Origin of the sequence: Blattabacterium cuenoti (assembly GCF_014251695.1) — a bacterium.
Lineage (GTDB): Bacteria > Bacteroidota > Bacteroidia > Flavobacteriales > Blattabacteriaceae > Blattabacterium > Blattabacterium cuenoti_T.
Map to the genome: position 1 here is coordinate 356031 of NZ_CP059195.1, position 57671 is coordinate 413701.

Genomic DNA, 57671 nt, shown 5'->3' on the forward strand with positions numbered 1-57671 from the left:
TTAAATATAGAAAAACTTCTAGCCTAATCTTCATTAAAATTTTTTAATAAGAAAAAAACTCTAAAAAAGAGATGTTCCAGCCGCACCTTCCGGTACGGCTACCTTGTTACGACTTAGCCCCAGTTATCGATTTTACCTTAAGCAGCTCCTTTTATGGTCACCGATTTCAGGTCCCCCCGACTTCCATGGCTTGACGGGCGGTGTGTACAAGGCCCGGGAACGTATTCACCGCATCATGGCTGATATGCGATTACTAGCGATTCCAACTTCATAGAGTCGAGTTGCAGACTCCAATCCGAACTGAGATCGGCTTTTAGAGATTAGCTTCTAGTCACCCAGTAGCAACCCTTTGTACCGACCATTGTAGCACGTGTGTAGCCCAAGATATAAGAGCCGTGATGATTTGACGTCATCCCCACCTTCCTCTCGACTTACGTCGGCAGTCTTGTTAGAGTCCCCGACATTATTCGCTGGCAACTAACAATAAGGGTTGCGCTCGTTGAGGGACTTAACCCAACACCTCACGGCACGAGCTGACGACAACCATGCAGCATCTTGTACTCCGTCCGAAGACTAAACTATTTCTAGCTTATTCGTAGTACATTTAAACCTTGGTAAGGTTCCTCGCGTATCATCGAATTAAACCACATGCTCCACCGCTTGTGCGGGCCCCCGTCAATTCCTTTGAGTTTCAGCCTTGCGACCGTACTCCCCAGGTGGATCACTTATCACTTTCGCTTAGTCACTGAAATAAATCCAACAACTAGTGATCATCGTTTACGGCGTGGACTACCAGGGTATCTAATCCTGTTTGCTCCCCACGCTTTCGTGCCTCAGCGTCAGTATAGACTTAGTAACCTGCTTTCGCGATCGGTGTTCTGTGTGATATCTATGCATTTCACCGCTACACCACACATTCCAGCTACTCCAATCTCACTCAAGTCTATCAGTATCAATAGCCATTTTAACAGTTAAGCTGTAATATTTCACTACTGACTTAATAAACCGCCTACGCACCCTTTAAACCCAATAAATCCGGATAACGCTTGTGTCCTCCGTATTACCGCGGCTGCTGGCACGGAGTTTGCCGACACTTATTCGTATAGTACATTCACAATTCCTATCACGTAAGAATCTTTATTCCTAAACAAAAGCAGTTTACAACCCGTAAGGCATTCTTCCTGCACGCGGCGTGGCTGGTTCAGAGTTTCCTCCATTGACCAATATTCCTCACTGCTGCCTCCCGTAGGAGTCTGGTCCGTGTCTCAGTACCAGTGTGGGGGATCACCCTCTCAGGCCCCCTACCGATCATTGTCTTGGTTAGCCATTACCTAACCAACTAACTAATCGGACGCACGCCCATCTTTTGCCGTATTTCTACTTTAATAATAAAATCATGCGATTCCATTATGCTATAGAATATTAATCCAAGTTTCCTCAGGCTATTTTCTAGCAAAAGGTAGATTACGTACGTGTTACGCACCCGTTCGCCGGTCGCCATCAAAATTTATATAAAATATAAATTTCATGTTGCCCCTCGACTTGCATGTGTTAAGCCCGCCGCTAGCGTTCATCCTGAGCCAGGATCAAACTCTCCGTTGTAAAAAAAAATTAATATCAAATACACAAAACCTTATTAAAAAAAATCCTGAAATATCAGGTCTAGAAGCTTTTTTATGCTTTTATGCAAAGAACAATAAATGTTATTATTAAAATAGCAATTATACATTTTTTTTTTCAAAAAAAAAGTTTTCAATAAAAATAAATATATATAATTTTACATCATAACATAATATGATGTATAAATTTACTAATTCATCAATATGAGAACTTCAGATTTTGATTTTATGTCTCCTTTACATCTTCTTGCTAAATTTCCCATACAAGAAAGAGATGAATCTAAATTAATGATTATTCATAGAAAAAATAAAAAAATAGAACATAAATTATTTAAAAATTTACATGAATATTTTGAAGAAGGAGACACCCTTATTCTTAATAATACAAAAGTATTTCCTGCAAGATTATTTGGAAATAAAGAAAAAACAGAAGCTAAAATAGAAGTTTTTTTGCTTAGAGAATTAGATCCAAAAGATAGAACATGGGATGTTTTAGTAGATCCAGCAAGAAAAGTAAGAGTGGGAAATAAATTAAATTTTGGTTTTGGATTAACAGGAGAAGTAATAGATAATACTACTTCCAGAGGAAGAATTTTACAACTTAATTTTAATGGTAATCATGAAGAACTTATTAAAAAAATAAAAGAATTAGGAAAAACACCTTTACCTAAATACATTAATAGACAACCGGAAAAAAACGATGAAAAACGTTATCAAACTATATATGCAAAAAAAGAGGGATCTGTAGCTGCTCCTACAGCAGGATTGCATTTTTCTAAACATTTATTGAAAAAATTAGAAATAAAAGGAATAAATTTAGCAGAAATAACTTTACATTTAGGATTAGGAAGTTTTTTACCTGTAGAAGTAGAAGATATATCAAAACATAAAATGGATTCTGAAAAATGTTCTATCAATGAAAATACATGTAAGATAGTAAATCTTGCTATACAAAAAAAAAAAAGAATTTGTGCAATTGGAACTTCTTCTATGAGAGCTATTGAAAGTTCTGTTTCTTCAAATAAAAATTTGAATCCATTTTCCGGATGGACTAATAAATTTATTTTTCCTCCTTATAATTTTAGTATAGCTAATTCTATGATTACAAATTTTCATATGCCAAAATCTACATTACTCATGATGACGGTTGCTTTTGCAGGTTTTGATCTAATAATGAAAGCATACAAAATAGCAATAGAAAAAAAATACAGATTTTATTCTTATGGAGATACTATGTTAATATTATAAATAAAAATCATAATATATCATCTACGATATTATGAAAATCATTTTAGAAAAAATAAAAATTACTATAAAAGAAGAAATAAAAGAATTTGAAAAACAATTTGAAAATGTAATTAAAAACAGCAATATTCCTCTTATAGATAATATAACAAGTTATATTATTCATAGAAAAGGAAAATTAATTCGTCCTATATTTATTCTTCTAATAGCTAAAATGTTAGGTGCCGACACTTATTCGTATAGTACATTCACAATTCCTATCACGTAAGAATCTTTATTCCTAAACAAAAGCAGTTTACAACCCGTAAGGCATTCTTCCTGCACGCGGCGTGGCTGGTTCAGAGTTTCCTCCATTGACCAATATTCCTCACTGCTGCCTCCCGTAGGAGTCTGGTCCGTGTCTCAGTACCAGTGTGGGGGATCACCCTCTCAGGCCCCCTACCGATCATTGTCTTGGTTAGCCATTACCTAACCAACTAACTAATCGGACGCACGCCCATCTTTTGCCGTATTTCTACTTTAATAATAAAATCATGCGATTCCATTATGCTATAGAATATTAATCCAAGTTTCCTCAGGCTATTTTCTAGCAAAAGGTAGATTACGTACGTGTTACGCACCCGTTCGCCGGTCGCCATCAAAATTTATATAAAATATAAATTTCATGTTGCCCCTCGACTTGCATGTGTTAAGCCCGCCGCTAGCGTTCATCCTGAGCCAGGATCAAACTCTCCGTTGTAAAAAAAAATTAATATCAAATACACAAAACCTTATTAAAAAAAATCCTGAAATATCAGGTCTAGAAGCTTTTTTATGCTTTTATGCAAAGAACAATAAATGTTATTATTAAAATAGCAATTATACATTTTTTTTTTCAAAAAAAAAGTTTTCAATAAAAATAAATATATATAATTTTACATCATAACATAATATGATGTATAAATTTACTAATTCATCAATATGAGAACTTCAGATTTTGATTTTATGTCTCCTTTACATCTTCTTGCTAAATTTCCCATACAAGAAAGAGATGAATCTAAATTAATGATTATTCATAGAAAAAATAAAAAAATAGAACATAAATTATTTAAAAATTTACATGAATATTTTGAAGAAGGAGACACCCTTATTCTTAATAATACAAAAGTATTTCCTGCAAGATTATTTGGAAATAAAGAAAAAACAGAAGCTAAAATAGAAGTTTTTTTGCTTAGAGAATTAGATCCAAAAGATAGAACATGGGATGTTTTAGTAGATCCAGCAAGAAAAGTAAGAGTGGGAAATAAATTAAATTTTGGTTTTGGATTAACAGGAGAAGTAATAGATAATACTACTTCCAGAGGAAGAATTTTACAACTTAATTTTAATGGTAATCATGAAGAACTTATTAAAAAAATAAAAGAATTAGGAAAAACACCTTTACCTAAATACATTAATAGACAACCGGAAAAAAACGATGAAAAACGTTATCAAACTATATATGCAAAAAAAGAGGGATCTGTAGCTGCTCCTACAGCAGGATTGCATTTTTCTAAACATTTATTGAAAAAATTAGAAATAAAAGGAATAAATTTAGCAGAAATAACTTTACATTTAGGATTAGGAAGTTTTTTACCTGTAGAAGTAGAAGATATATCAAAACATAAAATGGATTCTGAAAAATGTTCTATCAATGAAAATACATGTAAGATAGTAAATCTTGCTATACAAAAAAAAAAAAGAATTTGTGCAATTGGAACTTCTTCTATGAGAGCTATTGAAAGTTCTGTTTCTTCAAATAAAAATTTGAATCCATTTTCCGGATGGACTAATAAATTTATTTTTCCTCCTTATAATTTTAGTATAGCTAATTCTATGATTACAAATTTTCATATGCCAAAATCTACATTACTCATGATGACGGTTGCTTTTGCAGGTTTTGATCTAATAATGAAAGCATACAAAATAGCAATAGAAAAAAAATACAGATTTTATTCTTATGGAGATACTATGTTAATATTATAAATAAAAATCATAATATATCATCTACGATATTATGAAAATCATTTTAGAAAAAATAAAAATTACTATAAAAGAAGAAATAAAAGAATTTGAAAAACAATTTGAAAATGTAATTAAAAACAGCAATATTCCTCTTATAGATAATATAACAAGTTATATTATTCATAGAAAAGGAAAATTAATTCGTCCTATATTTATTCTTCTAATAGCTAAAATGTTAGGAGATATACAAAAAAAAACATATCATACTGCTTGTTTAATTGAATTAATACATACAGCAACACTTGTACACGATGATGTAATAGATAATAGTTCTCTTCGTCGTGGTTCTTTTTCTATTAACGCTATATGGAAAAATAAAATAGCTGTTTTAATTGGAGATTATTTATTATCTAAAAGTCTTTTAATTGCTACAAATAATAATTATTATGATTTACTTAAAGTAGTATGTAAAACTATAGAAAACATGAGTTTAGGTGAATTATTACAAATTGAAAAAACTAAAAATTTAAATATTACTGAAAAAATTTACAATCAAATTATTTATCATAAAACAGCAAGTTTAATCGCTGCTTCTTGTGAAGCTGGAGCACGTTCAGTTAATACTGACGAAAAAACTGCCTTAAAAATGAGAAAATTTGGAACTCTTACAGGTATAGCTTTTCAAATTAAAGATGATTTATTTGACTATGAAAATAAAAATGAAAGTAACACTGGGAAACCTGTAGGAATAGATTTAAGAGAAAAAAAAATAACACTTCCACTTATTTATGCTATTCAAAAAGCTTCTAAAAAAGATCAAAAATGTATGTTACATTACATAGAAAATTATGATGAAGAAAAAAGATATAAAATCATTAATTATGTAAAAAAATATGGAGGATTAGAATATGCTACTCAAAAAATGATTAAACTTCGTAATAATGCATTAAAAATTTTAGAATTTTATCCAGAAGGAAAAATAAAAGAGGCATTAAAAATAATGGTAAATTTTGTTGTGGAAAGAAATCAATAAATACAATTTTAAGAATAAAATTTTCATGAAAAAAAATTTAGTAATTGTAGAATCCCCTACTAAAGCTCATACAATACAAACATTTCTTGGAAAAGATTATTATGTAGTATCCAGTTATGGACATATTATAGATTTACCAGAAAAAAAAATAGGAATTGAAATTCAAGATAATTTTAAACCTAATTATGTAATAATATCCAAAAAAAAAAAAATAATTCAAAATCTTAAAACATTAATAAAAAATTACGAAATTATTTGGTTAGCTTCTGATGAAGATCGTGAAGGGGAAGCTATAGCTTATCAAATTTATAAGATATTCAATATTCCTGATAAAAAATATAGAAGAATCGTTTTTCACGAAATTACAAAAAAAGCAATTTTTAAAGCAATAGAGAACCCAAGATTAATCAATTACAATTTAGTTTACGCTCAACAAGCTAGACGAATTATAGATAGATTAGTTGGATTTCAATTGTCTCCTATTTTATGGAAAAAAATTAATACTGGTCTTTCTGCAGGAAGAGTTCAATCTATTACTGTAAAACTTATAGTAGAACAAGAAAAAAAAATTCAAAATTTGATTCCTTCTACAGTTTACCAATTATATGGACTTTTTACTAATTCTGAACTTAAAACAACTATCAATGCTAAATTTGAAAAAAAAATAAAAAATAAAAAAAAAATAAAAAATATTTTAACATCATGTATTAATAGTACTTTTATAATTAATAAAATTATTATAAAACAAGAAAAAAAAAATCCTCCTCCTCCATTTACTACTTCGACTTTACAACAAGAAGCTTGTAATAAATTAAATTTTTCTATATCTAAGACAATGTTTTTAGCTCAAAAACTGTATGAAAAAGGATTTATTACATATATTCGAACAGATAGTACAAATTTATCAAAAACTATACTATTAGATATAAAAAATTTTATACTTTCCTCATATGGAAAAAAATATTTATCTATCAAAAAATTTTCAAAAGAAAAGAATAGCTTATCCCAAGAAGCACATGAAGCAATCCATCCTACTATTATCAATTTTAACGAAGATTATTTAAATTCTTTAGATCTATTTCAAAAACGTCTTTACAAACTTATATGGAAACGAACAATTATAGGACAAATGACAAATGCTATTTTTGAAAAAAAATATATTTATATTAAATCTTCTCATTTAGAAAATCTTTTTATTTGGATAAAAAAAACTGTTTTATTTGATGGATTTACAAAAATATTAAATAAAGAAAAAGAAGAAAAACTTAATATTTTATCAATAAAAAAAGGTCTTTTTTTAAAAAGAAAAGAAATAATAGCAAAACCAATTATTGAAAATCATCTATATAGATACAATGAAGCTGGTTTAGTCAAAAAATTAGAACAATTAGGGATAGGAAGACCTTCTACTTATGTTCCTATAATTTCTACTATTAAAAAAAGAAATTATGTTGGTATACAAAAAATTTCAAAAAAAATAGAAATGCGTGAAATTTTTTTTTTAAAAGGTGATTTCATTACTGAAAAAAATGATGAAATTTTAGAAATAGAAAAAAATAAATTTTTTCCTACAGAAATAGGAATTTTAACTACTGATTTTTTAAAGAAAAATTTTCATGAAATAATGAATTATGATTTCACTGCAAATTTAGAAAAGGACTTTGATAATATAGCTAAGGGAAAACAATCTTGGATCAAAATTCTTGAAAATTTTTATAACAAATTTAACAAAAAAATACAATATGTTAAAAAATATGTCAATAAAATTCATAAAGAATATTTTCTTGGAAAGGATCCAAAATCTAATAAAAAAGTTTTTTCTAAAATAGCTAAATATGGTCCGATTGTTCAGATGGGAGAATTTTATGACAAAGAAAAACCAAAATTCTCACCTTTATTAATAAATAAACAAAAAATAGAAACAATTTCTCTTACAGAAGCTTTAAAACTTCTTGATTTACCCAAATTATTAGGAGTATTTGAAAAAGAAAAAATTTTATTGAAAATAAATAAATATAATATTTACATTAAACATAATAATAAATCAATTCCAATTGATGAAAAATTATTTTTTAATAATTTATTAAATTTAGAACAAGCCATTAACATTATCATTGAAAATAGAAATAAAATAAACTGAATAATTCAATATATTTAGTTTTTTAGCTATCAAAATATCTTTGATTTAAATAAGTAGTAGGATAAGCCTGATCATGTCCTGTACGTCTAATATGATCTAAATATTTTTGAATATAAGATAAAGCTTTAACTCTATCAGATAAAGACATACGATTCCATATATTTTCAGCCATTTTTTTTTTTCCAACTTTATATTTATAATCTGTCCAAAAACGATTAAAGGATAAATCAGTAGGAATTTCTTCTATGGAAAAAGTAGCTTTAGAATTTCTCATTTTATTTATAATAGACTCATTATAAGGTAAAAATTTTCCTATCCATATATAATGAGATAAAGAAAGATTTTCAGGAAAAATAATTTCTCTTAAAAAACCATTCAAATCATATTTAAATATGATATCTCCAGATACTAAACGACTTCTAAATATATATTGTTTACCTTTCATTATTATTGATTTCATCAATATTAACTAACATTTTTAATGCATTAACTCAACTATTATTACGAATAATTGTTTTATTTAATGATGAAATTTTCAATTTTAAAAAAAGTATTTAGATATAGTTTATGTTGTTTAAGATTGAATTATTATAAATTTTAATCAGATTGTACAGGTTATATATAATAATTGTTCCTAACATTTTTCATAAACTCCATAATAGAAGTTATGGATTTTTATTTTTAAAATAATAGATTTATTATATCTTTTTTCATATAATTTTAACATTTTAAATTCTAATATGTTATATATTGTTCCTACTCCTATAGGAAATTTAGAAGATTTTACTTTCAGAAGTTTACGAGTTTTAAAAGAGGTCGATCTTATTTTAGTAGAGAGTTATAAAGTATCTAAAAAATTATTAAATTTTTATCATATTAAAAATCATTTAAATAAATATCATATTTATAATGAACATAAAATTATTCCTTCTCTTATAAAAAAAATTAAAAAAGGAAAAAAATTGGCACTAATATCCAATGCAGGAACTCCAAGCATATCTGATCCAGGTTTTTTACTTATAAGATCTTGTATTCAAGCTTCTATTCCTATAGAATGTTTACCGGGACCTACAGCTTTTATTCCAGCATTAGTTTGTTCGGGGCTTTCTACTAATGAATTTATTTTCATTGGTTTTTTACCTAAAAAAAAAAGAAAAATTAAATTAGAAAATTTATCAAAAGAAAATAGAACTATTATCTTTTATGAATCGCCTCATAGATTATTACAAACATTAAACGATATGAAATATTTTTTTGGATCAAAAAGAAATATAGTTATATGTAAAGAAATATCCAAATATTTTCAAAATATATCAAGAGGAAATATAGAAAAAATGATTTTATATTTTAAAAATGTTAAAAAAATATTAGGAGAATATACTATCATCATCGAAAAAAATTCTAAAAAATAATTAAACATATTTTTTTTTCACTAGAAATTCTGCAATTTGAATAGCATTAGTTGCTGCTCCTTTACGAAGATTATCTGCTACTATCCAAATATTTATAGAATTTTGAAATGAAAAATCTTCTCGTATCCTACCTACAAAAACTTCATCTTTTCCATGAGCATATAATGGCATTGGATAAATATTTTTTTTGGGAGAATCTTTAACTATTATTCCTTTTGTTTTCAATAATATTTCATGTATACGATTTATGCTGGGTTTTTTTTTAAATGTGATGTTTACACTTTCTGAATGTCCTCCTATAACAGGAACACGTACGGAAGTAGCTGTTATTGCTATATTATAATCACCTATTATTTTTTTTGTTTCATTCATTAATTTTATTTCTTCTATTGTATATCCTTTATCTGTAAATTGATCACAATGAGGTAAAACATTTTGATAAATAGGATATGGATATACTTTTAAAGAAAAATTTCCATTTTTTTCTTGATATAATTGATCTAAAGCTTTTTTTCCAGTTCCCGTTACTGATTGATAAGTTGATACAATTACTCTACTGATTTTATACTCTATATGTAACGGAAATAACACCATCACTAATTGTATTGTAGAACAATTCGGGTTAGCTATGATTTTATCTTTTTTAGATAAACAAGAAGCATTAATTTCAGGAATAATTAATTTTTTGCTAGAATCCATTCTCCATGCGGAAGAATTATCAATAACTATAGTCCCTATATCTGAAAATTTTGGAGCCCATTCTTTTGATATATAAGACCCTGCTGAAAATAAAACAATATCAGGCTTTTTTAAAAATAAATCATATATATTAATTACTTTATATACTTTTTTTTTAAAAAAAAATTCCTTACCTACAGATTTTTTAGATGCGGCAAGATATAACATTTTTAATGGAAAATTTCTCTTTTCTAAAAGATTAATCATTACACGACCTACCATACCAGTCACACCAACTATTCCTAATTTCATTTTATACGAATTTTTTTTAAAAACTTAATTTTCCATGATATTAATAGAATAAAGTTAGGTAAAATAATGAAAAAAGGAAAAATGATTATTTTATCAGGTCCTTCTGGATCTGGAAAAACTACTATTTCACATTGTTTACTTTCAAAATTTCCGGAATTAAAATTTTCTGTTTCATGTACTACACGGTCCATTAGAAATCATGAAATACATGGAAAAGATTATTATTTTTTGTCTACAAATTCTTTCATTTCTAAAATAGAAAAATATCAATTTGTAGAATGGGAAGAAGTATATCCTAAATTGTTTTATGGAACTTTAAAAAATGAAATTTCCAAAATTTGGAAATCAAATCAACATATATTATTTGATATAGATGTGAAAGGAGGATTAAATTTAAAAAAAAAATATCCCAATAATTCTTTATCCATATTTATAATGGTAAATTCTATAAAAATTTTAAAAGAAAGATTGATAACAAGATGTCATAAAAATTTAGATAAAAACGATATCAATATTCGTATAAATAAAGCTAAAAAAGAAAATAATTATGCAAAATTATTTGATTTTGTTTTGTCAAATATTGATTTATATAAAACAAAAAAACAAGCCATTCAAATAGTTTCTAATTTTATTAATGAAAAATAATAATCGGGGTGACTGGATTTGAACCAGTGACCACACGCCCCCCAGACGTGGACTCTAACCAATCTGAGCTACACCCCGACTGACTAACTCCTCAGGCTGGATTCGAACCAGCGACTCCCTGATTAACAGTCAGGTGCTCTAACCAACTGAGCTACTGAGGATTTTAGGTATTTTTTCGATTCTTATTTTATGTTTTCCTCCCTCAAAATTTGTTTCCAAAAATGTTCCTACAATTTTTAAAATTTTATTTTTATCTATAAAACGTGCTGGTATACTAATAATATTAGCATTATTATGTTTTCTAGCTAAAATCGCAATTTCTTTTTTCCACACTAAAGCCGCACGGATTTTTTTATATTTATTAGCTATCATAGCAGCTCCATTTCCACTTCCACATATAATAATTCCAAAATTTGCTTTTCCTTGATTTACGAATTCTGCAGTCGGATGAATATAGTCTGGATAATCAACATCTTTTCCATATTCAGAAAATCCAAAATCTTTTATTTGGTATCCTTTTTTAATTAAAAAATTATTTATTGCATATTTATAATGTACTCCTGTGTGATCAGATCCTATTGCTATTAGCATTATATTTTTACAAACAAAGAAACAATAAATATACATTTAAAATTTAATTTTTTTTAAAAATAAAGTACTTTTGTATATGGAATTATATTATCTATAATGAACAAAATCAAAACTATTAACGATTTTGATTTTAAAAATCAAACAGCTCTAATAAGAGTTGATTTTAACGTCCCTATAAATGAATTATCTGAAATTACAGATGATACACGTATTCAATGTACTATTCCTACTATTCAAAAAATTATTTCTGAAAAAGGAAAAATTGTTCTTATCTCTCATTTTGGAAGACCAAAAGGAGTCCCTTCAAAAATTTATTCTTTAAAATTTTTAACTGATTATTTATCTAAAAAATTAAAAATTTCTGTAAATTTTTGTGAAAATTGCATAGGAAAAACAGTAATAAAAAAAGTTAAAAAATTAAAAAATGGTGAAATTTTATTATTGGAAAATTTACGTTTTTACAAAGAAGAAGAAAAAGAGGATGAAAATTTTGCTTATGAACTATCAAAATTAGGAGATATATACATAAATGATGCTTTTGGGGTAGTACATCGTTCCCATGCATCTATTACAATTCTTCCAAAGTTTTTTGGGGAAAAAAAATGTATTGGTCTTCTTATGAAAAAAGAAATTCAATATATAGATCAATTTTTATCTAGAAAAAATGAAAAACCTATTACTGTTATATTAGGGGGAGCAAAAATTTCTTCTAAAATAGAAATTATTGAAACTATTATTAATTTTGCAGATTATATTCTAATAGGAGGAGGAATGTCTTTTTCTTTTATTAAAAAAGAAGGAGGAAAAATAGGAGATTCTATAATTGAAAACAATAAAATTATCGAAAATACATTAAAAACAATTTTTAATAAGTATCAAAATAAAATGAAGATGTTACATCTTCCAAAAGATGTAATAATCGCTGATTCTTTCAATAACAATGCCAATACTAAAATTGTCCCTATTCATTCGATTCCAAACGGATGGATGGGATTAGATATAGGTCCTGTTTCTATTAAAACATTTTGTAAAATTATAGAAAAATCCAAAACCATTTTTTGGAATGGCCCTCTAGGCGTTTTTGAATTTTCCAATTTTTCTTTAGGAACTAGATCCATAGCAAAAGCTATTGCAAATATAACTGGAAAAGGAGCTTTTTCTTTAGTAGGAGGAGGAGATTCAATAGCTTCATTAAAAATGGAAAACTGCGAAAAAAAAATAAGTTATTTATCAACTGGAGGAGGTGCTATGTTAGCTAGTTTGAAAAATGAAATTTTACCCGGAATCAAAGCGATCAAATTGTAATTGTGAAAATCAATTCCAAGGTTTTTAATTATATTTGTTTTATAAATGTAATATTTTTAATTTTTAAAAAAATTGCTATGTCATTTAAACTTCCAAAATTATTTTATTCATATAAAGATTTTGAACCTTATATAGATAGAAAAACCATGAATATTCATTATAATAAACATCATGCTAATTACACTAATAATCTAAATAAGGCTATTTTAAATACAAATATGATAAATTTTTCCATAACAAAAATTTTAAAAATAGCACATGTTGAATCTCCAATAATACGTAATAATAGTGGGGGTTTTTACAATCACAATCTTTTTTGGGAAATATTAATCCCTAATATAAAATATGTTCATCCAAGTTCAGATTTAAATGATATTTTAAATAAAAATTTTAATTCTTTTGATTCTTTTAAAGAAACTTTTTCTAAAGTTGCAGCTAATCATTTTGGTTCTGGATGGGTTTGGTTATGCGTAAAAGAAGAAAAATTAACAATTTGTTCCACAGGGAATCAAGATAACCCTCTTATGTGTGGTATGGGTTGTGAAGGGGTTCCAATACTAGGATTAGATCTTTGGGAACATGCTTATTATCTACAATATCAAAATCGTCGTTTAGATTACATATCTTCTTTTTGGAAGATCGTGAATTGGATTCAGGTAGAAGAAAATTACAAAAAAGCTATGAAAAAATAATATTTTTTTCATGGGAAAAATCGTATTAGAAAATATAAAGTTATTTGGATTTCATGGATGTATGCCTGAAGAAAAATACATAGGATCTCATTATACAATCAATTTAGAAATTGAATTTGATTTTAATCAAGCATCTATTAACGATGATTTATCCAAAACTATTAATTATGTAGATTTATATTACATTGTAAAAGAAGAAATGAACATTAATTCAAAATTAATTGAACATTTAGCAGAAAGAATAATTCAAAGGATTAAAAAATACAAAAAACCTTTAGTAAAATATACAAAAGTTAAAATTTGTAAGGAAAATCCTCCATTACAAGGATATGTAGATAGAGTATGTATAATTTTAGATGATTATTAATGGCACTGTGGCCGAGTGGAAAGGCAGAGGTCTGCAAAACCTTTTATAGCGGTTCGATTCCGCTCGGTGCCTTATATTAATTTTATGTATACACTTACGATTTTAAAATTAAAAAATTAACTCTATTGGATAAAAAAAAAGGATGAAGATAAATAATATTCTGATTTCACAACCTCTTAATAGTGCATCTAATGCCCCATATATAAAACTTAGCATGAATAAAAATGTAAATATCGATTTCCGATCTTTTATAGAAGTAAAAGGGGTATCATCCAGTGATGTAAGAAAACAAAAAATTAATTTTTCTGATTTTACTGTCGTTCTTTTTATCAGTAAAAAATCCGTAGATCATTATTTTAGGTTAGCAGAATTGATGCGTTTCAAAGTTCCTATTTCTATGAAATATATTTGTCAAACAGAAACTGTAGCATATTATTTGCAAAAATATATTGTATTTAGAAAAAGAAAAATTCATATTGGAAATAAATCATTTCAAGATATACTTCCTTATGTTATAAAACATTCCAAAGAAAAATTTCTTTTACCTTCTTCGGATATATTAAAACCAGAAATTCCTGACATATTAAATAAACAAAATATTTTTTGGAAAAGAGTTATTTTATATAAAACTACTTTTAGCGATTTATCCGATTTAAAAAATATATACTATGATATTTTAGTTTTTTTTAGTCCAGTAGAAATAAAATCTTTATTTGATAATTTTCCTAATTTTGATCAAAATAATATTAAAATTGCTACTTTTGGAAAAAATACTTTTAATGCAGCTTATAAAGCTGGATTAAACATTGATATAAAAGTTCCAACACCAGAATTCCCCTCTATGGCTATGGCTTTGGAAAAATATATTAAAAAACTAAATATAATCAGATATTAAAAATTTTTATATAGTATTCATTCCTCCCTCCCTACTTATTTTATCTATTTTAATAATTTTTGATATTTCCAATCAATATAATTATTCTACTGTTACTGATTTTGCTAAATTTCTTGGTTGATCTACGTTTTCTCCACGTATATAAGCAATTTGATAAGCTAATAATTGAAGAGGAATAACAGTTACTAATGGGCTAAGTATTTCAGAAATATTTGGTATTTTTATCACATGATCTGCTAACATACTAACTTGAATATCTCCTTCATTAATTATAGCTATAACTTTTCCTTTTCTCGCTTTAATTTCTTGAATATTTCCAATAATTTTATTATAACATCCTTTTTTTGTAGCAATAATTACCACTGGAAAATTTTCATCAATTAAGGCTATAGGACCATGCTTCATTTCTGCCGCAGGATAACCTTCCGCATGGATATAAGATATTTCTTTTAATTTTAAAGCTCCTTCTAAAGCTACCGGAAAATTAATTCCTCTACCTAAATAAAGAAAATTATTTACATCATGATACATTTTAGATATTCGTTTTATAGTATCATCTATTCTTAAAGTAAAATCAATTTTTTCTGGAATAGATCCAAGTTCTTTACATAATAATTTATAGCGAGAATCATTTATTGTAGATCTATGTTTTCCTATAATCAAAGCTAACAAAATAAGAACTGTAATTTGTGCTGTAAAAGCTTTTGTAGAAGCTACCCCAATTTCAGGGCCTGCATGTGTATAAGCACCTGCATCTACATTTCGTGCAATAGATGAGCCAACAACATTACAAATTCCAAATATAAAAGCTCCTTTTTTTTTTGCTAATTTCAAAGCCGCTAAAGTATCGGCTGTTTCTCCAGATTGGGAAATTACAATAATAACATCTCTTTTTTTTATAATAGGATTCCTATACCGAAATTCAGAAGCGTACTCTACCTCTACTGGAATACGAGCAAGTTCTTCTAATAAATATTCACCGATTAAGCTCGCATGCCATGAGCTTCCACATCCTATTATAGTTATACATTTAGCATTTATAAAAATATCTTTATTAGATTCAATTCCATTAATACAAATAATTTTTTCCGGAATTAATAATCTACCTCGTAGAGTGTCCAAAATTCTTTTAGGTTGTTCATGTATTTCTTTTAACATGAAATATTTATATTCCCCTTTTTCAATTTCTTTTAAATTAATTTTAAGTTTTTTAATAATTGGATTCAATCTATGATTATCTATAATCTTCCTAAGATCTAGCTCTTTTCCTTTTTTAAGAATAGCCATTTCCCCATCTTTTAAATAAAGAACATTTTTGGTATAATCTATAAAAGAAATGGGATCAGATGCAACAAAAAATTCTTTTTCATTAATTCCTAAAGACAAAGGACTTCCTAATTTTGCAATAATAACTGTTTCTGGGTGAGATTTTTCTATTACAGCAATAGAATAGGCCCCTACAATTTCATTTAAAGAAATTCTTACTGCTTCTTCTAAAGATAATTTATTTTCTATTTTAAGATACTCAATCAAATTAACAAGAACCTCTGTATCTGTTTTACTTTTAAAAGTAAAACCATTTTTCAATAAAATAATTTTAATAGCATAGTAATTTTCTATAATTCCATTATGAATCATAACAAGTTCATTGGAATTAGAAACATGAGGATGAGCATTAATATCATCTGGAATTCCATGAGTAGCCCATCTTGTGTGACCTATCCCTGTTGTTCCTTTAATTTGTATTTTACAGGAAAAAATTTTTTTTTCCAATTCATATACTCTTCCTTTGGTCTTACATAAATTATATCCATTCTCATAAAAAACAGCAATACCCGAACTATCATATCCTCTATATTCCAATTTTTTTAATCCACTAATGAGAATAGGGTAAGCGTCTTTATAACCCAAATAACCAATTATACCACACATTACAGATAAAATTATAAGTTTTTATCTATTTAATTTATCTGTTCTAAAACAGTTTTTTTATAAAATTGTTGATAAATGGTTTCTATTTCTTCTACAGGATAATATTTTAATACTAACAATTTGTTAATTTTTATATAATTTTCTATTTTTTCAGGAAAAATCTGATCACCTTTTATAATAGCATCCGAAAAATACATACATAATTTGATTAGATTAAAATAATTTGGATTTTCTAATAATTTTAATTTTATAGATTTTATGCCATCAAATTTTATTTTTTGAAGAATGTCTTTGTTTAAAAATCCTTTAAAAGGTTTATTGTAAATAGATACAACAATTTTTACATTTTGGTACACTGGATCATTTTTGTAAAAATTTTTAATATATAAAGGAATAAAAGAACTTATCCATCCATAAATATGAATAATATCAGGTTTCCAATTTAATTTTTTTACAGTTTCTAAAACACCTTTTGTAAAAAATAAAGCTCTCTCATCATTATCCAGAAAGAAAACTCCATTTTCATCTTCATCTATTGCCTTTCTTTTGAAATATTCTTCATTATCTATAAAATAAACTTGTAATCTAGCATCAGGAATGGATGCTACTTTTAATAATAAAGGTTGATCAATATCATTTATTGTTAAGTTCATGCCTGATAAACGAATCACTTCATGTAGTTGATGTCTTCTTTCATTAATTACTCCAAAACGTGGCATAAATATACGTACATCACTTCCTATTGATTGCATAAATTTAGCAGCTTTCAGTACCGATAAAGATATCGGATTCTCTGAAGAAAAGGGAAATAAATCCGAAGAAACATATAATATACGTTTATCTGTCATCTTAGATTAGAGTTATTTTATTTTTTTATATACAGTAAAAAAACGGATCATTGCAAATATAATAAATAATATCCTAAGTTTAATAACAAAAATATTAAGTAATTTCTTTGATTTAAAATCTTTAGATTGTAAATTTTTTTACTTTTTATAGATAAATATGTTTTTGTTATGAAAAAAGAAAGAAAAATAAGAAAAAAACATTATAATAATTTATCTACAGGATTTATTAAAATTACTAGTCATGGATATGCATTTGTCTATGTGGATGAATTTGAAAAAGATGTTTTTATCCCTAAAAATAAAACAAATAGAGCTTTAAAAGGAGATTTTGTTAAAATTAGATTTTATCATAATCGTAAAGGAATGAAAATGGAAGGAGAGGTATTAAAGGTAATCAAAAGAAAAACTAAACAATTTATCGGAATATTGAAATTGGACGTACAATCTGTCCAATCTAATAAATATGGAATAGTACATAATAATATTATTCATGTAGATATTTTAGTTCCAATCCAAAAATTAGAAAAATGTCATCATAATAATAAAGTATTAGTTCAAATTATATCATGGCCTAAAAAATTTAAAAATCCTTTGGGAAAAATAGTAAAAATATTTGGGCCTTCTGGGGAATATAAAACAGAAATTTTTTCTTTATTAGAAGAATATGGAATATCCTATAAATTTTCTGAAGAAATGGAAAATGAAGCTAAGAAGATTTTTTACAAAGAAATTTTAGATGTTAACTTCAGAAAAGATATGCGAGATGTTAATACTTTTACTATAGATCCTTTAAACGCTCAAGATTTTGATGATGCTCTTTCTATTAGAAAATTAAATTCTGATACTTGGGAAATAGGAGTACATATATCTGATGTATCACATTATATAAAAGAAGGAAGTTTATTAGATCAAGAAGCATATTCACGTGCTACATCTATTTATTTTGTAGGAGAAGTTATTCCAATGCTTCCAAAAATATTGTCTAATGATCTTTGCTCTTTGCAGCCAAAAAAAGATAAATTAAGTTTTTCCTATATTTTTAACATAGATAGTCGAGGAAGAATATTGAAAAATTGGTTTGGAAAAACCATAATACGATCTGATAAAAAATTTTCATATGATGAAGTTCAATGTATTATAGATCAAAAAAAAGGAGATTATTGCGAAGATATTTACAGATTATTTTTATTTTCTAAAATTTTAATTCAAAATAGATTAAAAAATGGAGCACTTTTTTTAGAAAAAGTAGAAATTAAGTTTCGTTTAGATGATAAAAATAATCCAATAGATTTATTATTGGAAAAAAATAATGATGCTCATCGTTTAATTGAAGAATTTATGTTACTAACTAATCGAAAAATATCTGAATTTGTTAGCTTAAATTTTGAGGGAATCCCTTCTAATAAATTTTATATTTACAGAGTCCACGATGTTCCTGATTTTCAGAAAATTTTTTTTCTTAAAAAAATTATAGAACCTTTAGGTTATTTTTTAGATTTAAAGAATTTAAAAAACTCTATTAATTATTTATTAAAACAGATTCGAGGAAAACCAGAACAAAATATGATTGAAAATTTAATTCTTAGAGCTATGAGTAAAGCAAAATATTCTACAAATAATATAGGACATTATGGTTTATCTTTTATTTATTATACTCATTTTACTTCTCCTATAAGAAGATATTCAGACATAATAGCTCATCGTTTATTATACCATTATTTAACAATAAATGATGAAATAAAAAATAAAAATGAAAAAAATAAATTGAATACAATAGAATTTTATGAAAAACAATCTCAATATTGTAGTTATAAAGAACGTTTAGTTATAGATGTAGAAAGAGAATTTTTAAAATATATACAAGTTAAATATATAAAAAAATTTATAGGAAAAGAATTTTATGGTATTATTACGGGATTTACTGATTGGAGTATTTATATTGATTTACTATTATTTCAAACTGAAGGAATGGTAAGATTACGTGATATTAAAGAAGATTCTTATATTTTAAATTCAAATAATTATAGTATAATTGGTAAAAAAAAAAGAAAAATATATCATTTAGGAGATAAAGTAAAAGTAAAACTTTTAGATGTTAATATAGAAAAAAAACAAATTACTCTTGACTGGATCAATGATATATTATAATATCTCATTTACACTCTAACAGCGGAAGGAACAAATATAGTGTAATCACCTCCATTTTTTATAACATCTCTCACTATATGAGAACTAATATGAGATTTTTCATGAGAAGAAAAAAGATAAACTGTTTCAATAATATGTTTTTTGTATAATTCTTTATTAATCAAAAATATATTTTTTTCAAGTTCGAAATCCAACTGATTTCGAATTCCTCTTAATAAAAATCTAGCTTTTTTTTTTATACAAAAAGAAATAGTTAATCCATTGAATGAATCAATTTCTATTTTTTGTGATAAACTTAAAAAAGTTTTTTCTATCCACTGTTTTCTCTTTTTAAGAGAAAACATATTTTTTTTTTTAAAATTTTTTCCAATAGCTATAATAATTTTATCAAATAAATTTAAAGCCCTAATAATAATATCATAATGTCCTAAAGTAATCGGATCAAAAGATCCAGGAAATACTACTATTTTTTTATTCATTTTATAAAATATTAAGAAATATATTTATCTTAAAATAAAAAACAAAATTTATTTTTACTTATAACTTATTCTTATTTATAATAAATAATGAACAAATCGTGCTTTGGGTGTTTCAATAAATGTGAAAAAAAAGAAAATATTTTTCAAAAAAAACAATGTTATAAACATCATGCATTAGATTGGTTATCCAATATTCAATCTCCTTTTGAATATCAAAAATATGATATTGTGGAAGTCCAATTTAAGAATGATAGAAAAGAATTCTTTTTTAATCAAGAAAAAATATTTCTGAATCAAGGGGATATTGTTACTGTAGAGCCTAAATCTGGGATAGGATACGATATAGGAACAGTTCATTTAACTGGAGAATTGGTAAAATTACAAATAAGAAATCAAATAGTTAATTCAAATACTTTTAAAAAAATATATAGAAAATCAACTTATAAAGAAATAGAGATTTGGAAATTTTTTAAAAAAAAAGAATTTTCAACTCTTTTAAAAGCTAAAAAAATTGCAAAAAATTTAAATCTTTCTATGAAAATTTGTGATGTAGAATATCAAGGAAATGGAGAAAAAGCTGTTTTTTATTACACAGCTGAAAATAGAATTGATTTTAGAACATTAATTAAAGAATTTGCTTTGCAATTTCATTTACGTATAGAAATGCGTCAAATAGGATATAGACAAGAAGCTGCAAAAATTGGTGGAATTGGTTCTTGTGGTAGAGAACTTTGTTGTTCCACTTGGTTAAAAAATTTTAAAAGTGTTACAACCAATTCAGCAAGATATCAACAACTATCCATCAATATTCAAAAATTAACCGGACAATGTAGTAAATTAAAATGCTGTCTTAATTATGAACTAGATGCTTATTTAGATGCTATAAAAGATTTTCCGGATTTTAATAAAAAAATTCATACAGAAAAAGGAATTGCTAAATGCATGAAAATTGATGTTTTTAAACAGGAAATGTGGTTTTCTTATGTTAAAAATCCAAATACTTGGTTTAAAATAAAAGCCAAAAAAATTAAAGAAATTTTAGAAAAAAATAAAATATCACCCGCTTTAGAAGAACTATCAACTATCAATGCTATTCAAAAAACAGAATTAATATTTAAAGATTTATCTATATAATAAAAAAAATATTTTCATATTATATGATAATAAAATAATTTTTTTTACGTGTATAAAAAAAGGACAAAAATAAATTCTTATTTTCGAAGACTTATTTTTTATTTTTGGTTTTTATTTATTATAGGAATAAGTAGCATAATTAGTATTTTTTATGCTGCTTCCAAAGGTTATTTAGGGATTTTACCAAGTACTAAGGATATAGAAAATCCTGCGATGAAAGTAGGATCAGAGGTATATGATTCAAATGGAATATTATTAGGTAGATTCTTTTCAGAAAATAGGACTTTAATTAGTTATCAACAACTTCCAAAAGATCTTGTTAATGCACTTATAGCAAAAGAAGATATTCGTTTTAAATATCATTCTGGAATTGATGTTAAATCATTTCTTAGAGCTATCCTTTCTTTAGGAAAAAGAGGAGGAGGAAGTACTATATCACAACAATTAGCAAAACTTCTTTTTACAGGTCCATCTGCAAAAAATAAATTACAAAGAATCCATCAAAAACTTTTAGAATGGGTAATGGCTATTGAATTAGAAAAACGTTATACAAAAGAAGAAATTATTACTATGTATTATAATAAATTTGATTTTTTGTATAATGCAAAAGGAATAGAAACAGCCGCTCATACTTATTTTAATAAAAAGGTTTCTGAACTCAATTTAGGGGAATCTGCGATATTGGTTGGAATGCTAGAAAATCCTTCTTTATACAATCCTAGAAATTATCCTGATAGAGCAAAAAAACAAAGAAATTTAGTTTTATATCAAATGAAAAAATATAATTTTTTAAATATAGATAAATATCAAAAAGAATTGAAAAAACCTGTAAAAATAAATTTTAAAATACAAAAAAAAGATTTTGAATTATTAACTTATTATGGAGAATTTTTAAAAAAAGAAATTCAAGAAGCTTTAGATGAACATGAAGAAAAAACTGGACAAAAATTTGATCTTTATTCTAGTGGATTAAAAATATATACATCTATAGATGCTAAAATGCAAGATTATGCAGAAAAAGCAGTAAAAAAACATCTTAGTCAATTGCAAATTTTATTTAATCGTTTTCAACGGACTAATAAAAATGCTCCATTTTTAAATATTTCTAAAGAAAAAACAAAACGAATTCTTATATCTGCAATGCACAGAACTTCTCTTTATCAAGATTTAAAACAAAGAGGATTAACAGAAAAAAAAATTATAGAAGAATTTCAAAAACCACAATTAATAAAATTATTTACTTGGAACGGAACTAAAGAAGTATTCATGTCTCCATGGAATTTCATTCGTTATCAAAAAAGTATTATTCAAGCAGGAATGGTATCTGTAGAGTCCTCTACTGGATTTATTAAAGCATGGGTAGGAGGAATAGATTTTAATTATTTTCAATATGATCATGTATCACAGACTCAACGTCAAGTTGGTTCTGTTTTTAAACCTATTTTATATGCTGCAGCTATTAATGAATTACATTATAATCCTTGTACAAAAATTTCAAATGAAAAATTTCATTTAGGAAAATGGACTCCTAGAAATTCTAATGGAAAATATGGAGGTTTTATAACTTTAAAAGATGGTTTAGCATTTTCCATTAATACTATTTCAGCTCGTTTAATATCACAAATGACTCCAGGTCCAGTAATTAATTTAGCAAGAAAAATGGGAATTGAGTCTATAATTCCTAAACATCCATCTATTGCACTTGGTTCTGCTGATTTAACTTTATATGAAATGACAGGAGCATTCAATACATTTACTAATTATGGTATTTATGTTAAACCCTCTATTTTAGTAAAAATAGAGGATGAAAATGAAAATTTAATTAAAGAGCATATAGATCTTAGTAGAAGACAAGTTTTTAATGAAGAAGTAGGATATATTATGTTAAAATTAATGCAAGGAGTAGTTAAATATGGAACTGCAAAAAGACTAAAATCATACAATCTTACTGGAGATATAGCGGGAAAAACAGGAACAACTAATGAGAACTCAGATGGATGGTTTATCGGGATGATTCCTAATTTAACTACTGGAGTTTGGGTTGGATGGGAAGATAGATTTTCTCATTTTGATAGCATTAAATTAGGACAAGGAGCAAATATGGCTTTACCTATATGGGCTTATTACATAAAAAGTTTGTATAAAGATATTAATTTAATTTATCATAATAAATTATTATTCCAAAAACCTAAAAATTATCAATCTTATTGGGATTATTGCGACGAGATCCATATTAAAGAAGAAAACGAGATAAACGAAGAAAAAAAAGAAGATAAAATAAATCCTTTAAAAAAAATGATAGATTTTGATAGAAACTTAAACTTTAAAAAAAACAAAGATCATGAGAATGATAAATAATATATGATAAAAAAAATTTTGATTTTGGATCAAAATCATCCTTTTATTATATACAAATTAAAAAAAGAAGGATTTATTTGTGATGAAAATTATAAAGATTCAACAGATATAATTGATATATCATCATATGATGGTGTTATTTTAAGAAGTAGATTAAAAATAGATAAAAAATTTATTAAAAAAGCTACAAATTTAAAATTTATAGCTCGTATCGGATCTGGAACAGAAAATATAGATAAAGATTATGCTGTAAAAAAAGGAATAATTATAATTTCTTCTCCAGAAGGGAATAAAGATGCAGTAGCAGAACACGCTATAGGTATGCTTTTATGTATAATGAATTATATTATTCGTTCACACCAACAAATAATCACAAGAGGAAAATGGAATAGAGAGATTAATAGAGGAATAGAAATTATGGGAAAAACAATAGGAGTCATTGGATATGGTAATACAGGAAAAGCTTTTGCAAAAAAACTATCAGGTTTTGACGCTAAAATATTATGTTATGATATTTTACCTAAAGTAGGAGATGTTTATGCTAAACAGGTAAACATGAATTCTATTTTTACAAAATCAGATATAGTTAGTTTACATGTTCCTTATACTAAGGAAACAAAAGGAATGATAAATTATAATTTTATAAAAAAATTTTGTAAACCTTTCTATTTGATAAATACTTCCCGTGGTGGATGTGTAATTACAAGTCATTTAGCAAAAGCTTTAAAAAATGGAAAAATATATGGAGCATGTTTAGATGTATTAGAATATGAAAATTTCTCCTTTAATAATATTTTTCACTACTATAAACTTCCTAAAAGTTTTCTTTATCTTATCCATTCTAAAAAAGTAATATTTACACCGCATATTGCAGGTTGGACTAAAGAATCAAAATACAAAATGGATCAAAAAATTGTAGAAAAAATTATTTTTTTAAGTCAAAAATTAAATCAAACATAATTTATTAATGTAATATTCAGTTTTTTTTTATAAAAAAATTACATAAAATATTACTCTATTATAATTAGAACATATCATCATTTTCAAAAATAATTATATCATAATTGGGTGGTAAAATAAGTCTATGAATCAAAAATATTTTTATTCCTTCTATATTTAAGATAGTTTATTTTCAATAATCGTTATTTTTTAATAATTCTAGTTTCACTTTTGATATATAATATTGATTATTGTATACTACATCATATCATACATCGGAAACTTCATTTATATTATTCTTTATTTTTAATATTTACTGATTTAATATACATCTTTTAAGTATCTTCCTTCTTTTTTCATTTTTTTTATAAAAAATTCTGAATCACATTTTCCTACTTTTTCTATAACGCGACAGATCATTTTTTCCACATCTATACTCATAGGAATTTTATTTCCACAAATATAAACATAGGCTCCTTTTTTTATCCAAGAAAAAAATTCTATTCTATTTTCCCATATTTTATCTTGTACATAAATTTTTTTTTCCTGATCTCTAGAAAAAGAAAGATTAACACGATGAAGAATCCCATTTATTTCCCAATTTTTAATTTCTGTTTGGTATAAAAAATATGTATCAAAGTATTGATCTCCAAAAAATAACCAATTTTTTCCCGTAGCTTTTGTCGCTTCTCTTTCATATAAAAAAGAACGAAAAGGGGCAATTCCAGTACCGGGTCCAATAAGAATTATATTCTTATCTAAGTTTGGTAATTTAAATATATGATTTTTATAAATAAAAAAAGATAATTCATTTTTTATTTTCAGTTTAGATAAAAAATCAGAACAATGACCATATACAGTCTCTCCATTTAATTGAAAAAGATGACGAGATACAGTTAGATGAATTTCATTATTCCCATGAGCGGAAGGAGACGAAGAAATAGAATATAATCTAGGTTTTATAGGATCCATAATCTTTATTAAATCTTTTAAAGAATATTTATTTTTCATAGGAAATTTTATTAAAAGATCAATAAGCTTCCATTTTTTATTTAAAATAATATTATTTTTTTTTGATAAGGAAAAATATTTTTTAAAAAAATTTTCAGATAAATGAAGAATATTCAAGCTTTTTTTGAAAAGAAAAAATATTTTATTTTTTTCTTCAGACTCATATTTTTCAAATTCTTTTTTTTTATTTTTTTTTATATATTCTATAATATTATTTACTTCTATAGAAGGATTTTCAGGAAAAACACCTATAGAATCTCCAGGAAAATATTGAATTCCGTTTTTAACAAAAATTTCAATATGATGAATCTCTTTATTAGATATTCTTTTTTGATCATTTAAAATTATATTATTTAAAATTTGACCATATATTTTTTTATTTCTATTTTTTTCATTGATTTCATGTTTTTTTTTTTTAAAACAATTCATAATTTTAGAACTCCATTTATATGCCTGACTTTTATAATCAACGTCACATTTATGTAATGGAATAATTCTCATAGCTCCTATATCATATAAACGTTTATCTACATCTTCTCCTGCTTTACAAAAATAAGTATAAGATTTATCTCCCAATGCTAATACACTATATTTCATCTTTTTTAGAAAAAGATTCTTATTATTATGAATAAAATCATAAAAAGATTTAGCAGAAGAAGGAGGATTTCCTTCCCCATGCGTACTCATTATGATGAAAAAATAATCTTCTTTTTCTAAATCGTTTAAACAATATTGATCCAAATTGATTAATTTTATTTGTAATTTTTCTTTTTTTATTTTTTGATGAATATCAAAGGCTAAATTTTTAGCATTACCTGTTTCTGTTCCATAAACTAACGTTATTTTACTTTCTTCTTTTTTTATAAATTCTTTAGAATTTTTTTTAGAAAATAGCAATCCAGACATATATCCACACATCCATATAATTTCCTCTTGAGAGGATTCTTGTATTAATTTAATAAATATTTTATTATTTGATTCAGATAACATTTTGATTTTTTTTTCTTATAAAAAGAATACTAACACCAAGAACTCATTATTTAACATATTAAATAATAATGTAAAATTATAACCACTCTTTTTAATTTGTTCATATTATAAAAACATTGTATTAGTTTATCAACTATTTCATATAATTTTTTGGAGACAAAATAAAAATATTATGAATTTTCATAAAATCAATCTATTTATCATTTTATTCCAAATAAAGTCTTATCATAAAAAAAGATCATCTACTGATAAATATCTTTCTCCAGTATCATAATTTAACGTTAATATTGTAGATTCTTTTGAAAATTTAGATAATTGTTTTTCTATAGCAGATAATGAAGCCCCTGTAGATATTCCAACAAGAATTCCTTCTTTTTTTGCCGTTTTTCTAACATAATAAAAAGCTTCTTCTTTGGATACTAAAAAAGATCCATCTAATATTTTTACATTTAAAATAGATGGAATAAACCCTGCACCTAAACCTTGTAGAGCATGTGGGTTAGGATTTCCTCCAAATATAACTGGAGATTCTAAAGGTTCTACAGAAAAAATTTTTATATTTGGATATTTATTTTTTAATACTTCTCCTATTCCAGTAATATGACCTCCAGTTCCTACTCCTGTAATAAAATAATCTATTCCTTTAGGAAAAGCATTTATTATTTCTTTTGCCGTTGTATTTTTATGTATATTTGGATTTGAAATATTATCAAATTGTTTCGGCATCCAAGAATTTGGAATGGTATTAATTAATTCCTCTGCTTTTTTAATAGCTCCTTTCATCCCATCTTCTTTTGGAGTGAGAATAAATTTGGATCCAAAAATGGAAAATAATTTTCTTCTTTCAATACTCATAGATTCCGGCATTACTAAAATAAGCCGATATTCTTTTACAGAACAAACCATAGCTAATCCTATTCCTGTGTTTCCAGAAGTAGGTTCTATGATAATATCTCCTTTATGAATAATTCCTTTTTTTTCTGCATCCTCTATCATGGATAAAGCTATTCTGTCTTTAATGCTTCCTCCAGGATTATTTTTTTCCAATTTTATCCATACCTGATGATTAGGAAATAATCTTTTTAGACGAACATGAGGCGTATTTCCGATAGTTTTTAAAATGGAATCAACTTTCATTTTTTTTATTTTTTTATATCATAAAATTAATGGGATCAGGAAATGGACTATTATTTCTCATTTTTATTTCGCTTTTTTGATATACTATAGAAAAAGGAGGAATGCTTTTTGTGACCCAAACATTTCCACCAAGTACACTATCATGACCTATTACAGTTTCTCCTCCTAGTACAGTAGCTCCAGCATAAATTGTAACTTGATCTTCTATTGTCGGATGACGTTTAATATTTGCTAAATTTTTATCTACATAAATAGCTCCTAAAGTTACGCCTTGATATATTTTCACTTTATTTCCTATTTTTGTACTGGAACCTATAACGATTCCTGTTCCATGATCAATAGAAAAAGCCTTCCCTATTTTTGCAGAGGCATGAATATCTACTCCTGTTTTACTATGTGCATATTCTGTAATTAATCTTGGAATAATTGGAATTTTTTGAATCCATAACTGATGCGCTATTCTATATAATGCAGTAGCAAAAAAACCAGGATAAGATAGAAAAATTTCTTCTATAACCGTTGCTGCAGGATCCGATTTCAATATTGCATTAGCATCTATTATCAATGTTTGATAAATATTAGGAATTTCTTTAAAAAAAACTTTAGTGAGATTATCAGAATTTTTTTCATTGATATTTAATTCAATAAAAATTTCATATAAAAGTTTTTGTAATTTATTATAATTTTTTTTAAAAACAACTACATTATTCAAAATATAATGATCGGGAGTGAATAAAATATGAAATAATTTTTTCACAAAATTTTCAGATTTTATTTTATCAGGATAAGTGTTTTTATTTTTATTATTTTCAAATATAGTTGTTAAAAAATCTAACATTTATTTTTTTTTGATTTTATTATCTCAATATTATATCCTATTATATAGGATTAAACAAGTTTTATTTTTATTATTTTCAAATATAGTTGTTAAAAAATCTAACATTTATTAAAAAATGGAATTTTTCGTAAGAAAAAATTTTTAATACGATTAAATAAATCAATAAAATCTTTTGATCCTTAAAAAAATAAACATCAAATATCAAATTTTTTCGTTTTTTTATAGAAATTATCTTCTCGATACCTTGCTATAATAATACAAATAAAATCCATTTTCTTTTCTGGACTTATAAAATTTTAATATATTTATAATAAAAAAGATTAGATATACATTTTTATGATTTATGATGGTTTTTTTATTCTATATTTTTTGATCATTATCATAAAAAAAGCCTATAGTTATTCAAAAGATTTGTATATAAATTTTTAAATAAAATCATGAGACAAATATAAGAATTTCTTTTTTTTTAAAACATGTTATATTATTGTATAACTTTAAAAAAATTATGAAAAAAATTAAAGTCAATAATCCTATAGTAGAAATAGATGGAGATGAAATGGCCAAAGTTATATGGAGATATATAAAAAAATATTTTATTATTCCCTATTTAGATGTAAAAATCATTTATTTTGATTTAGGAATAGAAAATAGAGATGCTACAAATGATCAAATTACTATAGATGCTGCTTATGCTATAAAAAAATATAATGTAGGAATTAAATGCGCCACAATTACACCAGATGAAGATAGAATGAAAGAATTTCATTTAAAAAAAATGTGGAGATCACCAAATGGAACTATTAGAAATATTATTAATGGAACGGTTTTTAGAGAACCTATAATAGTAAAAAATATTCCTCGTTTGATTCAAAATTGGATAAATCCTATATGTGTAGCTAGACATGCTTATGCTGATCAATATCAAGCTAAAGATTTTATTATTGAAGGAAAAGGAAAACTATATATTTCTTTTATCCCAGATATCATAAAAAAAAATAAATCAATAACATTTGAAATTCATCATTTTATGGGTCCTGGCATTGCGATGGGAATGTATAATACAGATCAATCCATTTATGGATTTGCACGTTCTTGTTTTAATTATTCTGTATACAAAAAATGGCCTCTTTTTTTATCTACCAAAAATACTATATTGAAGGCATATGATGGAAGATTCAAAAATATATTTCAAGAGATATATAATAATGAATTTAAATCAAAATTTGAAATTTTACAGATAACTTACGAACATCGCTTGATTGATGATATGATTGCAAAAGCAATGAAATCAAATGGAAAATTTATATGGGCCTGTAAAAATTATGATGGAGATGTATTATCTGATTATATAGCTCAAGGATTTGGTTCATTAGGAATGATGACTTCCGTTCTGCTTACTCCAGATGGAAAAACTTTAGAATCTGAAGCAGTTCACGGAACTATTACAAGACATTATAGATTACATCAAAATGGACAAGAAACATCTACCAATCCTATAGCTTCTATTTTTTCTTGGACTCGTGGGCTTAAACATCGTGCTATTTTAGATAAAAATATAGATTTAAAAATTTTTTCAGAAAATATGGAAAAGACATGTATAGATTTTATAGAATCTGGAAAAATGACTAAAGATTTATTTCAATTATCTTACAAAGATCATAAAAAAAATAACTATTTAAATACTAAAAGTTTTATTAAAAAATTAAAAATATTTTTTGATAAAAGAATGAATATCAATACATGAAAGATATTATATTTTTAATATTTTTTTTGTAATTTCTTTTCTTTTGAATTTTTCCAATAAATTAGATGGAAAATAAGATATAAAAAAAATATTTTTTGGTTTATAAAATTTTTTCTTACCATTAAAAATGGTATCTGGTATATGTAATAAAAAAGGATCTCCTTCTATAATTAATATTACTTTTTCTCCTAAAATTTTGTCTGGAATTGAGGATATAAAAAATCGTTTTTCATAAGGAATAAAAGTACTAATTTCTTTTTCTATTAATTCAGGAATAATTTTAATTCCTCCACTGTTAATAACATTATCATATCTCCCTATCCAAGTAAATGTATTTTTAGATATCATATGAACAATATCGTTTGTTTGCACAAATGAATCCATACAAGATGGAGAAAAAATACCTAAACAATTTCTATTATCTATACTCAAAATAACATCTTGAAAAGATTTATAAAAAGGAGATTTATTGGATCCATTAATTTTTTTTATACCTATATGGCCTGAAGTTTCAGTCATTCCATAAGTAGCATAACAAATTGTTGAAATATTTTGCAATTTTTTTTCCAAAAAATTTGAAATAGAATATCCTCCTATTAAAACAATTTTAATATTTTTTAAATATTTTAAACTAAAAAAAACTTGTATAGGAACCATTGATGTAATATCAAAATATTCTTTAATATTTTTTAAAGGGTTAGATGATGGAGGTATACAATATATTTTCCATTGAAAAATGATAGCACGTACTAAAAACATTTTAGCTGCTATAAAATCTGGAGATAAACATAATAATCCTCTAATCCCTTTTTTTTTAAGTTTTAAAAATTCTACTGTTTTCACAGCTCTTTCATACATATGTTTTTTACGTAAAAAAATGATTTTAGGAATACCTGTTGTTCCAGAGGTTAAAGATAATATAGGTTTATTATCATACCAATTTTTTAAAAAAGAGAAAATAGCCTTTTTCCAAAAATATTCTTCTTTATTTTTTTTTGTTAAAAATAAAGAAGAGGGAATTATTTTTTTAGAAGAAAAATCTATCCACATTTTTTTATGTATTTAATAATGTTTTTATTTCCCATTTTATATATGGATTATACCAAATAAAACCCTTTTTAATTTCTAAAGGAGAGATCCAATTATTTACGTACAAAATTCCTGTGTTTAATCCATGCGCATTAAAATTTTGATTATTATATTTTTTTTGCATCATAAAAGTCCATTGAGCAATAGCATTAATTCCAATATTACTTTCCAAAGAAGAACTAACATACCATTTAATTTTTCTTTTACTAGCTTCTAGTACCCACTCTTCAGATCCATTAAACCCCCCATTTATACTAGGTTTTAGTATAATATATTGAGGAGAAATAATATCCAATAACTTTTTTTTTTCTTTCAATACATTCACATTTGCTAATTCTTCGTCTAATGCTATAGGTAATTTTGATTTTTTACATATTTTTGACATATTTTTCCAATTTCCAGATGATATTGGTTGTTCCATAAAATCAACTATATCCAAATCATATAATTTTTTTAAATAATATAAAGCTTTTTTAATATTTTTGAAGCAGCCATTCGCATCTACACGTATTTTTATAAATGGATATTTCCTTTTTATTTCCTTTAAAACAAAAAATTGATTATGAAATAATTCCATATTTATTTTTATTTTTATAAATGAAAAACCTTCAATGATTTGATTTTCTATTTCTTTTATTGCATGTTTTTTATTATTGAAAGAATTTAACCACATTAAACTGTTTATAGGAATTCCTTTTTTTCCATGTATAAATTCAGAATGATATAACATAGGAAATTGACTTTTAAAACTTAAAAAAACTTGTTCTAATCCGAATAAAATAGACGAATATGAAATATATTTGTAGTAACAGCATATTTCCGTTTTTTTTAAAGAAAGAATTTTATTAGAAAGAATTTTTAATTCTATTTCAAATTTTTTTAAGTTATTCAAAGCATATTGATCCAATATTGGATTACATTCACCTATTCCTATTTTATTGTTTTGTATCAAAATAATGAACCATATAATATTTTTTTTAAATATTCTATTAGAATTAAATACTTTTTTTTTAAAAAAAAACGTTTTCTTTTTTAAGAAACAATTCATCTTTCCATTTCTGTTTATTCACTAAACATATATAGTTTTTCCTTTGTCCAATAAAATTAATTCTTTTCCTTTTTCAAAAAATCTTTTTTTAGCTTGTTCTTTATCAATTTGAATATCTTCAAAAGTATTATAATGTACTCCTAATATTTTTTCAGATTTAAGAAAATTTGCCGCAAGAATAGCTTCTTCTACATCCATAGTATATCTACCACCTATCGGTAAAATAGAAAGCTTTAATTTTCCAAAATGAGGAATCAGATTCATTTCATACATTACAGATGTATCTCCGGATATATATAGATTCCCTTCATCTGTATGTAAAAGAAATCCTCCTGGATTTCCTCCATAGGTTCCATCGTTAAAAACACTAGAATGCGCAGCCCAAACATATTTTAATTTTCCAAAAGGAAAAGATATAAAAGAACCATAATTAATTCCATATGTTTTTATTCCTTTTTTATCAAAATAATTAGATATTTCATAATTAGAAATCACTACAGCATTAATAAATTTATGCGTAAAGAATTCTACATCGCATACATGATCATAATGTGCATGAGTCAATAAAATATAATCTATTTTTTGGATTAATTTGACAAAATTCCTATTTTTAAAAATAGGATTTCCAGAAAAAAAAGGATCTATCAACAAACATTTATCATGTATTTCTAACATACATGTACTATGAGAAAAAAAAGTAACTTTCATAAAGTTAATTTATAAAACTAATTCCTATACTAAATCCATATAAAAAAGTAAGTACCGCTAATTTTTTCAATTCTGAATTGAACAATTTTTTGTTTTTCATATAAATTATTCTTTTAATATGCAATATTAAAAGAACCACAATAAAAATAAAAAAAAACCATTGATAAACAGTTTTTTGATTTAAAAATATAAAATATCCGCCAAAAAATATTGAGGTCAATATAATGAATACATGATATAATTTAGCATATTTTATACCTAACCATACGGCTATAGTATGTTTTCCATTTTCATAATCATTATCTAAGTCTCTCATATTATTTACATTTAAAACTCCTACACTTAAAAATCCTATAGAGAAAGAAATAAAAAACATATCCATAGATAAAGTGTGTGTATACAAAAAATAACTTCCTTCTACTGAAAAGATACCAAAAAAAATAAAAACAAATAAATCCCCCATTCCTACTGTATATCCATAAGGATTAGGTCCAATAGAGTATTTTATTGAACTAAATACACACATAGAAATTCCTATAATATATATAAAAAAAATAAAAATATTTTTTATAGTATTATAAAATAATAAAAATGCTGAAAAAAAAGATAATATAGAAAATATATAGATTGCTTTTTTCATTTCTGATAAAGAAATAAAACCACATTGAATTGTTCTTTTGGGACCTACTCGTCTAAAATTATCTACTCCTGTTATACTATCTCCATAATCATTTGAAAAATTAGCTAATATTTGCAATAATAAAGCGGTTACAATACACAGAACATAAACCGTAAAATTAACATTTGTTCTGGATAAAGATATAAGATAACTTAAAGTTATTCCAGAAAAAGATAAAGGTAAAGTATAAACACGAGCTGCATAAATCCAATATTTTAATTTCATAAAAATTTCGGATATTTTTTAAAATTTGGAGATCTTTTTTCTAAAAAAGCATTTTTTCCTTCTTGAGATTCCTCCATTAAATAAAACATTAAAGTAGCATCTCCTGCTAATTGCATTAATCCATGTTGTCCATCCAATTCAGCGTTTAAACTACGTTTAATCATCCTTAAAGCCATAGGACTTCTTTTTTGTATTATCTTACACCATTCTATCGTTTTATTTTCTAACTCTTTTTTTTCTACAACTTTATTAATCAACCCCATTTCTAGGGCTTCTTTAGCTGTATATTCCTTACATAAAAACCACATTTCTCGTGTTTTTTTTTGTCCAATATGACGAGCTAAATATGAACATCCAAATCCTCCATCAAAAGAACCTATTTTTGGTCCTGCTTGACTAAAAATAGCATTATCAGAAGCTATAGTTAAATCACAAACAACATGCAAAACATGCCCCCCTCCAACTGCATAACCATTAACCATAGCTATGACTGGTTTAGGAATTTCTCTTATTTTTTTATAAAATTCTAAAATATTCAATCTTGGGACACCGTCTTTTCCTAAATATCCACCCATACTTCTTGTCTTTTGATCTCCTCCAGAACAAAAAGATTTTTCTCCAGATCCAGTTATAATTAATAAATCTATATCATTTCTATTACTGCATATATTTATAGCATCTATCATTTCATTTACTGTTTCCACACGAAATGCATTATGACACCATGGTCTATTAATCTCTATTTTAGAAATACCTTCTTTAAAAAGAAATAAAATATCTTCATATTTTTTAATTGAAACCCAATCTATAGTAGAACTCATGATAAAAAAATTAAAAATTGATGTTTATTTTTACAAAATAATAAAAAAATAGATTTTATTATGTTATGTACCGTAATATATTATCCATATCAATAGGAGTAATGATAAGTATTGTGGAAATACTTTATGCTATTAAACTTGTGACAAGATATTTTACAAACATACAATTTATACCATTAAAAAAATTCAAATATATTTTAACTGAAGCTCCTACTGAATTTTTTTTCGTGTTAATTTTTTTTTATATTTTTAGTGTATTATTAGGAGGTATGGTAACTGCTTTTTTAGCGAAAAATGCTAAAAAAGCTTATGCTATATTAACAGGTCTCATTTTATTTATCATAGCATTATTTCATATGTTTTTTTATCCATATCCATTATGGTTCAAAATAATAGTCCTTCCACTTTTTTTTCCATTTTCATATGTAGGTGGAAATTTTATAGAATTTTTACAAAAAAAGAAATGGATAAATTAATAAATAAATAAATCCAGATATATATCCTATTAAAGCAATCCAACTAATTTTTTTAAAGTACCAAAAAAAATTTATTTTTTCCATACTCATAGCTGCCACTCCTGCAGCAGATCCTATTAGAAAAATACTTCCTCCTGTTCCAGAAACATAAGCCATAAAATACCATAAGTCATGATTTATAGGATAAGAAAACATAGCTATAGTAGCAGCTACTAAAGGAACATTATCTATAATAGAAGAAATTAATCCAAATAAAAAAGTTGTAATTTTCCACGTATAAACAGTTTCATTTATCCATTGAGATAAACTATATAATTTTCCCATAGATTCTAAAGAAGAAACAGAAAGTAAAATTCCTAAGAAAAATAGAATACTAGATATATCTACATTTTTAAACGTATCATCTAAAATAGATTTAGATTTATATTTTTTGGATGCAATAAAAAGTATAATACCTAAAGAGAACATCATTCCCATGTACGGAGGGATCCCTATTATAGTTTTAAAAATTGGAACAAGTAACATTAGAAATAGACCTGTTTTTAACATAAAAAAACCTCTGTTTATATAATCTCTTGAAAGATTATTTTTTTTTATTTTAATAAATCCATTAAAAATAGGCATATAAGATATTACTAAAGTAGAAATTACCATACACAATACAGATGGGATAAATATTTTTTTTATAAGATGAATTGTGGTTACTTTATTAGAAATCCATAACATAGTTGTAGTAATATCTCCAATAGGGGACCAAACTCCACCTGCATTAGCAGATATAATGACTAAACCTAAATAATATAAACGATCTTTATAATTAGAAATTGTTTTTCTCAAAAGAGAAATTAAAACCATAGTAGCTGTAAGATTATCTATGATAGCAGATAAAAAAAAAGAAGTTATACTAATAATCCATAAAAATTTACGTTTTGTATTTGTACCAAAAAATTCTTTTAAAGCTTCAAATCCATAGTATTTTTCAATGACCGTAATAATAGACATAGCTCCAATAAGAAAAAAAACAATTTCAGATGCTTTTCCTAGATGAAATAATAATAAATATTTAGGATCTTTTTTAAGAATTAAATGTTGATCTAATTCATATTCATAAACTGGAATATTGAAGAATATAATTAAAGACCAACAAATAGCAGCCATCAAAATAGATGGAATAACTTTATTAAGAGAAAAAAAATTCTCAAGAGTAATTAATAAATATCCAAAGATAAAAATTAAAATTACCATTGATTTTTGTATTTCTCTATTCTATTTTTATTACTGGTATTGAATATTTAATTCCATTTTGAATAAAATGAATATTTTCCAAGTGAATTTTCAATACGTAATAATTGATTATATTTTGAAGTTCGTTCCGAACGGCACATAGACCCTATTTTTATTTGTTCTATATTAAACGCAACAGAAAGATCCGATATAAAATAATCTTCAGTATCTCCAGAACGATGGGATATAATATTTTTATACTTGTTTTTTTTAGCTATATGAATTGTTTCAATTGTTTCTGTTAGAGTTCCTACTTGATTTACTTTAATTAAAATAGAATTTGCTACTTTTTTTTCTATTCCTTCAAGTAATTTATTTCGTTGTGTAACGAAAAGATCATCTCCCACTAATTGAATTTTATCTCCTATTTCATGAGTCAATAATTTCCATCCTTTCCAATCATTTTGATCCATTCCATCTTCAATGGATATAATTGGATATTTTTTGATTAAATAAGACAAATAACGAATATGTTCTTCCCTTGATTTTATTAAATCCTTTTTCTTTTTTTCTGATTTTTCAAACTTAGAATAATCATATTGATTATTTTTATAAAATTCAGAGGCTGCGCAATCTATAGCTATTGCTACTTGATCATATGGTTCATAATTTGCTATATATATAGCTTCTAATATATGATCTAAAACATCTTCAATTCCATTAAAATTAGGAGAAAAACCTCCTTCATCGCCTACATTTGTAGAAAAACCTTTTTTATCTAAAAGATATTTTAATTGATAAAATACCTTATGCCCTATATGAAGCGCTTCTGAAAAGGTTTTTGCTTTAACAGGAATTATCATAAATTCTTGAAAAACTATAGAAGAAGTATTTGAGTGTCTTCCTCCATTTACAATATTTATCAAAGGAATCGGTAGTGAACAGGTATAAATTCCACCTATATATTTGTAAAGTGGGATATTCAAATCATTAGCTGCAGCTTTCGCAGTTGCTAAAGATATAGCTAAAATTGCATTAGATCCTAATCTTTTTTTATTGATTGTTCCATCTAATTCTAACATGAGTTGATCAATACAAATTTGATCTAAAACAGATTTTCCAATTAATTCAGGAGCAATAATATCATTCACATTTTGAATTGCTTTTAAAACTCCTTTTCCAAAAAAAATATTTTCTTTATTATCACGTAATTCAAAAGCTTCATTTTCGCCTTTTGATGCTCCAGATGGAACAGAAGCACGTCCCAATATATTATTTTCTGTTATTACATCTACCTCTACAGTGGGGTTCCCTCTAGAATCCAATATTTGTCTGGCTTGAATACTTTTAATTTTACTCATGATTCACTTTTTTTTATTCTTTTCCTGCTACGTCTTACAGATTTTACTGTTTTTTTAGAAATATAAATTTTATTAAAATCTACTAATTCTATGAGAGAAAGAGTAGCTTGATCTCCCAAACGAAATCCCATTCTTATTATTCTAGTATATCCACCAGGACGTTCACGTACTTTTTCAAAAAAATCTTTAAATAATTCTGATACCGCTGTTTTATCCCTTAAATATGAAAAAATATTTCTTTTGGAATGAGTGGTATTAATTTTAGATTTTGTGATAATAGGTTCTACATATTTTCTCAAAACTTTTGCTTTCTCTAAAGTAGTGAAAATTCTTTTCTCTTTTATAAGAGAAGAAGCCATATTGGAAAGAAGTGATTTACGATGTCCGCTTTTTCTTCCTAAATGGTTATTCTTATTATTATGATTCATCAGTAATTTAATCTATGATTCCTTCAATTTTAATTGAAATTTTTCTATATTCATTCCAAAACATAATCCTTTTTCTTTCATTTTACTTTCTAATTCATCTAAAGATTTTTTTCCAAAATTTCTCATTTTTAACATGTTATTTCTTCTACAACTAACTAAATCTGCTATGGTTATTATAGAAGCTAATTTTAAACAATTTTTAGTACGAACAGATAAATCCATATCACTCAATTTAGATTTTAACAAAGTTCGCATTCGAACAAATTCTTCATCATATTTTTTATCCTTGTTAATTTCTTTTTGTTTTTTTTCACCTATTTTATCATAAGATAAAATAGAAAAATATTGAATTAATATTTTTGAAGCTTCCATTAAAGCTATTTTTGGACAAATAGATCCATCCGTTTTAATTTCCAATGAAAGATTTTCAAAATCAGTTTTCTGTCCTACACGACAATTTTCTATTGTATATTTCACATTTTTGATAGGAGTATATATAGAATCTATGGGAATGGTTTCAATTGAAACATCATTATTTTTTTTATTTTCTTCTGCAGGAACATAACCTCTTCCTTCTTCAATAGTAAAACTGATTTCGAAAGGGACTGATTCGTCTTTATTACAAATAATCAAATCATCATTTAAAATTTGAAATCCAGAGATAAACTTATTTAAAGTTTTTCCTGTTACTTTTTTTCCATAATTTATGTAAGCGTTTACCGTCTCTTTATAAGTTTCTGATATTTTTTGTTTAAAACGGATTTTTTTAAAATTTAAAACTATTTCAGTTACATCCTCCACTATTCCTTCTATAGTAGAAAATTCATATTTAACACCTTTAATTCTAATAGAAGTAACAGCAAAACCTTTTAAAGAACTTAATAAAACTCTTCTTAATGCATTTCCTAAAGTAATTCCGTATCCAGGTTCTAAAGGTTTTAAATGAAAAATCCCTTTATTATCTGAAATATCAGATATTGCAATTCTATCAGGTTTTACAAAATCTAGAATAGCCATATAATTGATTTACTTTTATTTTGAATATAATTCAACAATTAATTGTTCTTTAATATTTTCAGGAATTTGTATTCTTTTTGGCATCATTCTAAATATACCAAACATATTGTTTTCATCCAAAATCAACCATTCTACCAATGGCCCAATTTTTTTATTTATAGAATTTAATATTACAGGATGTTTTTTAGATTTTTCTTTTATTTCTATTTTATCTCCTGGTTTTAATCTAAAAGATGGAATATTAACCACTTTATTATTAACAATGATATGTCTATGAGAAACAATTTGACGTGCAGAAGATCGAGATGGTGCAAACTTTAATCTAAAAACTATATTATCTAAACGACTTTCACATGCTTGTAATAATAATTCTCCGGTTATCCCTTTTTTTCTTGCAGCCTCAAAAAATAAACTTTCAAATTGTCGTTCCAATATACCATAAGTATATCTTGCTTTTTGTTTTTCGATTAATTGAATAAAATATTCTGAACGTTTTCCTCTACGACGACTACTCCCATGTTGACCAGACGGATATTTTCTTCTTTCAAAATACTTATCTTCCCCATAAATGCATTCTCCAAATCTTCTAGAAATTTTAGTTTTAGGTCCTATATATTTTGCCATAATTTTTTGATCTTGAAAAGAAACATTAAACTCTCCTCCTTTTAGGAGGACGACAACCATTATGCGGTAATGGGGTTATATCTTTAATTATTGTTACTACAATACCAGAATTACTCAATGCTCGTATAGCTGCATCTCTTCCAGCTCCAGGGCCTTTAACTTTGACTTCCACTTTTTTTATTCCAGCAGTTAATCCTTGTTTGGCAACATTTTCCGCTACCATTTGAGCAGCATATGGAGTATTTTTTTTAGATCCTTTAAAATTCATCTTTCCAGCAGAAGACCATGCAATAACATCACCTTTTTTATTTGTTAAGGTTATAATAATATTATTAAAAGTAGCTTGAATATGAGCTTTTCCTACAGAATCTACTACTACTAATTTTTTTTTAACCGATGATGATTTTACCATATTTATTTTGTTACTTTCTTCTTATTCGCTACAGTTTTTTTTCTTCCTTTTCTAGTTCTGCAATTGTTCTTCGTTTTTTGCCCTCTCAATGGTAACCCTTTTCTATGTCTAGTTCCTACATAACAACCTATATCCATCAATCGTTTTATATTAAATTGAATTTCAGATCTTAATTCCCCTTCAATTTTTATATAATCAGATATATACTTTCTAATTTTACTAATATCATCATCAGACCAATCCCCAACCTTTTTATTTTCATCTATTCTAATAATATGGAGTATTTTTTTAGATAAATTTTTACCTATTCCATACAAATAAGTTAGACCTACAATACCTCTCTTAGATCTTGGAAGATCTACTCCTGAAATTCTTACAGACATAAAGTCTAACCTTGTTTTTGTTTAAATCTAGGATTTTTTTTATTAATAATACGTAGACGTCTTTTTCTAATAACAATTTTACAATTATCAGTTCTTTTTTTTAAAGATGCTCTTATTTTCATAATATTTTATATTATTTTATTCTAATATCTATAAGTTATTCTCCCTCTTTCTAAATCATAAGAAGACATTTCTAATCTCACTTTATCTCCTGGTAATATTTTTATATAATGCATTCTCATTTTACCTGATATATGAGCTTTGACAATACATCCATTTTCTAATTCTACACGAAACATTGCATTTGGAGATGAATCAATAATAGTTCCATCAACTTCAATATGCTTTTGTTTAGCCATATAAATGATATAATTTATTCATAATAATATACACAAAAAATTATTATTATCTAGTATATCTACTACTACGATATTTCATCATCATTAATCCATCATAATGATAGTTTAATAAATATATATTCACTTGTTGTGAAATATCTAAAATTACTCCTACTACAATTAATAATGAAGTTCCTCCATAAAATAACGCAAAATTTTGAGTAAGGCCTATGCGAAAAACTATAGATGGGAGTATTGCTATTATTGCTAATAAAATAGCTCCAGGTAATGTTATTATTGATAAAATATGATCTATATATTCAGCAGTTTCTTTTCCAGGTTTAATTCTAGGGATATGTCCCCCATTTCTTTTTAAATCATCAGCCATTTGATTTACTGGGATAGCAATAGCTGTATAAAAAAAAGTAAAAACTATAACTAATATAGAAATAGTTAAATTATACCACAATCCATAAATATCTTGAAATAGATAAAAAAAATTTTTAATTTTTATGTTTTTGACATAATCAGAAAAAGTTAATGGAAATAACATAATAGCTTGAGAAAATATAATAGGCATAACACCAGCTGCTGTCATTTTTAATGGAATATATTGATGTTTTTTATGAGTTAACTGAGAATCTATACCTAAAGATTTATAATGAGAAACGTATTGTACTGGAATTTTTCTAATAGCTTGAATAATTACAATAGAAAACAAAATAACTAATAACCATAATAAAAATTCAAGAAATAAAACGATTAATCCTCCATTTCCGATTTCTAGTTTACTAAATATTTCTTTGCTTATGGCATCAGGAAAACGTGCTATGATTCCAGACATAATAATCAAAGAAATTCCATTTCCTATTCCTTTATCTGTTATTTTATCTCCTAACCACATGGTAAATAAAGTTCCTGAAGTTAAAATTGTTATTCCTATAATCCAAAACATACTTTTTCCATAAAAAGTATGTAAATCAATTAAATAAGTGGTTTTAGAAGTATCAAAAGGAATAAATTTTTGAGTTAAAGAAATGAGATATACAGGAGCTTGAATTAAACATATTCCTACAGTCAACCATCTGGTTATAGAACTAATTCGCTTTCTCCCACTTTCTCCATCCCTTTGTAATCTTTGTAAGTTAGGAATAATTATACACATCAATTGTATTATAATAGATGCGGATATATATGGCATAATACCTAAAGCTAAGACAGATGCACGGTTAAAAGCCCCTCCTGTAAAAGAGGATAAAATTTGCATTAATCCTTTAGAACCTGAATTAAATTTTTCTATAAAATCACTAATTCCTAAAGGATTAATACCTGGAATAGGAATATAAGCGCCAAAACGATATACTAATAATAAAGCTAAAGTTATTATTATTTTTTTTCGTAATTCTTTTACATTCCAAATCTTATAAAAAGATATAATAAAATTATTCATAATAATTTTTTCATATTAATTTAATACAGCTTCTCCTCCTATTTTTTTTATAGAAAATAAAGCTTTTTTACTAAATTGATATGCATATATCTTTAATGAAAGATGAAGCTCCCCCCTTCCTAAAATTTTTATAAAATCATTTTTTTTAGCCAAATTATTTTTTAAAAAAAATTCTTTATTAACAATTTTTTTTTCTTTTTCTTCTTTATTATTGTTAATACAATTTTGAATGGTATCTAAATTGATACCAACGATTTTTTTACCTTTAATTTTTCCCCTAAACCCAAATTTAGGAACTCTTCTTTGAAGTGGCATTTGTCCTCCTTCAAATCCTTTTTTTTTAGAAAAACCAGATCTAGATTTTGCTCCTTTATGTCCTCTTCCACAAGTACCTCCCTTTCCAGAACCTTGTCCTCTTCCCAATCTTAATTTTTCTTTTTTAGATCCATTATTTGGATACAAACAATTAATTTTTAAATAATTATCATCCATCGTATACTTCTTTTCTAGTTATTCCTCTTTGTTTAGATATAATATGAACATCTCTCATTTTACTTAATGCTTTTATGGTTGCTTTTATAACATTATGATGATTGGATGATCCTTTAGATTTGGATAAAACATTTCTTAATCCTGCTGCTTCAAGAACAGCCCTTAAAGGGCCCCCAGCAATTATTCCTGTTCCGTCAGAAGCTGGTTTAATAAGAATATGTGCTCCTCCATATTTAGCCTCTTGTTCATGAGGTATAGTTCCATTGAAAACACACACTTGACAAAGATTTCTTTTGGCTTGTTCTCCAGCTTTGTGAATAGCATCGGGTGCTTCTTTCGATTTTCCAAAACCATAACCGACTATTCCATTTTCATTTCCTTTAATAACAATTGCGCTAAAACTAAAATATCTTCTACCTTTAGTTACTTTACATACTCTTGTAACTCCAACTAATTTTTCTTTTAACTCTAATCCTGTATATTTTATTTTTTTTTCAGACATATTTTGTTTTAAAATTCTAATCCAATTTTTCGGATTCCTTCAGCTAAAGATCTAATTCTACCATGGTATAAATATCTTCCTTTATCAAAAACTAATTTTTTTATTTTCAATTTTTGTGCTCTATTTCCTAATAATTTACCAACTTCATAAGCTAATTCCGTTTTATTTTTTTTATATTTGTGAAATTCTTTTTCTTTTGAAGAAGAAGAAACTAAAGTTTTTCCAGATAAATCATCTATTATTTGTACATATATTTCTTTATTACTTCTGAAAACGGAAATTCTAGGTCTATTCGGATCCCCCATAATTTTTTTAAATTTTTTATTTTTCATTTTTTATTATTTAAGCGGATTTTCCTGCTTTTCTTCTAACCTCCTCTCCAAAATATCTTATTCCTTTTCCTTTATAAGGTTCTGGGACTCTAAAAGATCTAATTTTTGCAGCTATTATCCCTAATAATTGTTTATCATAAGATTTTAAAATAATAATGGGATTTTTTCCTTTTTTAGATTGTATCTCTATATTAATTTCTTTAGGAAGTTGTATCATAATATTATGAGAATAACCCAAATTTAAATCTAAAATTTCTCCATTATAAGAAGCTCTATATCCAACTCCTACTAATTCTAATATTTTGTGGAATCCTTTTGTAACTCCTATAATCATATTTTTAATTAATACATGATATAATCCATGTAAAGATTTAGATTTTTTATCTTCATGATTTCTACTAATTAACAATTGATTTTGATTCAAATCCAATTGAAATCCTTTTAATATTTTTTGACTTAAATTTCCTAGAGATCCTTTGATTGATATTTCGTTATCAATAATTTTTATATTAACATCTTTAGGAATAAAAATAGGTTTTTTTCCAATTCTAGACATTTTTTAATTATTTTATCAATATACATAACATAATATTTCTCCTCCTATTTTTTTATTTTTTGCCTGTTTATCTGTAATTATTCCACTAGAAGTGGATATTATAGCAATTCCTAATCCATTTAATACTCTGGGTATATTTTTATATTTACAATATTTCCTTAATCCTGGTTTACTAATTCTAATAATTTTTTGAATAACAGAAGTTTTTTCTTTGTAATACTTCAAAGCTATTTTAATTATTTTTTTATTTTTTTCTATTTTGTAATCTAAAATATATCCATTTTCTAATAAAACATCAACAATTTCTTTTTTTATTTTAGAAGATGAAACTTCAAGAAGTTTATGTTTTGCTAAACTAGCATTTCGAATTCTAGTTAAAAAATCAGCAATTACATCCATATAATATAATTATTATTTTTCGCTACCAACTTGCTTTTTTTACTCCAGGAATGAGTCCTTGAGAAACTAAATTTCTAAAAACAATACGAGATACTCCAAACTGACGCATGTATCCTCTACATCTACCGGAAATGGTACATCTATTTCTTAAACGAACAGGAGAAGCATCTTTAGGTAATTTTTGTAATAATTCATAATTTCCAGTCTTTTTTAAAATTTTTCTTTTATTTGCATATTTTAAAACTATTTTTTCTCTTTTTTTTTGTCTCGCTTTAACAGATTCTTTAGCCATTTTTATTCTTTTTAAATTTAAAAGGGATTCCAAATAAAGATAAAAGACTTTTAGCTTCCTCATTATTTTTTGCAGACGTTACGAACGTAATATTCATTCCCATGTTTTTTTTAATTTTATCAATATTTATTTCAGGATAAATTATTTGCTCTGTAATCCCCATATTATAATTTCCATAATTATCAAAACTACTTTCTTTTACTCCATTAAAATCTCTTACCCTAGGTAATGAAATAACAATAAGTCTTTCCAAAAATTCATACATTCTCATTCTTCTCAAAGTAACTTTAACCCCTATAGGCATTCCTTTCCTGAGCTTGAATCCTGATTCATCATGCTTAGAATAACAAAAAATTGCTTTTTGTCCTGTAATATCCGTTATTTCATTCATAGAATGATCTATTATTTTTTTATCCAAAACAGATGAACCAACTCCTTGATGTACCACTATTTTTTTTAATTTAGGAACTTCCATAATAGAACTATATCCAAATTTTTTTATTAAATCGGGAACTATTTTTTCTCTGTAAAGTTTTTGAAATCTAGATTGATAAATCATTTTAATTTAATTTTTTCAAATTAGATAAATGTATAGGAGCTTCTTTTTCTATAATTCCACCTTTAGGTTCTCTTGGAGAAGGTTTAGTATGTCTTTTAACCATATTGACTCCACGTATAATCGCCTTATTTTTTTTAGAAAAAACTTTTACAATTATCCCTTCAGTTCCTTTATAATTTCCTGATAAAATCAATATTTTATCTTCTTTTTTTATTTTTTTCATTTATTATAAAATTTTTTTCACAAAACTTCTTGTGCTAAAGAAATAATTTTCATATATTCTTTTTCTCTAAGTTCTCTTGCTACTGGACCAAAAACTCTTGTTCCCATTATTTCTCCAGAAGTATTAATTAATACACAAGCATTGTCATCAAAACTTATATAAGATCCATCTTTTCTTCTAGTTCTATTTTTCGTTCTAATTACTACTGCTTTACAAACTTGTCCCTTTTTAATTGTATTTCCTCCAGAAATAGCTATTTTTATACTAACTACTATAGTATCGCCTAATAAAGCATATCTCTTTTTAGTTCCACCTAAAACTCGAATCACTAAAACTTCCTTAGCTCCTGTATTATCCGATACCTTACATCTAGATTCTTGTTGTAACATGATTATTATTCAAATTTTTCTAAAATAGTAACTAATCTCCAGCATTTTTTTTTGCTTATAGGACGTGTTTCCATAATGCTTACTTTATCTCCATTTTTAGAAATATTTTTTTCATCATGAACCATATATTTTTTATTTTTTGTAACACTTTTTCCATAAAATCTATGTTTAACTTTTCTAAGTTCATATACAACAATAGTTTTCTCCATTTTATCACTGATAACTATTCCCTGTTTTTGTTTTCGAATGTTTCTATTTTTTTTATCAGATTTATATCCTTTTATCATTAATTTTTTTATTATATTCAGTCTTTAATTTAGCAATATTCCTTCTTAAAAATTTAATTTCTATAGGATTTTTAAGCATTTTGATATGATGATTGAATTTTATCCTCTGATAATTTTTTTTATTTTCATCAATTTTTTTCATTAAATCAGAAATTGATAAATTTTTAAGGTCTAAATTATTCATAATTTGATTTCATTAGAAAAAATAAATTTCATTTTTATAGGAAGTTTTTGAGCAGCTAATCTTAATGCTTCTTTAGCTACATTCATCTCAACTCCATCTATTTCAAATAAAATTCTTCCAGGTTTTACTACAGATACCCAAAATTCAACTGGGCCTTTTCCCTTTCCCATACGCACCTCTTGTGGTTTTTTTGTAGCAGGTTTATCAGGAAAAACATTAATCCATAATTGTCCTTCCCTTTTCATATATCTTGTAGCCGCAATTCTTGCCGCTTCTAATTGTCTAGAGGTTATCCATGCTCCTTCTAAAGCTTTAATCCCGTATAAACCTCTAGAAAGAAGAACGCCTTTTTTGGCGTTTCCACGAATTCTTCCTTTTTGTTTTTTTTTATATTTTGTTTTTTTTGGTTGTAACATATAAGAAAATAATTGGGATAAACATATAAGAAAATTTATTTATTTTTTTTCCTATAATAGGGTTTATAACCTCTTTTTTGTTTATTTTGAATTCCTAATATGGGAGATAATTCTCTTTTTCCGTATATTTCTCCTTTCATTATCCATACTTTAATTCCTATACTTCCATAAACTGTATGAGCTACAGCCATATGATAATCTACATCAGCACGAAAAGTTCCCAAAGAAATTCTTCCTTCTTTATAAGTTTCACGTCTTGCCATCTCTGATCCATTAAGCCTACCAGAAATTTGAACTTTTATACCTTGAGCATTCATTCTTATAGCAGAAAGAATAGATAATTTAATTGCTTTTTTATAAGAAATACGATTTTCCAATTGTCTGACTAACCCTTTGGAAACTAATGGAGCATCTAATTCAGGACGTTTAACTTCAGAAATATTAATTTGAATTTCTTTTTTCGTAAGTTTTTTCAATTCTTTTCTAACTGTGTCTACTTCATCTCCTCTTTTTCCTATAACAAGAGCCGGTCTTGATGTTCTAATTGTTATTGTTATAAATTTTAAAGTTCTTTCTATAAAAATTCGGGAAACTATTCCCTTTGGAAGTCTAGCTTCTATATATCTTCTAACTTTAAAATCTTCTTGTATTCTATCCTTATAATTATTACACCAACTAGATTGCCATCCTGTTATGATACCAAGACGATTAACAATTGGATTTGTTTTTTGTCCCATAACAAATTATATTTCTTTTTTCTTATCTAAAATAACTATTATATTACTTGATCTTTTTCTAATTCTATGTCCTCTCCCTTGTGGAACAGGACGTAATCTTTTTAAGGTTTTTCCTTGATTAACTCTAATTTCTTTTATATATAAAAATTCTTTTTTTTCAGAATAAAATTCATTATATTTTTTTTTCCAATTAGATAATAAAGAAAGAAGTAGTTTTTTTAAAATAAAAGAAACTCTTCTTTTGCTACTATAAGTTAATAAATCTAACGCTCTGTGTATTTCCTTATTTCGAATTAAATTTGCTATCAGTCTCATTTTTCTAGGAGAATTTCTAACTCCATTTAAAGAAGCTGAAACTACACTAGTTTCCTGTTTCATATTTTTTTAATTTTTCATTTTCAATTTACTTTTAGATCCAGTGTGTCCTCTAAAAGTACGAGTTGGAGCGAACTCTCCAAGTTTATGACCAATCATATTTTCTGTAATATACACATTAATAAATTGCTTACCATTATGAACAGAAAAAGTTTGTCCTACAAAATCAGGTAAAATAGTGGAAGGTCTAGACCAAGTTTTAATTACAGTTTTTTTATCTAATTTTACATTATTTAATACTTTTTTATATAACTTCTGCGAAACATATGGTCCTTTTTTTATAGATCTTGCCATAATTATAAAATTTTTACTTTTTTCTTCTTTGCAAAATATATTGATTAGAATATCGTTTTTTAGAACGAGTTCTAAATCCTTTAGCAGGTTTTCCTTTTCTATTTCTAGGAATACCTCCAGATGCCTTTCCTTCTCCTCCTCCCATTGGATGATCTACAGGATTCATAGCTACACCTCGTGTTCTAGGTCTTCTTCCTATATGTCTCTTATTTCCAGCTTTTCCATATGTTTCTAATTGATGGTCAGAATTAGAAACAATTCCAATTGTAGCCATGCAAGTAATCATTATCATTCTAACTTCTCCAGAAGGAAATTTAATTGTTGCATATTTTTCATCTTTTGCAAATAATTGAGCAAAAGATCCTGCGCTTCTTGCTATTTTAGCACCTTGTCCTGGTCTAAGTTCTATACAGGATATATTAGTTCCCAAAGGGATCTCACTTAAAAAAGTAGAATTTCCTATATTAAAAGGAATATTCTTTCCAGAAATTACTTTTTCTCCTACTTTAAATCCTTCTATTGTTACAATATATCTCTTTTCCCCATCCTCGTAATGAAGTAAGGAAATATAAGAAGATCGATTAGGGTCATATTCTATAGACTTGATTACAGCAGTAATTCCAAATTTTCTTCTTTTAAAATCTATTATCCTATATTTTTTTTTATGACCACCTCCAAAATAACGCATAGTCATACGACCTACATTATTCCTTCCTCCAGATTTACATTTTCCTTTTACTAAAGTTTTTTCAACAGCATAATTTGTAAGTTGATCAAAACAATTAACAATTCTAAAACGTTGACCAGGTGTTATGGGTTTCAATTTTTTTGTTGACATTAAATTTCTTTTTTATTTAAAAAATCAATTTTTTGATTCTCATAAAATTGAACAGTAACTTTTTTTAGTTTATTAGTCCTACCATAAAGAAATCCTTTTTTAGTATATTTAGACTTATCCTTTCTAGGATAAACCATTGTTCTAATATTTTTGACAGAAAATCCAAATAATTTTTTTATTTCTTTTTTAATTTGAATTTTATTATAATTTATGTTCACAGAAAAAGTGTAACAACTATATTTTTCTCCTTTATAAGATTTATCTGTGATAAAAGGTTTTATGAAAATCATAATATTTATTATATAGACAAAAATTGATAAATTTTTTTTATTGAATTTTCAGAAAAAATAATATATGGAAACTTTATCAAAGAAAAACAATCTAATTCATTTACATTTAATAATTTAAAATTTTTCAAATTTCTAGAGGATAAATATAAATTTATATTAATTTTTCCAATTATCATTAATGATTTTTTCTTTTCTAATTGTAAGGATTTTAATAAATTTAAAATAAATTTAGTTTTTGGAGCATTTAATTTTAAGTCTTCTATAATCATAACCTTATTATGTACTAATTTTTGTTCTATAAGAAATTTTCTGACTATATTTTTAGTACGTTTATTTAATTTTATTAAATATTTTCTTGGTTTTGGACCAAAAACCCTTCCCCCTCCTCTAAAAATGGGATTTTTTATATTTCCTTTTCTAGAACCACCAGTCCCTTTTTGTCTATGTAGTTTTTTAGTGCTTCCAGATAATTCTCCTCTTTCTTTAGATTTATGTGTTCCCTGACGTTGAGCTGATAAATATCTTTTAATTTCTAAATATGTAGGATGATTATAATATTTTTTTAAAAAAATATTATCATGAAATTCTATTTTTTTATCAGTATGATTCCCTTTTATATCTAAAATTTTTAATTCCATCCTTTTTTTTGAATCATTAAATATGAATTTTTATTTCCTGGAACTGAACCTTTTAAAATTATGATATTATGATTGGAGTCTATTTTCAATATTTTTAAATTTTTAATTGTTACACTTTGTTTTCCCATTTTTCCAGCCATTTTTTTGCCTTTAAAAACACGTGATGGATCAGATCCAGCTCCTATAGACCCTGATGCTCTTAAACGGTTATGTTGTCCATGAGTTCTTTCTCCTACTCCTGAAAAATTATGTCTTTTAACTACACCTTGAAATCCTTTCCCTTTAGATATTCCTTTGACATGAACTAATTCTCCTTCTTTAAAAAAATCAATAGGGATCGAACTTCCCAAAATAAAATCAGATACTTTTCTCATTTTAAATTCCAACAATTTTTTTTTCGGAGATAACCCAGCTTTTTTAAAATGATTCAATAAAGATTTATTAGTTTTTCTAATTTTCTGATCATCTATCCCCAATTGAATCGAAGAGTAACCATCTTTTTCTATTGTTTTTATCTGAACAATATAACAAGGTCCTACTTGTACAATTGTACATGGAACATTTTCTCCATTTATTAGAAAAATACTAGTCATTCCTATATTTTTTCCTATTAATCCAGTCATATTATATTTTTATACTTTTATCTCTGCTTCCACTCCACTGGGCAATTCCAATTTCATTAATGCATCTACGGTTTTAGATGAAGCGTTATGAATTTGTAAAAGTCTTTTATGAGTAGGAAGAAAAAATTGTTCTCTTGATTTTTTATTAACATGAGGAGAACGTAATACTGTAAATATTTTTTTTTCAGTAGGCAAAGGAACTGGTCCATTCAATATAACTCCTGTGGGAAGTACCGAATTTACAATTCTTTCGGCCGATTTATCTAATAAATTATAATCATAAGATTTTAATTTAATTTTTATATCATGACCCATAAATAAATTTTTTCTAACTATTATTTTTTATTTCTATTTTTATTTTCTATAATTATATTGTCCATCATAGTTTCAGGAACTGTATCATAATGAGAAAATTCCATAACAGAAGTTCCTCTACCAGAAGAAAGTGTTCGTAATACAGTAACATATCCAAACATTTCTGATAATGGGACCAAAGCTTGAATTACTTTTATATTATTTCTACTATTCATATTTTGTACAATTCCTCTTCTACGATTTAAATCCCCTATTATATCTCCCATATTTTCTTCTGGAATTAAAACTTCTAACTTCATAATTGGTTCTAACAAAACAGGTTTCGCTTTTTTTGCTGCTTCTCTAAAACCTAATTTTCCAGCTAATTCAAAAGATAATTGATCAGAATCAACAGAATGATAAGATCCATCTAAAACGGTGACCTTAGCACTATCTATTTCATACCCAGACAAAGGCCCGTTTTTCATCATTTCTCTAAATCCTTTTTCTATAGAAGGAACATATTCTTTTGGAATATTCCCACCTTTTATTTTATTGATGAAAACTAAACCAGATTTACCGATATCTCCGGGTTCTAATCTAAATAATAAATCTGCATATTTTCCTCTACCTCCCGTTTGTTTTTTATAAATTTCTCTATGTTCGACTAAACCAGTTAAAGCCTCTTTATATTCTACTTGAGGTTTTCCTTGATTCACTTCAACTTTAAATTCTCGCTTCATTCTATCTACAAGTATTTCCAAATGAAGTTCCCCCATCCCGGAAATAATAGTTTGACCTGTATAATTATCTGTTCGTACTTGGAAAGTAGGATCTTCTTCCATTAATTTTGATAAAGCCAAACTCATTTTATCTATATCAGATTTATATTTAGGTTCAATGGCTAACCCAATTACTGGTTCAGGAAATAATATTTTTTCCAATAAAATTGGAAATTTTTCATCACATAAAGTATCACCTGTTTTAATATCTTTAAAACCTACTACAGCTGCTATATCTCCAGCTCCAATTTTATTTATTGGATTTTGTTTATTTGCATGCATTTGATATATCCTAGAAATCCGTTCTTTATTTCCTGATCTAGTATTAAAACTGTAAGATCCTGATTCTATTCTTCCAGAATAAACTCTAAAAAAAGCTAAACGTCCAACGAAAGGATCACTTGCAATTTTAAAAGCTAAAGCAGAAAAGGGTTCATTTTCGTCAGGTTTTCTTTTTTCTTTTTTTTGATTAATAGGATTTACTCCAATGACATCCTTTCCTTCAAGAGGAGACGGTAAATATCTACATATAGCATCCAATATAGCTTGAACACCTTTATTCTTGAAAGAAGATCCACATAGAATAGGAATAACTTTCATTTTTATGGTATTCTCTCGTAAAGAAAAAAGAATCTCCTCTTGTGAAATAGAAGAATAATTATCATTTCCATACAAAAATTTTTCCATTATTGTATCATCATGATCAGATAATGTTTCAAGAAGTTTATTTCTATAATCATAAACCATATTTTTCATATTTTCTGGAATGGGAATTTTCTGATATGTCATTCCATAATTTTTTTCATCCCATATAATAGCCTGATTAGCTATTAAATCTACAACTCCCTTAAAATTATCTCCAATCCCAATAGGAATTTGTAGAGGAACTGAATTTGCCCCTAAAATTTTTCGTATTTGAAAACAAACATCAAAAAAATCGGCACCTTGTCTATCCATTTTATTAACAAAAGCTATTCTAGGAATCTTATATTTATCTGCTTGTCTCCATACCGTTTCAGATTGAGGTTCTACTCCATCTACTGCACTAAATAAAACAACCATCCCATCCAATACCCTCATCGATCTTTCTACTTCCACAGTAAAATCTACATGTCCTGGAGTATCTATAATATTAATTTGATATTTTCTATTATCATATACCCATTCACAACATGTAGCTGCAGAGGTAATAGTTATTCCTCGTTCTTGCTCTTGTTGCATCCAATCCATAGTAGCCGCTCCATCATGGACTTCTCCTATTTTATGATTAATTCCTGTGTAAAATAAAATCCTTTCTGTAGTAGTAGTTTTTCCTGCATCAATATGCGCTGCAATTCCTATATTTCTTGTATATTTTAAATCTTTTTCCATAGATAAATAAATCACTAAAATCTAAAATGTGAAAAAGCTTTATTCGCTTCTGCCATTTTATGAATATTTTCTTTTCTTTTTACAGCTTCACCTTGTTCTTGAAAAGCATCCCATGTTTCATATGCTAATTTATTAGCCATTGTTTTTTCATTTCTAATAGAAGCACAAGATATTAATAATTTCATTGCTTTTGTTATTTTACTATTAGAAGAAATTGGTACAGGAACTTGAATGTTAGATCCACCCATACGACGACTTCTAACTTCTACATGAGGCATGACATTTTTTAATCCTTCTTTCCATATTTCCAATGCCGATTTTTCTTCTTTATCCTTGATTATATCGATTTTTGTCATAGCGTTATAAAATATGTTATAAGCTATATTTTTCTTACCATTTTTCATTAAATGATTTACAAAACGTGTTACTAAAGGATCATGAAATTTAGGATCAGGAAAATATATTTTTTCTTTTTTTTTTACTTTTCTCATTAATAGTTTAATCTTTTTTATCTATTTTAGCTCCATATTTACTCCTGCTTTTTTTTCTTCCATTAACTCCAGCCGTATCTCTAGCTCCACGTACAATCTTATATTTTACCCCTGGTAAATCTTTTACTCTACCTCCTTTAACTAAAACTATTGAATGTTCTTGTAGATTATGTCCTTCTCCTGTGATATAACTAATTACTTCTTTTCCATTTGTAAAACGAACACGAGCTACTTTTCGCATAGCGGAGTTAGGTTTCTTAGGTGTAGTAGTATAAACTCTAGTACATACTCCTCTTTTTTGAGGACAAAATTCTAAAGCTACAGATTTCCGTTTTTTAGAAACAGAAGTCCGTCCTTTTCTAATTAACTGCTGTATAGTAGGCATATCCTATATTTAAAATGCAAATTATGTTATTTAATAATAAGTTACAAAACTTAATAATGAAAAAATTATTTCATATTAAATATTATCAATGTGAATTTTTTGATTTTGAAAAGAATCTTCTTCTAATGATTTAATATTAAGTTCTCTATAAATATAACGAAAAGTTGAAAGTAAACAAGGGGTTCCATCAACAATAGCTACATTATGTTCATAATGAGATGAAATTTTTTTGTCTAGGGTAGATACCGTCCATCCATCTTTATGAAAAATAATTTCAGATGTACCAAGATTAACCATTGGTTCTATAGAAATAACTAATCCTTCTTTCAATTTAAGACCTTTTCCTTTTTTTCCAAAATTTGGAATTTTAGGATCCTCATGCATATTTTTTCCTAATCCGTGACCAACGAGATTTTTGACCACATGATAGCCGTTTTTTTCAATAAAAGATTGTATAGAATAACCTATATCTCCTGTTCTATTTCCACATTTACAATTGGATATTCCTATATAAAGAGATTTTTTAGAACAATTTAAAAATGTTTTTATATCATGAGATACTTTTCCAACTTCAAAAGTATAAGCATGTTCTCCATAAAATCCATTCATATAGACACCACAATCTATAGATAAGATATCCCCTTCAGATAAAGGATTTAAATTAGGAATTCCATGTACTACTTGATGATTTGGAGAAACACATAAAGTATTTGGAAAATTATATAATCCTAAAAAAGCTGGTATTCCTCCATGATCACGAATAAAACTTTCTGCAAGTTTGTCTAAATAAAGAGTATTAATCCCTGGTTTTACTTTTTTAGCCAGCATTCCTAATGTTTTAGAAGCTAAAAAAGCACTTTTTTTGATTAATATTATTTCTTCTATAGTTTTCAATTTTATCAAAATGATAATTATTATTATTCTATGATCATAGAAGTTCCACTCATAATTTTAGGAACAGGAAGTCCCATTAATTTAAGAATAGTAGGAGCTACATCTGATAAAATTCCTTCTTTTTTTAAAAAAATATTTTGTTTATTTATATCTTTATCTAAAATAATAAAAGGAACTAGAGATGTAGTATGAGCTGTATGAGGAGTCCCATCTGGATTTATCATAAAATCTGCATTTCCATGATCTCCTACTATAACAACCGTGTATGAATTTTTGATAGCTTCTTCGGAACAATATTTTACACATTTATCAACAAATTCACATGCTTTTATTGTTTCTTTCATTTTACCAGTATGGCCTACCATATCTGGATTTGCAAAATTTAAACAAATAAAATCTGATTGTTTTCTTTTCAATTCAGGAATAATTTTTTTAACGATATTTTCTGCACTCATTTCAGGTTTTAAATCATAAGTAGGAACTCTAGGAGACTGACATAAAATTCTTATTTCTCGGTTAAAAGGAGCCTCTTTCCCGCCCGAAAAAAAAAAGGTTACGTGTGGATATTTCTCTGTTTCAGCTATACGTATTTGCTTTTTCCCTTCTTTCTCTAAAATTTCACCCAAAGTATCTGATAAATATTCTTTTTCAAAAAGAACATGAATTCCTTTATATTTAGGATTAAAACAAGTCATAGTTATATAATATAATAAATTTAATTTGTTTTTTTTTGAAAAAAAAGTATTATTTTCCGTTAAAAGTTCTGTAATTTGTCTGGAACGATCAGGACGAAAATTAAAACAAAAAACAACGTCTCCATTCTTTATTCTTGAAATTGGAATTTCGTTTTCATCAACAATTATTAAAGGAGATAAAAATTCATCTGTTATTCCATTATCATATAATTTATTTATAGATAAAATAATATTTTTAGTATAAATCCCTTTTGAATGAACCATTGCGTTATATGCTTTTTTAGTTCTTTCCCAATTATGATCACGATCCATTGAATAATATCTTCCTATAATAGAAGACAATTTTCCAACATATTGTTCAGTTACATTTAAAAGTTGTTTTATATAAAAAGCCCCCTTTTTTGGAGAAGTATCTCTTCCATCTGTAAAAGCATGTATAAATACATTCTTTATTTTTTTTATATGAGCTATTTTAAGTAAATAAAAAAGATGATTCATATGTGAGTGAACTCCTCCATCAGATAATAATCCAATAAAATGAATTCTTTTTTTAGAAATAGAAATTTCATTAAAAAAAATATCTATTTTTTTTATAAACGAATTATTTTTAATAGAAAGATTAATTTTCTCTAAATTTTGAGTTATCTTACGTCCAGATCCCAAATTCATATGACCAACTTCTGAATTTCCCATTTGCCCTTTAGGTAATCCAACATCATATCCTGATGCTTTCAATTTACTATAAGGATAATTTTTAGAACAATAATTAATAAATGGTGTAAATGCTTGTTCTATTGCAGAAGAATAATAATTTTTAGAAGAAGAAAGACCCCACCCATCTAATATTATTAATATTAATTTTTTCATTTAACTTTCTTTATATTATATACTTATTCTTTTAAAAAGATTTATTTTTAAATTTTTATCATATTTATCTAAATATTCTTGAACAGTTATTTTATTATTTTTTATAAATTTTTGATTAAGAAGAGTATTTTCTAATATAAATTTTTTAATTTTTCCTTGAATCATTTTTTCTTTTACAGAATCAGGTTTATTCTTTTTTCGAAATTGATCTTCAATAATATCAATTTCTTCGTTTATTAATGATTTGGGAATTTCTTTTTCATTAATAGCTATAGGATTCATAGCGGCTACATGCATCGCTATATCTTTAGCTACAGATACATTACGTACTTTATCAGAAAAGCCAACTAATACCGCTATTTTATTATTAGTATTGTGAGTGTAATTTATCACAAATGGAGAGTCAATTTTTTCAAAAATTTTTAATTCTAATTTTTCTCCTACAACTCCCATTTGATTTATAATCAAATCCTGTATACTTTCGTATTCTTTATATGAACTGTATAAAAAATCCATTTTATTATGGAATAATAATGAATGTTTTGAAAGTATAGATAAAAAACTCAAAAATTCATAACTTTTGGATAAAAAATCGGTTTCACAACTAATACCTATAATTGTTCCACAAGAATAATTCAAATCAACAGAAGCAATAAGAGCTCCATCTTTCATTTTATATAATGAACGATTCATTGCTATTTTTTCTCC

The 57671-nt window shown here is 25.8% G+C and carries 66 protein-coding genes, 3 tRNA genes, 1 rRNA gene and 1 other annotated feature (1 of these 71 only partly in view); of the genes, 17 read left to right on the forward strand and 53 right to left on the reverse strand.

Annotated features, from left to right (window positions below):
- Positions 1-64 precede the first annotated feature (64 nt).
- A 16S ribosomal RNA gene (locus H0H62_RS01655) occupies positions 65-1602 on the reverse strand.
- A 221-nt stretch (positions 1603-1823) separates the two neighbouring features.
- On the opposite strand from H0H62_RS01655, the gene queA (H0H62_RS01660) reads away from it, so the two are divergent.
- The 4 genes from queA (H0H62_RS01660) (at position 1824) to topA (ending at position 8020) form a co-directional block, all read left to right on the forward strand.
- A complete protein-coding gene (queA, locus tag H0H62_RS01660) occupies positions 1824-2867 on the forward strand; it encodes a tRNA preQ1(34) S-adenosylmethionine ribosyltransferase-isomerase QueA (RefSeq protein ID WP_185860478.1) in 1044 nt (347 codons plus the stop codon).
- A gap of 169 nt (positions 2868-3036) precedes the next feature.
- Positions 3037-3595: a sequence feature (16S ribosomal RNA rRNA prediction is too short), on the reverse strand.
- Positions 3596-3824: 229 nt separating this feature from the next.
- On the forward strand, positions 3825-4868 hold the full coding sequence (queA, locus tag H0H62_RS01665; protein ID WP_185860478.1) for a tRNA preQ1(34) S-adenosylmethionine ribosyltransferase-isomerase QueA: 1044 nt from the start codon (positions 3825-3827) through the stop codon (positions 4866-4868).
- A 31-nt stretch (positions 4869-4899) separates the two neighbouring features.
- Positions 4900-5880 carry a polyprenyl synthetase family protein gene (locus H0H62_RS01670; protein WP_185860479.1) on the forward strand — a complete coding sequence of 327 codons (981 nt, stop codon included), beginning with the start codon at positions 4900-4902 and terminating at the stop codon, positions 5878-5880.
- 25 nt (positions 5881-5905) lie between these two features.
- On the forward strand, positions 5906-8020 hold the full coding sequence (gene topA, locus H0H62_RS01675; RefSeq protein WP_185860480.1) for a type I DNA topoisomerase: 2115 nt from the start codon (positions 5906-5908) through the stop codon (positions 8018-8020).
- 22 nt (positions 8021-8042) lie between these two features.
- Here topA and H0H62_RS01680 read toward each other — a convergent pair whose 3' ends face one another.
- Positions 8043-8465 carry a hypothetical protein gene (locus H0H62_RS01680; RefSeq protein ID WP_185860481.1) on the reverse strand — a complete coding sequence of 141 codons (423 nt, stop codon included), beginning with the start codon at positions 8463-8465 and terminating at the stop codon, positions 8043-8045.
- Positions 8466-8760: 295 nt separating this feature from the next.
- Between H0H62_RS01680 and rsmI the strand changes: the two genes are divergently transcribed.
- Positions 8761-9432, forward strand: coding sequence for a 16S rRNA (cytidine(1402)-2'-O)-methyltransferase (rsmI, locus tag H0H62_RS01685; RefSeq protein WP_185860482.1), 672 nt, complete (start codon positions 8761-8763; stop codon positions 9430-9432).
- On the opposite strand, the gene H0H62_RS01690 is transcribed toward rsmI, so the two are convergent.
- Positions 9433-10422, reverse strand: coding sequence for an aspartate-semialdehyde dehydrogenase (locus H0H62_RS01690; protein ID WP_185860483.1), 990 nt, complete (start codon positions 10420-10422; stop codon positions 9433-9435).
- A gap of 66 nt (positions 10423-10488) precedes the next feature.
- Between H0H62_RS01690 and gmk the strand changes: the two genes are divergently transcribed.
- Positions 10489-11067, forward strand: a complete 579-nt coding sequence (gene gmk, locus H0H62_RS01695; protein WP_185860484.1) for a guanylate kinase — start codon at positions 10489-10491, stop codon at positions 11065-11067.
- Positions 11068-11070: 3 nt separating this feature from the next.
- Here gmk and H0H62_RS01700 read toward each other — a convergent pair.
- The 3 genes from H0H62_RS01700 to H0H62_RS01710 all read right to left on the reverse strand — a co-directional run bounded on the left by H0H62_RS01700 (position 11071) and on the right by H0H62_RS01710 (position 11658).
- Positions 11071-11145 (reverse strand) — tRNA-Pro (locus H0H62_RS01700).
- A gap of 9 nt (positions 11146-11154) precedes the next feature.
- Positions 11155-11228: transfer RNA gene (locus H0H62_RS01705), tRNA-Asn, on the reverse strand.
- The gene (locus H0H62_RS01710) at positions 11206-11658 is read right to left on the reverse strand and encodes an RpiB/LacA/LacB family sugar-phosphate isomerase (RefSeq protein WP_185860485.1); all 453 of its coding nucleotides are present in this window, start codon (positions 11656-11658) and stop codon (positions 11206-11208) included. Before H0H62_RS01710 ends, H0H62_RS01705 begins: the two co-directional genes overlap by 23 nt.
- A gap of 96 nt (positions 11659-11754) precedes the next feature.
- On the opposite strand from H0H62_RS01710, the gene H0H62_RS01715 reads away from it, so the two are divergent.
- From H0H62_RS01715 to H0H62_RS01735, 5 genes are all read left to right on the forward strand, one after another.
- The gene (locus tag H0H62_RS01715; protein ID WP_185860486.1) at positions 11755-12963 is read left to right on the forward strand and encodes a phosphoglycerate kinase; all 1209 of its coding nucleotides are present in this window, start codon (positions 11755-11757) and stop codon (positions 12961-12963) included.
- Between the two features lie 77 nt (positions 12964-13040).
- On the forward strand, positions 13041-13655 hold the full coding sequence (locus H0H62_RS01720; RefSeq protein ID WP_185860487.1) for a superoxide dismutase: 615 nt from the start codon (positions 13041-13043) through the stop codon (positions 13653-13655).
- Positions 13656-13665: 10 nt separating this feature from the next.
- Positions 13666-14022 carry a dihydroneopterin aldolase gene (folB, locus tag H0H62_RS01725; RefSeq protein WP_185860488.1) on the forward strand — a complete coding sequence of 119 codons (357 nt, stop codon included), beginning with the start codon at positions 13666-13668 and terminating at the stop codon, positions 14020-14022.
- Position 14023: 1 nt separating this feature from the next.
- A tRNA-Cys gene (locus H0H62_RS01730) sits at positions 14024-14094 on the forward strand.
- Between the two features lie 70 nt (positions 14095-14164).
- Positions 14165-14917, forward strand: coding sequence for a uroporphyrinogen-III synthase (locus tag H0H62_RS01735; protein WP_185860489.1), 753 nt, complete (start codon positions 14165-14167; stop codon positions 14915-14917).
- A gap of 81 nt (positions 14918-14998) precedes the next feature.
- Here the strand turns inward: H0H62_RS01735 and glmS are convergent, their stop codons facing one another.
- Both glmS and H0H62_RS01745 read right to left on the reverse strand, forming a co-directional pair.
- Positions 14999-16849: a glutamine--fructose-6-phosphate transaminase (isomerizing) gene (gene glmS, locus H0H62_RS01740; protein WP_185860490.1), complete on the reverse strand. Its 1851-nt coding sequence runs from the start codon at positions 16847-16849 to the stop codon at positions 14999-15001.
- Positions 16850-16878: 29 nt separating this feature from the next.
- Positions 16879-17697, reverse strand: coding sequence for a glycogen/starch synthase (locus tag H0H62_RS01745; protein ID WP_185860491.1), 819 nt, complete (start codon positions 17695-17697; stop codon positions 16879-16881).
- A gap of 168 nt (positions 17698-17865) precedes the next feature.
- Between H0H62_RS01745 and rnr the strand changes: the two genes are divergently transcribed.
- Positions 17866-19845 (forward strand): ribonuclease R, encoded by a 1980-nt coding sequence (gene rnr, locus H0H62_RS01750; protein WP_185860492.1) that lies wholly within the window; start codon positions 17866-17868, stop codon positions 19843-19845.
- A gap of 8 nt (positions 19846-19853) precedes the next feature.
- Here the strand turns inward: rnr and coaD are convergent, their stop codons facing one another.
- On the reverse strand, positions 19854-20324 hold the full coding sequence (gene coaD / locus H0H62_RS01755) for a pantetheine-phosphate adenylyltransferase (protein WP_185860493.1): 471 nt from the start codon (positions 20322-20324) through the stop codon (positions 19854-19856).
- A gap of 87 nt (positions 20325-20411) precedes the next feature.
- Here coaD and H0H62_RS01760 point away from each other — a divergent pair, with 87 nt between their 5' ends.
- The 3 genes from H0H62_RS01760 to H0H62_RS01770 are packed head-to-tail and all read left to right on the forward strand — an operon-like array spanning position 20412 to position 24776.
- Positions 20412-21458, forward strand: a complete 1047-nt coding sequence (locus H0H62_RS01760) for a PSP1 domain-containing protein (RefSeq protein ID WP_185860494.1) — start codon at positions 20412-20414, stop codon at positions 21456-21458.
- A 48-nt stretch (positions 21459-21506) separates the two neighbouring features.
- A complete protein-coding gene (locus H0H62_RS01765) occupies positions 21507-23816 on the forward strand; it encodes a transglycosylase domain-containing protein (RefSeq protein WP_185860495.1) in 2310 nt (769 codons plus the stop codon).
- A 3-nt stretch (positions 23817-23819) separates the two neighbouring features.
- Positions 23820-24776: a 2-hydroxyacid dehydrogenase gene (locus tag H0H62_RS01770; RefSeq protein WP_185860496.1), complete on the forward strand. Its 957-nt coding sequence runs from the start codon at positions 23820-23822 to the stop codon at positions 24774-24776.
- 300 nt (positions 24777-25076) lie between these two features.
- Here H0H62_RS01770 and H0H62_RS01775 read toward each other — a convergent pair whose 3' ends face one another.
- The 3 genes from H0H62_RS01775 to H0H62_RS01785 all read right to left on the reverse strand — a co-directional run bounded on the left by H0H62_RS01775 (position 25077) and on the right by H0H62_RS01785 (position 28731).
- Positions 25077-26756, reverse strand: a complete 1680-nt coding sequence (locus H0H62_RS01775; RefSeq protein ID WP_185860497.1) for a diflavin oxidoreductase — start codon at positions 26754-26756, stop codon at positions 25077-25079.
- Positions 26757-26981: 225 nt separating this feature from the next.
- Complete coding sequence (cysK, locus tag H0H62_RS01780) at positions 26982-27893, reverse strand: cysteine synthase A (protein WP_185860498.1); 912 nt, start codon at positions 27891-27893, stop codon at positions 26982-26984.
- A 13-nt stretch (positions 27894-27906) separates the two neighbouring features.
- Complete coding sequence (locus H0H62_RS01785; protein WP_185860499.1) at positions 27907-28731, reverse strand: serine O-acetyltransferase; 825 nt, start codon at positions 28729-28731, stop codon at positions 27907-27909.
- Between the two features lie 505 nt (positions 28732-29236).
- Between H0H62_RS01785 and H0H62_RS01790 the strand changes: the two genes are divergently transcribed.
- A complete protein-coding gene (locus tag H0H62_RS01790; RefSeq protein ID WP_185860500.1) occupies positions 29237-30475 on the forward strand; it encodes an NADP-dependent isocitrate dehydrogenase in 1239 nt (412 codons plus the stop codon).
- Between the two features lie 6 nt (positions 30476-30481).
- On the opposite strand, the gene H0H62_RS01795 is transcribed toward H0H62_RS01790, so the two are convergent.
- The 5 genes from H0H62_RS01795 to menB are packed head-to-tail and all read right to left on the reverse strand — an operon-like array spanning position 30482 to position 35045.
- The gene (locus H0H62_RS01795) at positions 30482-31525 is read right to left on the reverse strand and encodes an AMP-binding protein (protein ID WP_185860501.1); all 1044 of its coding nucleotides are present in this window, start codon (positions 31523-31525) and stop codon (positions 30482-30484) included.
- Positions 31526-31529: 4 nt separating this feature from the next.
- Entirely contained in the window at positions 31530-32612 is a 1083-nt protein-coding gene (locus H0H62_RS01800; protein WP_185860502.1) for an enolase C-terminal domain-like protein, read from the reverse strand.
- A 21-nt stretch (positions 32613-32633) separates the two neighbouring features.
- Complete coding sequence (locus tag H0H62_RS01805; RefSeq protein ID WP_185860503.1) at positions 32634-33320, reverse strand: metal-dependent hydrolase; 687 nt, start codon at positions 33318-33320, stop codon at positions 32634-32636.
- A gap of 4 nt (positions 33321-33324) precedes the next feature.
- A complete protein-coding gene (gene menA, locus H0H62_RS01810) occupies positions 33325-34224 on the reverse strand; it encodes a 1,4-dihydroxy-2-naphthoate octaprenyltransferase (RefSeq protein ID WP_185860504.1) in 900 nt (299 codons plus the stop codon).
- A complete protein-coding gene (gene menB / locus H0H62_RS01815; RefSeq protein ID WP_185860505.1) occupies positions 34221-35045 on the reverse strand; it encodes a 1,4-dihydroxy-2-naphthoyl-CoA synthase in 825 nt (274 codons plus the stop codon). Before menB ends, menA begins: the two co-directional genes overlap by 4 nt.
- Positions 35046-35110: 65 nt before the next feature.
- Between menB and H0H62_RS01820 the strand changes: the two genes are divergently transcribed.
- The gene (locus H0H62_RS01820) at positions 35111-35521 is read left to right on the forward strand and encodes a hypothetical protein (RefSeq protein WP_185860506.1); all 411 of its coding nucleotides are present in this window, start codon (positions 35111-35113) and stop codon (positions 35519-35521) included.
- Here the strand turns inward: H0H62_RS01820 and nhaD are convergent.
- From nhaD to tsf, 36 genes are all read right to left on the reverse strand, one after another.
- A complete protein-coding gene (gene nhaD / locus H0H62_RS01825) occupies positions 35495-36766 on the reverse strand; it encodes a sodium:proton antiporter NhaD (protein ID WP_185860507.1) in 1272 nt (423 codons plus the stop codon). The genes H0H62_RS01820 and nhaD overlap by 27 nt on opposite strands.
- A gap of 47 nt (positions 36767-36813) precedes the next feature.
- Positions 36814-38106, reverse strand: a complete 1293-nt coding sequence (gene eno / locus H0H62_RS01830) for a phosphopyruvate hydratase (protein WP_185860508.1) — start codon at positions 38104-38106, stop codon at positions 36814-36816.
- Positions 38103-38534 carry a 50S ribosomal protein L17 gene (gene rplQ / locus H0H62_RS01835; protein ID WP_185860509.1) on the reverse strand — a complete coding sequence of 144 codons (432 nt, stop codon included), beginning with the start codon at positions 38532-38534 and terminating at the stop codon, positions 38103-38105. The genes eno and rplQ overlap by 4 nt, the downstream gene beginning before the upstream one ends.
- 12 nt (positions 38535-38546) lie before the next feature.
- Positions 38547-39551 carry a DNA-directed RNA polymerase subunit alpha gene (locus H0H62_RS01840; protein ID WP_185860510.1) on the reverse strand — a complete coding sequence of 335 codons (1005 nt, stop codon included), beginning with the start codon at positions 39549-39551 and terminating at the stop codon, positions 38547-38549.
- 15 nt (positions 39552-39566) lie between these two features.
- On the reverse strand, positions 39567-40175 hold the full coding sequence (gene rpsD / locus H0H62_RS01845; RefSeq protein WP_185861006.1) for a 30S ribosomal protein S4: 609 nt from the start codon (positions 40173-40175) through the stop codon (positions 39567-39569).
- Between the two features lie 25 nt (positions 40176-40200).
- Complete coding sequence (rpsK, locus tag H0H62_RS01850; RefSeq protein ID WP_185860511.1) at positions 40201-40587, reverse strand: 30S ribosomal protein S11; 387 nt, start codon at positions 40585-40587, stop codon at positions 40201-40203.
- A 2-nt stretch (positions 40588-40589) separates the two neighbouring features.
- Positions 40590-40970 carry a 30S ribosomal protein S13 gene (gene rpsM / locus H0H62_RS01855; protein ID WP_185860512.1) on the reverse strand — a complete coding sequence of 127 codons (381 nt, stop codon included), beginning with the start codon at positions 40968-40970 and terminating at the stop codon, positions 40590-40592.
- 5 nt (positions 40971-40975) lie between these two features.
- Positions 40976-41092: a 50S ribosomal protein L36 gene (rpmJ, locus tag H0H62_RS01860; protein ID WP_185860513.1), complete on the reverse strand. Its 117-nt coding sequence runs from the start codon at positions 41090-41092 to the stop codon at positions 40976-40978.
- Between the two features lie 21 nt (positions 41093-41113).
- Positions 41114-41329 (reverse strand): translation initiation factor IF-1, encoded by a 216-nt coding sequence (gene infA / locus H0H62_RS01865; protein ID WP_015429978.1) that lies wholly within the window; start codon positions 41327-41329, stop codon positions 41114-41116.
- A 46-nt stretch (positions 41330-41375) separates the two neighbouring features.
- Positions 41376-42758 carry a preprotein translocase subunit SecY gene (gene secY / locus H0H62_RS01870; protein ID WP_185860514.1) on the reverse strand — a complete coding sequence of 461 codons (1383 nt, stop codon included), beginning with the start codon at positions 42756-42758 and terminating at the stop codon, positions 41376-41378.
- Between the two features lie 15 nt (positions 42759-42773).
- A complete protein-coding gene (rplO, locus tag H0H62_RS01875) occupies positions 42774-43250 on the reverse strand; it encodes a 50S ribosomal protein L15 (protein WP_185860515.1) in 477 nt (158 codons plus the stop codon).
- Positions 43243-43773: a 30S ribosomal protein S5 gene (gene rpsE, locus H0H62_RS01880; protein WP_185861007.1), complete on the reverse strand. Its 531-nt coding sequence runs from the start codon at positions 43771-43773 to the stop codon at positions 43243-43245. Before rpsE ends, rplO begins: the two co-directional genes overlap by 8 nt.
- The gene (rplR, locus tag H0H62_RS01885; protein ID WP_185860516.1) at positions 43761-44084 is read right to left on the reverse strand and encodes a 50S ribosomal protein L18; all 324 of its coding nucleotides are present in this window, start codon (positions 44082-44084) and stop codon (positions 43761-43763) included. The genes rpsE and rplR overlap by 13 nt, the downstream gene beginning before the upstream one ends.
- 10 nt (positions 44085-44094) lie before the next feature.
- Positions 44095-44640, reverse strand: coding sequence for a 50S ribosomal protein L6 (rplF, locus tag H0H62_RS01890; protein ID WP_185860517.1), 546 nt, complete (start codon positions 44638-44640; stop codon positions 44095-44097).
- Between the two features lie 15 nt (positions 44641-44655).
- Entirely contained in the window at positions 44656-45039 is a 384-nt protein-coding gene (rpsH, locus tag H0H62_RS01895) for a 30S ribosomal protein S8 (protein WP_185860518.1), read from the reverse strand.
- Positions 45040-45061: 22 nt separating this feature from the next.
- Positions 45062-45331 (reverse strand): 30S ribosomal protein S14, encoded by a 270-nt coding sequence (gene rpsN / locus H0H62_RS01900; protein WP_185860519.1) that lies wholly within the window; start codon positions 45329-45331, stop codon positions 45062-45064.
- Positions 45324-45890: a 50S ribosomal protein L5 gene (rplE, locus tag H0H62_RS01905; protein ID WP_185860520.1), complete on the reverse strand. Its 567-nt coding sequence runs from the start codon at positions 45888-45890 to the stop codon at positions 45324-45326. The genes rpsN and rplE overlap by 8 nt, the downstream gene beginning before the upstream one ends.
- Before the next feature lies 1 nt (position 45891).
- Positions 45892-46113 carry a 50S ribosomal protein L24 gene (rplX, locus tag H0H62_RS01910; protein WP_185860521.1) on the reverse strand — a complete coding sequence of 74 codons (222 nt, stop codon included), beginning with the start codon at positions 46111-46113 and terminating at the stop codon, positions 45892-45894.
- Positions 46114-46130: 17 nt separating this feature from the next.
- On the reverse strand, positions 46131-46502 hold the full coding sequence (gene rplN / locus H0H62_RS01915; protein WP_185860522.1) for a 50S ribosomal protein L14: 372 nt from the start codon (positions 46500-46502) through the stop codon (positions 46131-46133).
- A 5-nt stretch (positions 46503-46507) separates the two neighbouring features.
- Entirely contained in the window at positions 46508-46789 is a 282-nt protein-coding gene (rpsQ, locus tag H0H62_RS01920; protein WP_185860523.1) for a 30S ribosomal protein S17, read from the reverse strand.
- Positions 46773-46973, reverse strand: coding sequence for a 50S ribosomal protein L29 (gene rpmC, locus H0H62_RS01925; RefSeq protein WP_185860524.1), 201 nt, complete (start codon positions 46971-46973; stop codon positions 46773-46775). The genes rpsQ and rpmC overlap by 17 nt, the downstream gene beginning before the upstream one ends.
- On the reverse strand, positions 46970-47389 hold the full coding sequence (rplP, locus tag H0H62_RS01930; protein ID WP_185860525.1) for a 50S ribosomal protein L16: 420 nt from the start codon (positions 47387-47389) through the stop codon (positions 46970-46972). The genes rpmC and rplP overlap by 4 nt, the downstream gene beginning before the upstream one ends.
- Positions 47390-47424: 35 nt before the next feature.
- Positions 47425-48126, reverse strand: a complete 702-nt coding sequence (gene rpsC, locus H0H62_RS01935; protein ID WP_185860526.1) for a 30S ribosomal protein S3 — start codon at positions 48124-48126, stop codon at positions 47425-47427.
- 6 nt (positions 48127-48132) lie between these two features.
- Entirely contained in the window at positions 48133-48504 is a 372-nt protein-coding gene (locus H0H62_RS01940; protein WP_185860527.1) for a large ribosomal subunit protein uL22, read from the reverse strand.
- 6 nt (positions 48505-48510) lie between these two features.
- A complete protein-coding gene (gene rpsS, locus H0H62_RS01945; RefSeq protein WP_185860528.1) occupies positions 48511-48795 on the reverse strand; it encodes a 30S ribosomal protein S19 in 285 nt (94 codons plus the stop codon).
- A 13-nt stretch (positions 48796-48808) separates the two neighbouring features.
- Positions 48809-49633, reverse strand: a complete 825-nt coding sequence (rplB, locus tag H0H62_RS01950; RefSeq protein WP_185860529.1) for a 50S ribosomal protein L2 — start codon at positions 49631-49633, stop codon at positions 48809-48811.
- A complete protein-coding gene (gene rplW / locus H0H62_RS01955) occupies positions 49633-49923 on the reverse strand; it encodes a 50S ribosomal protein L23 (protein ID WP_185860530.1) in 291 nt (96 codons plus the stop codon). The genes rplB and rplW overlap by 1 nt, the downstream gene beginning before the upstream one ends.
- Positions 49924-49931: 8 nt before the next feature.
- Positions 49932-50561 carry a 50S ribosomal protein L4 gene (gene rplD / locus H0H62_RS01960; protein WP_185860531.1) on the reverse strand — a complete coding sequence of 210 codons (630 nt, stop codon included), beginning with the start codon at positions 50559-50561 and terminating at the stop codon, positions 49932-49934.
- Complete coding sequence (gene rplC, locus H0H62_RS01965; RefSeq protein ID WP_185860532.1) at positions 50552-51184, reverse strand: 50S ribosomal protein L3; 633 nt, start codon at positions 51182-51184, stop codon at positions 50552-50554. The genes rplD and rplC overlap by 10 nt, the downstream gene beginning before the upstream one ends.
- A gap of 9 nt (positions 51185-51193) precedes the next feature.
- Positions 51194-51499 (reverse strand): 30S ribosomal protein S10, encoded by a 306-nt coding sequence (gene rpsJ / locus H0H62_RS01970; protein ID WP_185858348.1) that lies wholly within the window; start codon positions 51497-51499, stop codon positions 51194-51196.
- Between the two features lie 20 nt (positions 51500-51519).
- Positions 51520-53631 carry an elongation factor G gene (gene fusA / locus H0H62_RS01975; protein ID WP_185860533.1) on the reverse strand — a complete coding sequence of 704 codons (2112 nt, stop codon included), beginning with the start codon at positions 53629-53631 and terminating at the stop codon, positions 51520-51522.
- Between the two features lie 14 nt (positions 53632-53645).
- The gene (gene rpsG, locus H0H62_RS01980) at positions 53646-54122 is read right to left on the reverse strand and encodes a 30S ribosomal protein S7 (protein ID WP_185860534.1); all 477 of its coding nucleotides are present in this window, start codon (positions 54120-54122) and stop codon (positions 53646-53648) included.
- Positions 54123-54129: 7 nt separating this feature from the next.
- Positions 54130-54507: a 30S ribosomal protein S12 gene (gene rpsL, locus H0H62_RS01985; protein WP_185860535.1), complete on the reverse strand. Its 378-nt coding sequence runs from the start codon at positions 54505-54507 to the stop codon at positions 54130-54132.
- A 75-nt stretch (positions 54508-54582) separates the two neighbouring features.
- On the reverse strand, positions 54583-55410 hold the full coding sequence (gene map, locus H0H62_RS01990; protein ID WP_185860536.1) for a type I methionyl aminopeptidase: 828 nt from the start codon (positions 55408-55410) through the stop codon (positions 54583-54585).
- Between the two features lie 14 nt (positions 55411-55424).
- On the reverse strand, positions 55425-56963 hold the full coding sequence (gene gpmI, locus H0H62_RS01995; protein ID WP_185860537.1) for a 2,3-bisphosphoglycerate-independent phosphoglycerate mutase: 1539 nt from the start codon (positions 56961-56963) through the stop codon (positions 55425-55427).
- Positions 56964-56978: 15 nt separating this feature from the next.
- Positions 56979-57671, reverse strand: partial view of a translation elongation factor Ts gene (gene tsf / locus H0H62_RS02000; RefSeq protein WP_238784118.1) — the 3' portion only. It continues 132 nt past the right edge of the window; the window shows 693 of its 825 coding nt (coding positions 133-825); the start codon falls outside the window, past its right edge; its stop codon occupies positions 56979-56981.

What these genes read in the sequence shown, in the direction of transcription:
- queA (WP_185860478.1), top strand. Translation starts at nt 1,824, where the DNA reads ATGAGAACTTCAGATTTTGATTTTATGTCTCCTTTACATCTTCTTGCT.
- queA (WP_185860478.1), top strand. Translation starts at nt 3,825, where the DNA reads ATGAGAACTTCAGATTTTGATTTTATGTCTCCTTTACATCTTCTTGCT.
- H0H62_RS01670 (WP_185860479.1), top strand. Translation starts at nt 4,900, where the DNA reads ATGAAAATCATTTTAGAAAAAATAAAAATTACTATAAAAGAAGAAATA.
- topA (WP_185860480.1), top strand. Translation starts at nt 5,906, where the DNA reads ATGAAAAAAAATTTAGTAATTGTAGAATCCCCTACTAAAGCTCATACA.
- H0H62_RS01680 (WP_185860481.1), bottom strand. Translation starts at nt 8,465, where the DNA reads ATGAAAGGTAAACAATATATATTTAGAAGTCGTTTAGTATCTGGAGAT.
- rsmI (WP_185860482.1), top strand. Translation starts at nt 8,761, where the DNA reads ATGTTATATATTGTTCCTACTCCTATAGGAAATTTAGAAGATTTTACT.
- H0H62_RS01690 (WP_185860483.1), bottom strand. Translation starts at nt 10,422, where the DNA reads ATGAAATTAGGAATAGTTGGTGTGACTGGTATGGTAGGTCGTGTAATG.
- gmk (WP_185860484.1), top strand. Translation starts at nt 10,489, where the DNA reads ATGAAAAAAGGAAAAATGATTATTTTATCAGGTCCTTCTGGATCTGGA.
- H0H62_RS01710 (WP_185860485.1), bottom strand. Translation starts at nt 11,658, where the DNA reads ATGCTAATAGCAATAGGATCTGATCACACAGGAGTACATTATAAATAT.
- H0H62_RS01715 (WP_185860486.1), top strand. Translation starts at nt 11,755, where the DNA reads ATGAACAAAATCAAAACTATTAACGATTTTGATTTTAAAAATCAAACA.
- H0H62_RS01720 (WP_185860487.1), top strand. Translation starts at nt 13,041, where the DNA reads ATGTCATTTAAACTTCCAAAATTATTTTATTCATATAAAGATTTTGAA.
- folB (WP_185860488.1), top strand. Translation starts at nt 13,666, where the DNA reads ATGGGAAAAATCGTATTAGAAAATATAAAGTTATTTGGATTTCATGGA.
- H0H62_RS01735 (WP_185860489.1), top strand. Translation starts at nt 14,165, where the DNA reads ATGAAGATAAATAATATTCTGATTTCACAACCTCTTAATAGTGCATCT.
- glmS (WP_185860490.1), bottom strand. Translation starts at nt 16,849, where the DNA reads ATGTGTGGTATAATTGGTTATTTGGGTTATAAAGACGCTTACCCTATT.
- H0H62_RS01745 (WP_185860491.1), bottom strand. Translation starts at nt 17,697, where the DNA reads ATGACAGATAAACGTATATTATATGTTTCTTCGGATTTATTTCCCTTT.
- rnr (WP_185860492.1), top strand. Translation starts at nt 17,866, where the DNA reads ATGAAAAAAGAAAGAAAAATAAGAAAAAAACATTATAATAATTTATCT.
- coaD (WP_185860493.1), bottom strand. Translation starts at nt 20,324, where the DNA reads ATGAATAAAAAAATAGTAGTATTTCCTGGATCTTTTGATCCGATTACT.
- H0H62_RS01760 (WP_185860494.1), top strand. Translation starts at nt 20,412, where the DNA reads ATGAACAAATCGTGCTTTGGGTGTTTCAATAAATGTGAAAAAAAAGAA.
- H0H62_RS01770 (WP_185860496.1), top strand. Translation starts at nt 23,820, where the DNA reads ATGATAAAAAAAATTTTGATTTTGGATCAAAATCATCCTTTTATTATA.
- H0H62_RS01775 (WP_185860497.1), bottom strand. Translation starts at nt 26,756, where the DNA reads ATGTTATCTGAATCAAATAATAAAATATTTATTAAATTAATACAAGAA.
- cysK (WP_185860498.1), bottom strand. Translation starts at nt 27,893, where the DNA reads ATGAAAGTTGATTCCATTTTAAAAACTATCGGAAATACGCCTCATGTT.
- H0H62_RS01785 (WP_185860499.1), bottom strand. Translation starts at nt 28,731, where the DNA reads ATGTTAGATTTTTTAACAACTATATTTGAAAATAATAAAAATAAAAAC.
- H0H62_RS01790 (WP_185860500.1), top strand. Translation starts at nt 29,237, where the DNA reads ATGAAAAAAATTAAAGTCAATAATCCTATAGTAGAAATAGATGGAGAT.
- H0H62_RS01795 (WP_185860501.1), bottom strand. Translation starts at nt 31,525, where the DNA reads ATGTGGATAGATTTTTCTTCTAAAAAAATAATTCCCTCTTCTTTATTT.
- H0H62_RS01800 (WP_185860502.1), bottom strand. Translation starts at nt 32,612, where the DNA reads ATGAATTGTTTCTTAAAAAAGAAAACGTTTTTTTTTAAAAAAAAAGTA.
- H0H62_RS01805 (WP_185860503.1), bottom strand. Translation starts at nt 33,320, where the DNA reads ATGAAAGTTACTTTTTTTTCTCATAGTACATGTATGTTAGAAATACAT.
- menA (WP_185860504.1), bottom strand. Translation starts at nt 34,224, where the DNA reads ATGAAATTAAAATATTGGATTTATGCAGCTCGTGTTTATACTTTACCT.
- menB (WP_185860505.1), bottom strand. Translation starts at nt 35,045, where the DNA reads ATGAGTTCTACTATAGATTGGGTTTCAATTAAAAAATATGAAGATATT.
- H0H62_RS01820 (WP_185860506.1), top strand. Translation starts at nt 35,111, where the DNA reads ATGTACCGTAATATATTATCCATATCAATAGGAGTAATGATAAGTATT.
- nhaD (WP_185860507.1), bottom strand. Translation starts at nt 36,766, where the DNA reads ATGGTAATTTTAATTTTTATCTTTGGATATTTATTAATTACTCTTGAG.
- eno (WP_185860508.1), bottom strand. Translation starts at nt 38,106, where the DNA reads ATGAGTAAAATTAAAAGTATTCAAGCCAGACAAATATTGGATTCTAGA.
- rplQ (WP_185860509.1), bottom strand. Translation starts at nt 38,534, where the DNA reads ATGAATCATAATAATAAGAATAACCATTTAGGAAGAAAAAGCGGACAT.
- H0H62_RS01840 (WP_185860510.1), bottom strand. Translation starts at nt 39,551, where the DNA reads ATGGCTATTCTAGATTTTGTAAAACCTGATAGAATTGCAATATCTGAT.
- rpsD (WP_185861006.1), bottom strand. Translation starts at nt 40,175, where the DNA reads ATGGCAAAATATATAGGACCTAAAACTAAAATTTCTAGAAGATTTGGA.
- rpsK (WP_185860511.1), bottom strand. Translation starts at nt 40,587, where the DNA reads ATGGTAAAATCATCATCGGTTAAAAAAAAATTAGTAGTAGTAGATTCT.
- rpsM (WP_185860512.1), bottom strand. Translation starts at nt 40,970, where the DNA reads ATGTCTGTAAGAATTTCAGGAGTAGATCTTCCAAGATCTAAGAGAGGT.
- rpmJ (WP_185860513.1), bottom strand. Translation starts at nt 41,092, where the DNA reads ATGAAAATAAGAGCATCTTTAAAAAAAAGAACTGATAATTGTAAAATT.
- infA (WP_015429978.1), bottom strand. Translation starts at nt 41,329, where the DNA reads ATGGCTAAACAAAAGCATATTGAAGTTGATGGAACTATTATTGATTCA.
- secY (WP_185860514.1), bottom strand. Translation starts at nt 42,758, where the DNA reads ATGAATAATTTTATTATATCTTTTTATAAGATTTGGAATGTAAAAGAA.
- rplO (WP_185860515.1), bottom strand. Translation starts at nt 43,250, where the DNA reads ATGGATGATAATTATTTAAAAATTAATTGTTTGTATCCAAATAATGGA.
- rplR (WP_185860516.1), bottom strand. Translation starts at nt 44,084, where the DNA reads ATGAAAAATAAAAAATTTAAAAAAATTATGGGGGATCCGAATAGACCT.
- rplF (WP_185860517.1), bottom strand. Translation starts at nt 44,640, where the DNA reads ATGTCTAGAATTGGAAAAAAACCTATTTTTATTCCTAAAGATGTTAAT.
- rpsH (WP_185860518.1), bottom strand. Translation starts at nt 45,039, where the DNA reads ATGGATGTAATTGCTGATTTTTTAACTAGAATTCGAAATGCTAGTTTA.
- rpsN (WP_185860519.1), bottom strand. Translation starts at nt 45,331, where the DNA reads ATGGCTAAAGAATCTGTTAAAGCGAGACAAAAAAAAAGAGAAAAAATA.
- rplE (WP_185860520.1), bottom strand. Translation starts at nt 45,890, where the DNA reads ATGATTTATCAATCTAGATTTCAAAAACTTTACAGAGAAAAAATAGTT.
- rplX (WP_185860521.1), bottom strand. Translation starts at nt 46,113, where the DNA reads ATGAAAAAAATAAAAAAAGAAGATAAAATATTGATTTTATCAGGAAAT.
- rplN (WP_185860522.1), bottom strand. Translation starts at nt 46,502, where the DNA reads ATGTTACAACAAGAATCTAGATGTAAGGTATCGGATAATACAGGAGCT.
- rpsQ (WP_185860523.1), bottom strand. Translation starts at nt 46,789, where the DNA reads ATGATAAAAGGATATAAATCTGATAAAAAAAATAGAAACATTCGAAAA.
- rpmC (WP_185860524.1), bottom strand. Translation starts at nt 46,973, where the DNA reads ATGAATAATTTAGACCTTAAAAATTTATCAATTTCTGATTTAATGAAA.
- rplP (WP_185860525.1), bottom strand. Translation starts at nt 47,389, where the DNA reads ATGTTACAACCAAAAAAAACAAAATATAAAAAAAAACAAAAAGGAAGA.
- rpsC (WP_185860526.1), bottom strand. Translation starts at nt 48,126, where the DNA reads ATGGGACAAAAAACAAATCCAATTGTTAATCGTCTTGGTATCATAACA.
- H0H62_RS01940 (WP_185860527.1), bottom strand. Translation starts at nt 48,504, where the DNA reads ATGAAACAGGAAACTAGTGTAGTTTCAGCTTCTTTAAATGGAGTTAGA.
- rpsS (WP_185860528.1), bottom strand. Translation starts at nt 48,795, where the DNA reads ATGGCAAGATCTATAAAAAAAGGACCATATGTTTCGCAGAAGTTATAT.
- rplB (WP_185860529.1), bottom strand. Translation starts at nt 49,633, where the DNA reads ATGTCAACAAAAAAATTGAAACCCATAACACCTGGTCAACGTTTTAGA.
- rplW (WP_185860530.1), bottom strand. Translation starts at nt 49,923, where the DNA reads ATGATTTTCATAAAACCTTTTATCACAGATAAATCTTATAAAGGAGAA.
- rplD (WP_185860531.1), bottom strand. Translation starts at nt 50,561, where the DNA reads ATGGAATTAAAAATTTTAGATATAAAAGGGAATCATACTGATAAAAAA.
- rplC (WP_185860532.1), bottom strand. Translation starts at nt 51,184, where the DNA reads ATGACTGGATTAATAGGAAAAAATATAGGAATGACTAGTATTTTTCTA.
- rpsJ (WP_185858348.1), bottom strand. Translation starts at nt 51,499, where the DNA reads ATGGGTCATGATATAAAAATTAAATTAAAATCTTATGATTATAATTTA.
- fusA (WP_185860533.1), bottom strand. Translation starts at nt 53,631, where the DNA reads ATGGAAAAAGATTTAAAATATACAAGAAATATAGGAATTGCAGCGCAT.
- rpsG (WP_185860534.1), bottom strand. Translation starts at nt 54,122, where the DNA reads ATGAGAAAAGTAAAAAAAAAAGAAAAAATATATTTTCCTGATCCTAAA.
- rpsL (WP_185860535.1), bottom strand. Translation starts at nt 54,507, where the DNA reads ATGCCTACTATACAGCAGTTAATTAGAAAAGGACGGACTTCTGTTTCT.
- gpmI (WP_185860537.1), bottom strand. Translation starts at nt 56,963, where the DNA reads ATGAAAAAATTAATATTAATAATATTAGATGGGTGGGGTCTTTCTTCT.